Genomic DNA, 55358 nt, shown 5'->3' on the forward strand with positions numbered 1-55358 from the left:
TAGGGCCGAGCAGCAATCCAACAGGTACCGAACACCTGTTTAAGTACCTGCTAGCGCGTGTAGGCCAACTGCGCACCGATGCATCGGAACAGAAGCCGAGGAATACCGAATTCACCGGCTACCTATGCACGATCGCGCATTGTGAGGCAGTGCTCAACAATCGCGCCCCGTCGGAAGCCCGTGGACCACGTGGCTTCGAGAACCGGAGCCAGTATTTCAATGGCATATACTTGTTTCAGGAGGTCGCGCATAGCGACTGAACTGAAACACGATACTGCTACCGCCATCGACTTCCTGTGCCGCTTTCACCCCGGCAGCTACTGGGTCCTCGCTACGATCATCCCGGACGACAAGATAGAAACAGCGACATTCACGCCCGACCACTGGCAGAAGGAGGCAGAGTAGATCGAAGGGCACCAAGGAAAACTCAACCTGTACTTCCACGTAAACCCGGTCCGGTGCTCGCTGGACGTGAAGGCGAGAAGGACATCGCCTGCCGCGCTTAGCTCCACGTGGACCATCAGCCCAAGGCCCAAAGAGCCGGAGGACCAGCGCAGCGCCAAACAGTTTTAGGCTGATGAACGCGCACGCATCCATTCGCTGCCCACTACGAAACACCCGCAGACGATCCCAGAATCGTCTTTCGTCATCGACAGCGGCAGCAGCTACCAGCTCCAAGCCGGGCCGGTTGAAATGGAAGCCGCCGCCCGGATCACGATCATGACCGGTGACCTCGCGCTGGGCGCGGCCATCGCCACCGTGATCGACCGCAGCCCGAAGGATCGCCGCCCGTTCGCCGTTCAGCCCTTCGCGGATCGGATGGTAGGCGAGGTCTGGAAGCGCATAACGGCCAAGCTCGAAGGAGCCCAGCTCGCCTACAAGTCCGCCGTTGCGGCTGACCGCGAGCTTGTCCGCAACAAAACTAACTGGATCACGAACCTGTCGTTGGCGCTGTTGCGTCAGGCGATTGACTAGGCCGCGGGCAGTGAAGGCGCAAGCCATTCACCAAGAGCGCCAAGCCCAGCGGGACGCGAACCTATCCGCTATGAGACACGGGACCGTTTCGGCCCAGCTTTAAGGTCTCATCAATCACGCCGCCTATAAGTACCCGAAGGCGAAGTCGCACGGACGCTGACCGAATGAAGCCGCCACCGACGCCCCTGCGAGTGAGTGACGCAAGCCTCCTCGTGATTGGCTGAGCGGGTCTCACTGCCCACAGGCAACTACCATTCACATAAATACGCACAAAAATCGCACATAAATTTTATGCGCTTTTTTGCGCGAACACATATTGCACATCGATAATTTTGCGCGTAGGATGCAGCCAGTGATTGTTCTTGTGACCGCAAGAGGCCAAGATGAACGAGAAAATGGCAAAACCCCCGTACTGCTCTTATCGCAGCTTCGAGAACTTGGTAAAGGAGTTCAAGGAGCATGAGGTGCTTCCTGCCGTTATCGACAGGAGTCTACTGAGCAGGCGTTCCGGGTCTGAACAGTCGGCCTTGATTCTTGCATTGAAATGGCTCGGTTTCATTGACGAATCAAGCGTTCCCACCCGTCTTCTGCGTGAGTACATCGCAGCAGACGAAGACTCGGCCAAGCAACTCCTCCGGCAAAGGATTGAGAATTCCTACGCCTTTGTCTCAGACGGCACAATCGATCTCAGCAGCGCGACAGCACAGCAGATGACCGACCGCTTTCGCAAGTATGAAATTTCGGGCTCAACACTGTCTAAATCCGTCGCATTTTTTCTCTCTGCGGCAAAGGAGACAGGAATCAAGATCAGTCCGCACGTCAAGGCACCACCTAGCAGAACCAATGGAGGGGGAAAGCGGAAGCCGAAGTCATCCCCCAGTGGGACAAGCATCTCCACCGAACAGAGCGAGAAAAATCAGGAGCACCACCACCACCAGAAAGCGGGGACGATCACCATCCCAATTCCTATTTATGGAATGCGGGACGGAGCCATTCATCTTCCGGCGGACATGGACGAACGACAGTGGAACTCTGTCATCAAGATGACGGAGTTCATTTTGAAGAACTATCGAGACACCATGGCTGCCCCTGAAAACAGCACCGACGATGACGAGGAACCACTATGAGAAGAGCTGCAGCCGTCTTGCCCCAGCCTACCGAGCAGGGCGGCATCTAAAAAGGAACGCCCCGACTCAAGTAACCAACTGGCAGAAGGGCTTGAATCGGGGCGGTGGTAGGTACTGCATACGCAGGAAGGCGCTTGTAAATGTGTTCTCGACCACCTCTGGACAAGGATATAAGGCCGAAATACAGGTACTTACGCCGATCTCGCGCTACGGCAAGGTGGTCGAGGGCGTCCCTCTACCGTTTACCGATGCTTGACAGCGTTTTAAGTATAGCGCTTGGAACGGTAATTTCCTATCGCCCTCACAAACCAACTGATGAGGTGACATTATGTCCTCCATTAAGTCTGTGTTTGTGAACGCATATATTCGCTTCCGCCTTGGCCGGTTGGAATATGTGTGCGAGCACTGGCGGAGCACCCCCTCCGTCTGACACAACCAGGGAACAGCGGCTTCCGGGCCGCTGTTTCTGTCCGCATGCGTTCGGTTAAGACATACCTCCGGAACCAATTCACCCCCCATGCTTCGCAAAACGGACCTCGCTCATAATCGCCGAGCTGCAACCAGTAAGAAGCACGCCCATCCTCCTCACCGCAGTGGGCGCGCTCCCGGACCTCCGAGGGCAGGAGGATGAAGGCTGAAGACGTAGGCGTGGAGACCTTGTTCCCGATCACCCAGAAATCGCCCATGATCTTGTCCAGCTAGCTCCCGAGGGAGATCGGGTTACGCTTGCTCAAGGCCTTGATCTGCACCCCGACGATACGGGAGGCGTCCCGGCTGTAGGCGATGATGCCCCCCCGTGGGCGTCGCGCGCGGCCGACATGACGTTCCACCCGAGAAGGGAAAGCCGATAGCAGCAGTACGTTGCCGATAGGCTGTGGGTCCAGTGGCGCGGCTCCGTTATTGCTGTTGTTGGGTATGACCTCAGATCCGCTCGATGCTCGTGACCTTGACGAAGTCGCTGACCGTGTGGACGCGATGCCCAACTGTCAGCACTCCGATTCGCAGCGGAGTCGCGCGGCGATACTCCGGGGGAAGTCGCAGGTGCGCTCCCAACCCGGGGCGGGCGTGTCCCGCGGCGGGTAGTTCTTAATCTCGATCACGTCATCATCTTTGTAGTCAATGACGGAGCCGTCCTCGAAGCGAAGGTCACGCGCAACACAGTTTCCTCCCCAAGGCGAAGCTGCACCAGAAGCGAAAAAGCCACCTGATCAGTGGCCTTATGCTATCAGTCGGAGCACAGTTCCCAGCACTTCGACCGTAGTTAGGTAGTTCGTTGAGTAGGATATGAAATCCTGCCGAAACCCCACCACCTAACAGGTATATGGCGGAGGCGGTGAGATTCGAACTCACGAGGGGCGTAAACCCCTGACGGTTTTCAAGACCGTTGCATTCAACCGCTCTGCCACGCCTCCGCAAGAGGGCGCGATTATAGCACCGGGCAGACGGCACGCCGACTCAAGTCGATGAGACCATCGCGGGTGCCGGCCGATACCCTTTATGCATACCTAATTCAACCACCTCACCCCCCGCTGCTGCATCGTCGCAGCGCACCGGCAAGCGCAGCAGCCCGCGCAGTGCGGCATTGCCGTTCCACTGCGGTTCGGCATCGATCATGCGCAAACCGGGCCAGCGCCGCATCAGTGCGCGCAGCGTGATGTCGGCTTCGAGCATCGACAGGCCGGCGCCGATGCAGACGTGGGGGCCGCTGCCGAAGGCGAGATGGCTGCCTTCGCCGCGTGTGATGTCGAAGCGCTCGGGCTCGGTATAGCGAGCGGGGTCGCGGTTGGCCGAGCCGATCAGGGCGATGACCAATTCGCCGCGGCGCAGGGTGTGGCCGTGCAGTTCGATCTCGCGGCTGACGCGGCGGCCGGTGTATTGCACCGGGCTGTCGTAGCGCAGCACTTCGCGCACGGCGGCGCCGATGCCGTCCGGCTGCGCGCGCAGCGCGGCCCATTGGCCGGGGTGCGACAGCAGCGTGAACAGGCCGTTGCCGAGCAGGTTGCGAGTCGTTTCGTGGCCGGCGAAAAGCAGCATCGCGCATTGCGCGAGCAGTTCGCCGTCGGTGCGCACAAGGCCGTGTTCCTCGGCCTGCACCAGCCGGCTGAGCAGATCGGTGCCGGGCGCGCGGCGGCGCGTCTCGATCAGGGCATCGAAGTAGCGCACCAGCTGCATCAGGCTGCGCTGGGCGCGCTGCAGTTGCTCCGCCTCGGGCCGGACGGCGCCGATGAAGACGGCGAGTTCTTCCGACCAGGCGATGAATTGCGCTTCGTCGGCGCGGTCGATGCCGAGCAGCAGGCCGATGACGCGCGAAGGCAGCGGCCGGGCGACCGTTTCGATGAAGTCGAAGCCCTGCCCGCCGTCCAGCCCGTCGAGGATCTCGCCGGCCAGGCGCTCGATCTCGGGCGCGAGGGCGCGGATCGTCGCCGGATGGAAGCCGCCCAGCATCGCCCTGCGCAGCCGGGTGTGGTCGGGCGCATCGAGGAACACCATCGCCCGCGAGAACAGGCGCTGGAAGCGGTCCAGGCCACCCTGCGCGCGCGCCATCGCGTAGGCCCCGCCGTGCCCTGCGTCCAGCCCTTCCGCGCGCTTCACCCAGCCGCCGGTGCGCTGCGACGAGAAGCGCGGGTCGCGCAGCACGCGCTCGACGTCCTCGTGCCGCGTCAGCAGCCACGCGCCCTGGAAGAAATCCTCGCACCAGTGCAGCGGCCCGGCTTCGCGCAGGGCGCGGTAGGCCGGATAGGGGTCGCGCAGGAAACCGGCATCGAAGGCCGGCAGGCCGGCGCTGGCCGCCCGGGTCACTGCGCGCCGCTCCCGTCGCTGCGCGACGTAGGGCCGGCTTTGCACAGCCGGCCCGCTCCGCAGGCGCGCAGCATTGCCGCGCGAAACCCCTGCTTCGCCCTCCCCGCGGGAGGCTGAGCACCCGCTTCGGACGGCCGGGCGGAGGCGCTCATGCGGCGTCCTGTCCCTCGATGCGCATGTCGAGCCGTTCGAGCAGGCTACGATCGCGGCCGGGGCCGGGGTTGGGGGTGGTCAGCAGGTGGTCGCCATAGAAGATGGAATTGGCGCCCGCCATCAGGCACAGCGCCTGCAGGGCTTCGTCCATTTCCTGGCGCCCGGCCGACAGGCGGACGTAGCTGGTCGGCATGGTGATGCGGGCCACCGCGATGGTGCGCACGAATTCGAAGGGGTCGATCGGGTCGACGTCGGCCAGCGGCGTGCCGGGGATGGGCACGAGGTTGTTGATCGGCACCGATTCGGGCGGCGGTTCGAGGTTGGCGAGCTGGGCGATCAGGCCGGCGCGGTGGGCGCGCGTCTCGCCCATGCCGACGATGCCGCCGCTGCAGACGTTGATGCCGGCCGCGCGCACGTTGCCGAGGGTGTCGAGGCGGTCCTGGTAGGTACGGGTGCCGATGACCTTGCCGTAGTACTCCGGCGCGGTGTCGAGGTTGTGGTTGTAGTAGTCGAGGCCGGCGTCCTTCAGCGATCTGGCCTGGCCTTCGTCCAGCATGCCGAGCGTCATGCAGGTCTCCAGCCCCAGCGCCTTCACTTCGCGCACCATCGTCGTCACCCGCTCCATGTCGCGCGGCTTGGGCGAGCGCCAGGCCGCCCCCATGCAGAAGCGGCTGGCGCCCTGGGCCTTGGCGGCACGGGCGGCTTCCAGCACCTCGTCGACCGGCATCAGCTTCTCGGCTTTCAGGCCGGTGTCGAAATGGGCGGACTGCGAGCAGTAGCCGCAGTCCTCGGCGCAGCCGCCGGTCTTGATCGACAGCAGCGTCGAAAGCTGGATCTCGCTCGGATCGAAATGCTGGCGATGGACCTGCTGGGCGCGGAACACCAGTTCCATGAAAGGCAGCGCGAACAGGGCTTCGATCTCTTCGACGCGCCAGGCGCCGGTGGCCGCCGGGGCGGGCTGGGGCGCGGTACGGCGCAGGGTGTCGGGCGACACGGTGGCGACAGTGGTCATGGGGTCTCCTTTAGGATGGAATCGGAATCGAACAATCGGTGCAACGCAGGCACGTTCAGGTAGGGGGCGACGGCTTCGGGCGACGGTGCCGGCAGGCGCGGCACCAGGCCCAGGCAGGGTGCGTTGCCCAGGCCGGCGGCCAGCGCATCGAGCGTGGCGGAAGCCTGGGCCATCGCCGGGTCGATGGTGTTGGCCACCCAGCCGCACAAGCGCAGCCCGCGCGCACGGACGGCTTCGGCGGTCAGCAGCGCATGGTTGATCGCGCCCAGGCGCAGGCCGACCACCATCAGCACCGGCAGATCCAGGTCGCGCGCCAGGTCGGCGCTGTCCCAGCCTCCGGCGGCGTCGAAGGGCACGCGAAAACCGCCCACGCCTTCGACCACCACCCTGTCGCAGCGCGCCGCCGCAGCCCGGATGGACGCCAGTATACGGCCACGGTCGATGCTGCGGCCTTCGAGCGCGGCGGCGACGTGTGGTGCGCAGGCGGTCTCGAACTGGAACGGCGCGATCTCGTCGGCGCTCAGCGCCACGTTGCTCGCGGCACGCAGCGCATGGACGTCTTCGTTGATGCGTTCGCCGTCGATCACGCCGATGCCGGCGGCGACCGGCTTCAGCCCGGCGACGCGCAGCCCGGTCTTGCCCAGCAGGCCGACGATGGCGGCGGCGATGGTGGTCTTGCCGATCTCGGTGTCGGTGCCGGTGATGAAACAGGCATGGGCCATTACGGTTCCTCCGGTAATTCGGTGAAGGCGCTGCAGGCCGGACGATGGCGCCGGGCCTGGCTCATGGCCTTGTCCATCCAGCCTTTCAGCGCGCTCATCGGCTCTTGCACAGCACTGCGTAGACCACCTGATAGGTGGCCGGCAAGCCCTCGGCCGTGCGCAAGCCCTCGTAGGCGGCGGCCAGGGCACGGATGCGCGCCGGGCCGGTGAGCCCGCCCGGACGGCCGGGGTTGAGGTTGTGCGCGCCCAGCTCCTTGAGCGAACGGGTCAGCGCGCGCAGGTCGGGAAAGTGCAGCGTCCGCGCCTGGCGTTCGAGCGCCAGCACCTGCAGGCCGCTGTCCGCGCACAAGGCCTCGTAGTCGCCGAAGGCGCGGAAGCGATTGACGTGGGTGAAGCCGTCCACCGCCTGCCAGCTGTCGCGCAACTCTCCCAGGGTGCCGGCGCACAGGCTGCTGAAGGCCAGCACCCCGCCCGGCCGCAGCACCCGCTGCGCCTCGCCCAGCACGGCGGCGAAGTCGCCGCACCATTGCACCGCCAGGTTGGAATAGATCAGGTCGAGACTGCCGTCGCGCAGCGGCAGGGCTTCGGCATCGCCGGCGATGAAATGCCGCGCGCCGCCCCGGAGCCGGGCATGGCGCAGCATGCCTTCGGCCAGGTCCAGGGCCATGCCGGCACCGAAGCGCTCCGCCAGCAGCCGGGTGAAGTGCCCGGTGCCGCAGCCCAGATCGAGCCAGCGGGAGAACGCCAGGGACGGCAGGCGCGCCAGCAGCTGCGCACCGACTTCACGCTGCAGCGAAGCGACGGCGTCGTAGCTGCCTGCCGCACGGGAGAAGGAAGCGGCCACCTGGCGCTTGTCCGGCACAACGAGCAAGTATTCAGGCATTGCCGGCCTCGCCGATGAAAGCCAGCATCGCCGCCGCCACCTCGCGGGGCCGCTCCAGCGGGAAGGCGTGGCTTGCGTCCTCGATCAGCCCGACCTCGATGTCCGGCCGCAATGCCAGCAGCTCGCCGGCCACCTCGGCCGGCACCAGGGCATCGGCACCGCCAAGCAGATGCAGTTGCGGCCCGCTGAAGTCTCGCAGTGCGCTGCGCCCGTCGCCACTGCCGAGCACTTCCAGCCCGGCCAACCGCACCTGCGGCACGGTGCAAGGCAGCGCGGCCTGCAGTTGCCGCGCCAGGCCGCGGGCTTCGGCCGCACCCTGGGTGCAGAGCAGGCTGAAACGCCTGAGGGTGGCGTCAGGATCGGCGCGGCAGCCATCGACGAAGGCGTCGAAGGTCGCCTCGTCCATGCCGTGCGGCCAGTCGCCGCCCGCCACGAAGCGGGGATTGCTGGCCAGGGTCAGCAGGCCGCGGCAGCGCTCGCCGCGCAGCGCCGCCAGTTCGCTGGCGAGCAGGCCGCCGAGCGACCAGCCGCCCAGCCAAGCATGCGGCGGCAGGCGCTCGTCCAGCGCCAGCAGCCAGCCGCGCGCTTCGCCGCTGGCCAGTTCGGGCAGCGGCTCGATGTCCACCCGCAGCATCGGATCGAGCCCGCGCAGCGCTTCGGCCAGTCCTTCCAGCGGCAGGCTGCCCAGGCCCCAGCCCGGCAGCAGGATCAGATGCTCACGCATGGCGGTCCGCCTCGGGCCGGCATGCGGCCAGTGCGCCGCACAAGCGCTCGACGTCGTCCAGCGTATGTGCCGCGCTCAGCGTGATGCGCAGCCGCGCGGTATTGGCCGGCACCGTGGGCGGGCGGATGGCCGGCACCCACAGCCCTGCGGCATCGAGCGCCGAAGCCAGCGCCAACGCGGCGGCGTTGTCGCCGACGATCAGCGGCTGGATCGGCGTGACGGAATCCGCCAGTTGCCAGCCGCGGCCGGGATGGCGGGCGATCAGGGCGGACAGGCGCTCGCGCAGCGCGGCGGTCAGCGTGGCGAGCCTTTGCCGCCGCGCCACGCCCTCCTCGCCGGTGATCAGCTTCAGGCTGGCGCTCAGGGCGTGGGCCAGCGCAGGCGGCATCGCGGTAGTGTAGATGTAGCTGCGGCCGCCCTGCACCAGCGCGTCGACGACCGCCGGATGGGCGGCGACGAAAGCGCCCGCCACGCCGGCGGCCTTGCCGAGCGTGCCCATGTAGATCAGGCGCTCGCTGCGCAGGCCGAAATGCGCCAGCGCGCCCTCGCCGTTCGCACCGAGCACGCCGAAGCCGTGGGCGTCGTCGATGATCAGCCAGGCGTCGTGGCGTTCGGCCAGTGCCAGCAGTTCGGGCAGCGGCGCGACGTCGCCGTCCATGCTGAACACCGCGTCGGTGACGATCAGCCGGATCGGCTGCTCGCAGTCACGCAGCATGGCGTCGAGCAGATCGAGGCGGCCATGCGGATAACGCCGCATCCTTGCCGCCGCGAGCAGGCCGCCATCGACCAGCGATGCGTGGTTGAGCTTGTCGGCGAAGATCGCCGCCTGCTCGGCGCCGAGCGTGGTCAGCAGCGCCAGGTTGGCCATGAAGCCGCTGCAGAACAGCAGCGCCGCCGCATCCGGCACCCAGGGCGACAGCAGTTGCGCCAGTTCGCCTTCGAGCCGGGCGTGGGCCTGACTGTGGCCGGTGACCAGGTGCGAGGCGCCGCTGCCCGCCCCCCAGCGCTGCGCGCCTTCGGCCAGCGCGGCGGCGATGTCCGGATGGCTGGCGAGGCCGAGGTAGTCGTTGCTGCCGAAGTTCAGCAACCGGCGCGTGCCGCTCTCGCCACTTTCGACGGTCTGCAAGGGCGCGCAGGGCGAAGCGGCGATTCGGCGGCGGCGCAGCAGCGCCGCGGCCTCGCGCTCAAGCCGTCGCCGGGTCAGATGCGCCAGCAGCATCGCTACTCCGGGTGGAGGTGCCCTCAGCCAATACATCTGCCAGCACGCCGTCGAGCGTCGCCCGCACCCGTGCCGCCAGCCAGACAGACAGCTCGTCGTCGAGCACGTAGGGTGGCATCAGGTACACCGTGCGGCCGATCGGGCGGATCAGCAGTTCATTGCGGCGCCCGGCGAGATGGAAACGTTCGGCGAAGCGCTCGCCGGCCCATTCTTCACGCACGTCGAAAGCCCAGATCATGCCGCGCCGGCGCAGGTGCTCGATGCGCGGATCCCCGGCCAGCGGTGCCAGCGCAGCCGTCAGCGCCTCGGCACTGGCCCGGTTGCGGACCAGCACGTCTTCCTGTTCGAAGCGGTCGAGCACCGCCAGCGCCGCGCGGCAGGCGAGCGCGTTGCCGGTATAGGAATGCGAGTGCAGGAAGCCGCGCGCGACCTCGTCGTCGAGAAAGGCCGCGTAGGTCTCGTCGCGGCTCAGCACCAGCGACAGCGGCAGGTAGCCGCCGCTGATGCCTTTCGACAGGCAGATGAAATCCGGCCACAACGGCGCCTGGCCCTCGCCCGCCGCCTGCTCGAAAGCGAAGAAGCTGCCGCTGCGGCCGCAGCCGACGGCGATCTCGTCGGCGATCAGGTGGACGTCGTAGCGGTCGCACAGCGCGCGCAGGCCACGCAGGTAGGCCGGGTCGTGCATCGCCATGCCGGCGGCGCACTGCACCAGCGGCTCGACGATGAAGGCGGCGATGTGTTCGTGGCGGGCTTCGAACAAGGCGCGCACCTCTTCCAGCGCGCGCTCGGCGACGCCAGCCGCGGTCTCGCCGGGACCGGCCTGGCGGGCGTCGGGCGAGGCGACGATGTGGGCCTGCAGCAGCAGCGGTGCGTATGCGTCGCGGAACACCGTGACGTCGGTCACCGCCAGCGCGCCCAGGGTTTCGCCATGGTAGCCGTGGCGCACGCAGACGAATTCGCGCTTGCTGCCACGGCCCCGGTTGCGCCAGCAATGAAAGCTCATCTTCAGCGCGATCTCGACCGCCGAGGCGCCGTCGCTGGCGAAGAAAGCATGGCCGAGCACGCCGCCGGTCAGCGCCGACAGGCGCTCGGCTAGTTCCACCGCCGGCGCATGGGTGCAGCCGGCCAGCATCACATGCGGCAAGGTATCGAGCTGTTCGCGCAGCGCGGCGTTGATGCGCGCATCGGCGTGGCCGAAGAGGTTCACCCACCACGAGCTGTTGGCGTCGAAATAGCGCCCGCCGGCGTAGTCGTACAGCCACGGCCCCTCACCGCGCGCGATCGGCAGTGGCGGCACCGCCTGCATGCGCTGCATCTGGGTGCAGGGATGCCACACCTGGGCAATGCTGCGCCGCTGCCAAGCGGCCTGCTCGTCACGCACGGGGCCGCTACCGGCAGCGGTGCTGCCACGGGCCGGGAAATCGGGGTCGGGGGAACGGGACGCCATGCCCTCTTCGTCCATAATTATGAATCACGGCTCATGATTGTTTCAGTTGCAGGCCAAAATGAAAAGCCTTCAACCCTGTTCGAACAGCGCGATCGACTCGACATGCGAGGTCTGCGGGAACATGTTGGCGATGCCCGCTCCGCGCAGCACATAGCCCTTTTCATGCACCAGCACCGCCGCGTCGCGTGCCAGCGTCGCCGGGTTGCATGATACGTAAACGATGCGCGGCGGGCGCTGCAACGGGCTGATCGCCTTGACCACCGCGATCGCGCCCTCGCGCGGCGGGTCGATCAGCAGCTTGCCGAGCGGCCCGAGCGCAGCCAGGCTGTCCTCGGTGGCTTCGAACAGGTTGGCGGCGTGGAATTCGCAGCGTTCCGCCAGGCCGTTGGCCGCGGCATTGGCCCGGGCGCGCTCGACCAGCGCCTCGCTGCCCTCCACGCCGACCATCGCCGCGCCGCGCCGCGCGATCGGCAGGCTGAAGTTGCCCAGGCCGCAGAACAGGTCGGCGATGCGCTCGCCCGGCTGCGGATCGAGCAGTTGCATCGCACGCCGGATCAGCAGGCGGTTGATGTGGACATTGACCTGGGTGAAATCGGTGGGACGGAAGTCCATCCGCACGTCGAACTCGGGCAAGGTGTAGGCCAGACCGGGGCCGCCCTGCGGATGCAGCGGCGCGGCAGTGTCCGGGCCGCCCGGCTGCGCCCAGGCCTGGATGCCGTGGGCGTCGGCGAAAGCCGCCAGCGCACGCCGGTCGCCCTCGCTGAAGGGCAGCAGGTGGCGGAACACGAAGGCGGTCGCGGTATCGCTGACGGCGATCTCGATCTGCGGCACGCGGTCGGCGATCGACAGCCTGGCGATCAGGCGGTGCAGCTCCGGCACCAGCGCGGAAATCGCCGGCGGCAGCACCGGACAGGACTGCATGTCGGCAATGTGGCTCGAACGCTTCTGATGAAAGCCGATCAGCACGCCGCCCTTGCTCGGCACCACGCGCACGCTCAGCCGCGCACGGTAGCGGTAGCCCCAGGCCGGGCCGTGGATCGCCGGGTAGATCACCTGCGGCCCGACCTTGCCGATGTGCCACAGCGCGTCCTCAAGGATGCGCTGCTTGGCCGCGGCCTGCGCCAGCGGGTCGAGATGCTGCATCGAACAGCCACCGCAGGTGCCGAAATGCACGCAGCGCGGCGCGACCCGCTGCGCACTCGCCTTCAGCACCCGTGCCGTTTCCGCCTGGGCATAGCGCGGCCGCTCGCGCAGCACGGTGTATTCCACCCGCTCGCCCGGCAGCGCGCCTTCGATGAAGACGGCCTTGCCGTCGACATGGGCGATGCCGCGGCCTTCGTGGTCCAGCGATTCGATGACTGCTGCCGACATGGGGATTCCGCCGAGAAAAGTGGCGCGATTCTACCGCGTCCGTCCACCTGCTTCTTGCGTCTGCTTCCACCATCCGTCGCGGCCGCCCCCGCACCGGCGCCAGCGTCCGGCCCCACCCGGGCCTATAATCCGCGCCATGAATTCACCCGCTCATCTGCCCACTCGCCTGCCTTCCCTCGAAACCCTGCTCGGCGGCCTGTCGGCGCGCGCGTTCCTCGCCGAATACTGGCAAAAGAAACCCCTGCTGATCCGCCAGGCCGTGCCCGGCTTCAGCGGCGTGCTGGAGCGCGACGAACTGTTCGAGCTCGCCTGCGACGCCGACGTCGAATCGCGCTACATCCGCCTGCCCGCCGACGGCCTCGAAGGCGAATGGACGCTGGAGCACGGCCCGCAGAGCCGCGGCCGCCTGCGCGGCAGGAAGCAACCCTGGACCGTGCTGGTGCAGGGCCTGAACCTGTGGGTGCCCGAAGGCGACCGCCTGCTGCACTGCTTCGACTTCATCCCGCAGGCGCGGCTGGACGACCTGATGGTGAGCTACGCCGTCGATGGCGGCGGCGTCGGCCCGCACTTCGACAACTACGACGTGTTCCTGCTGCAGGGCACGGGCAAGCGCCGCTGGCAGATTTCCGATCAGGCCGACCGCACGCTGATCGAAGGCGCGCCGCTGCGCATCCTGAAGAATTTCCAGCCGACCGAAGACTGGGTGCTGGAGCCCGGCGACATGCTCTACCTGCCGCCGCACTGGGCGCACAACGGCATCGCCATCGGCGAATGCACCACCTACTCCATCGGTTTCCGCTCGCCCACCGCGCAGGAACTCGGCAGCGAATTCCTCGGCTGGCTGCAGGAGCGCATCCAGCTCGACGGCATCTACACCGACCCGGATCTGGAGCTGCAGCAGAACTCGGCCGAGATCGGCAGCCGCATGGTCGACCAGATCGAAGGCATGCTGTCGGGCATCCGCTGGAGCCGCGCGGACATCGAGGAGTTCGTCGGCGCCTATCTCACCGAGCCCAAGGCCCACGTCTTCTTCGAGCCGCCCGAACAGACGCTGAGCCGCAAGGCCTTCGAGCGGGCGGTGCGTGCGCGCGGCTTCGCGCTGGATGCCCGCAGCCTGCTGCTGTTCTCGGCCGCGGGCTTCCATCTGAACGGCGAGCCGCTGGAATTCGCCCCTGTCCTGCACGACGCCATGGCGAAGCTCGCCCACCAGCGCAGCTTGCCGGCCGAGGATTTGGCGGCTTGCCCGACCGAGTTGCTGGACATGCTGCATGACTGGTACGAAAGCGGTTTCGGCGCCCCGGCGGCAAGCTGAAACGGAAAAATACGCTCACATTTTGCAGCGCAGCATCCACGCCGGTTTTTCTTCGCCTGCATGCTAGACTTGCGCCGCTTCAAGCCGTGATTGCCGTACTCGTGCCACTGGTTGCCTCCAACCGGCGGCACTCAACTCGAAAAAGGAAAAAAGCAATGAAACAATCCCTTCTCGCCGCCGCCCTCGTTGCCATCGCCGTGACCGCTTGCAGCAAGCAGGAAGAAGCGCCGCCTCCGGTGTCGACGCCCGCCCCCAGCATTCAGGAACAGACTAAGGAAGCTGCCGAGCAGGCCGTGGAAGCGGCGAAGGAAAGCGCCGAGGCGGCCAAGGAAAGCGCTGCCGAGGCCCTCGAAGCGACCAAGGAAACCGCTGCGGATGCCGTCGACGCTGCCAAGGAAGGCGCGGCTGCGGCAGTCGAGGCAGCCAAGGAGCACACCGCTGCCACTGTCGAAGCAGCCAAGGAAGGCGCGGAAGCGACCAAGGAAGCCGCTGGCGAGGCTGTCGATGCCGCCAAGGCAGCCGCCGAAGCCGCTGTTGAAAAGGCCAAGGAAGCCTCCAACTGATTCTGCAGTGGCATGACGCGAAAAAGCCGGCTGATGCCGGCTTTTTTCATGTTTGGTGCGCACCATGGCAGGCTGCCGCGATGCGCACGACCGATCAACGCAGTTCGTTGTGCAGCAGGCCGAGGATGCGCCTGGCGGTGTCGGATGTGTCGGCGCCGCCCTCGCGGGTCAGCACCGTGACCTGCGAATCGCCGCCCTGCCCCTGCACGTGCAGCCGGTATTCGCTGCCGCCCTGCGCCGGCTTGTCGCTGCTGCGCCAGAAGGCCAGCCTGGACAGGAAGCCCTTGTCCTCGCTCTTGTTGTCGGCATCGGGATCGACATAGCGCACGAAGTACAGGCCCTGGGCGCGGTCGCGGTCTTCGACGGTGAAGCCGATGCGATCCAGCGCCAGGCCGACGCGGCGCCAGGCACGGTCGAAGGACTCTTCCATGATCAGGCTCGCCTGGCCGCCGCTGCCGGCGGCGATGCGTGCGCGTTCTTCGGTCGGCGCGGTGGTCAGCGCGGCTTCGGCACGCGCTTCCTCGGCGCCGAGGTGCACCATCAGGCGGCGCAGCATTTCGGCTTCCAGCTCGGGGTCGGCCGGGCGCGGCTGCCAGATCGTCGAGTCCTTGGCTTCGTTCGGGTAGATCTCCATCATGCCGCGGTGGCTGATGTAGACCTCGACCGTGCCGTTGTCCTTGCCCTGCTCCAGGCGGGTGCGGAACTTGTCGCGCTCGGGCGTGGAGAACAGGCCGTCCAGCACCTTGCCGATCGTCGAGCGCAGGAAATCCTGCGGGATCTTGGCGCGGTCCTCGGCCCAGTCGGTTTCCATGACACCGATGTCCGGGCTGTCGATGTTCAGGATGAAGCCGAGTTCGAGCCAGAAATCCTTGATCTGCGGCCACAGTTCGTCAGGCGTGCCGGCAACGACCAGCCAGCGCTGGCTGCCGGCGCGCTCGATGCGCATCGTTTCCGGCGCGGCGAGCACTTCCGGGCCGGTGGATGCAGCCGGTTGGTCGGCACGGTCCGCGCTGTAGGCGGAATAGGTCGCCACGCCGCGCGGCGTGACGTCGGGTACGGCGAAGCGGTCGTCGCGGGTGGGCGCGGTGAGATCCGGCGGGATCTCGAGCGGGCGCTCCATTCGCTTCGCACCCTTGTAGTCGATGCGTTTGGATTCGAGCAGGGAAGTCGAGCAACCGGCGAGCGCCACGGACAGCGCGATCAGGGAAACGGGGGTGCGCATGGAGCGATTCATGGAGTTCCTGCGGAAGAGAAATTCGGATCAGACCTGGATGCCGGCCTTGCGCATCGCCTTCAGCACGCGCTCGTGGCAGGGCTCGGTCAGCTGCGTCAGCGGCAGGCGGATGCCGTCGCCGATCAGCCCCATGCGGGCAACCGCCCACTTGACCGGAATCGGATTGGCTTCGCAGAACAGGTCGCGGTGCAGACCCGTCAGCGCGGCATTGGTTTCGCGCAGCTTGCGCATGTCGCCCGCGGCAGCGGCGGCGCACAGTTCATGCATCGCGCGCGGCGCGACGTTGGCCGTCACCGAAATGACGCCATGGCCGCCGAGCATCAGGAAGGCGGCCGAGGACATGTCGTCGCCGCTGTACAGGGCGAAGCCCTCGGGGGCGCGCTCGGCCAGGTCGCAGGCGCGGTCCAGGCTGCCGGTCGCATCCTTGATGCCGACGATGTTCGGCACTTCGGCCAGGCGCAGCGTGGTGTCGTTGGCGAGATCGGCGACGGTGCGGCCCGGCACGTTGTAGAGGATCAGCGGCAGATCGACCGATTCCGCGATGGTGCGGAAATGGCGGTAGAGGCCTTCCTGGGTCGGGCGGTTGTAGTACGGCACGACCGACAGATGGGCCGCTGCCCCCGCCTGCTTGGCGAACTGCGCCAGTTCGACCGCTTCGACGGTGGAGTTGGCGCCGGTGCCGGCAACGACGGGGATGCGGCCGTCGGCATGCTCGACCGTGACGCGAATGAGTTCGCAGTGTTCCTCGACGTCGACGGTGGGCGACTCGCCGGTAGTGCCGACGATGACGATGCCGTCGGTGCCCTCGTTGATGTGCCAGTCGATGAGGTTGCGCAGACGGGGATAATCGAGGCTCCCGTCGTCGAGCATGGGCGTGACGATTGCGACAAGCGATCCGGTAATCATGGCGTTGGCCAGAGCGTTAAAAAGCCGATTCTAACCGATCGCCGCGCCACGGCCAGCGCGGCACGCATTTTTGCGTGCACGCGCCGGGGACGGGAATGTCTGCGGATATTACCGGCTCACAGATCGGCCAGCGCCTTGACGTGCGCCACCACCGAACGTGCCAGCGAGGACAGCGAATAGCCGCCTTCGAGCAGGGACACGATGCGGGTGTGGCCGCAGGCCCTGGCGACGTCCTTGATCTGCTCGGTGGCCCAGATGTAATCCGCTTCGAGCAGCCCCATCGAGCCCATGTCGTCCTCGTAGTGGGCGTCGAAACCGGCGGAGATGAAGATCATCTGCGGGTCGTGGGCGCGCAGCGCGGGCAGCACCCGCTCGCCGAAAGCCTCGCGGAAGGCATCGCCGCGGGTGCCGGCCGGCAGCGGCACATTGCACATGTGGGCGGGCGGGTTGTCGGCACCCGAGTAGGGATAGAACGGATGCTGGAAGATGCCGCCCATCATCACGCGCGGATCGTCGCGGAAAATGTCCTCCGTGCCGTTGCCGTGGTGCACGTCGAAGTCCACGATGGCGACCCGCTCCAGGCCGTGCGCCTCGAGCGCATGGCGGGCGGCGATGGCGACGTTGTTCATGAAGCAGAAGCCCATCGCCTTGGCACGTTCGGCGTGGTGGCCGGGCGGGCGCACGGCACAGAAGGCGTTTTCGATCTCGCCCGCGATCACCATGTCGGTCGCCATCACCCCGGCGCCAGCCGAGCGCAGCGCAGCCTTCATGGTGCCGGGGCTCATCGCGGTGTCGGGGTCGAGGTGGCGGATGCCGTGCTCGGGAACGCTGCCGAGCAGTTCGTCCAGGTAGCTCCCGGGATGGACCCGGATGATCTGCTCACGCGTGGCGACGGGCGCATCGTAGAAGGAGACGTACATGTCCAGCCCCGACGCGATCAGGCGATCGTTGATCGCACCGAGTCGATCAGGGCATTCGGGGTGCATCGTCCCCATGTCGTGCAGCCAGCAGTCGCGATGCGTGATGAACGCCGTTGTCGTCATACTCTCCCCTTCTCCAGCATTGAACGTCGTGTCCGCCACTCGGTCGGAGGCGGCTCTGCTTGTCACCCGTTTTTTTCCGCTCGGCCCGACTCGGCGTGAACCGTGAAATGGCTCCGCCGGCCGATGTGCTTTTGTCACCTATTATCACCGCTTCGCAGCCAATTTCACAGTGCCTCCGAGATGCCCAATTTCCATGTCGAACGCTTGCTGGAAGCCGCCAGCCAGATCATTCTCGGCAAGGGGCACGAGCTTCGCCTCGCCTTTGCCTGCCTGATCGCACGCGGCCACCTGCTGATCGAGGACGTTCCCGGCGTGGGCAAGACCACGCTGGCCCACACCCTCGCCCAACTGACGGGCCTGCAGCTCCAGCGCGTCCAGTTCACCAGCGACCTGCTGCCGGCCGACATCCTCGGCGCCTCGATCTTCGACCGCGACACCAATGCTTTCCGCTTCCACCCCGGCCCCGTGTTCGCACAGGTGGTGCTGGCCGACGAGATCAACCGCGCCACGCCGAAGACCCAGAGCGCCCTGCTCGAAGCGATGGAAGAACGCCAGATCACCGCGGACGGCCACAGCTTCGAGCTGCCGGAGCCCTTCTTCGTCATCGCCACGCAGAACCCGGCGCACCAGATCGGCACCTTTCCACTGCCCGAAAGCCAGCTCGACCGCTTCCTGCTTCGCATCCGGCTCGGCTATCCCGACCCGATGGCCGAACGCGCCCTGCTGATGGGAGAGGACCGGCGCAGCGTGCTCGAACGGCGCACGCCGGTGATCGGGCCGGCGGAGCTGATGGGGCTGCAGCGCGCCGCCCAGGCCCTGCACGTCGCCGATCGCCTGATCGACTACGTGCAGGCACTGCTCAGCGCCACCCGGCACGATGCGGAGCTGGCCACCGGGCTCAGCCCGCGCGCCGGACTCGGCCTGCTGTCGGCAGCCCGCGCCTGGGCCTTGATCGACGGCCGCGACCATGTGCTGCCGGAAGACGTGCAGACACTGTTCCCGCATGTCGCCGCCCACCGTCTGCACCTGGCCGGCGATGCCCGCCCCGTTCCCGCCACCACGCTCGCGCGCCTGATCCAGTCGGTGGCGCTGCCCTGAGCGACATGCCCGCAGCCGGTACGCCCTCTCCACCCGCCCTGTTCCGCCGCTGGCTGCTGCGCCGGCCGGGCAGGCCCGAAACGGCGCCGATCGAACTTCGCAGCCGCCGCATCTACGTGCTGCCGACCGCCAGCGGCCTGAGCTTTGCCGTTGCCATGCTGGCGATGCTGGTGGCGTCGATCAACTACGGCCTGAGCCTCGGCTATGGCCTGGTCTTCGCGCTGGCCGGCGCGGGGCTGGCCAGCATCGTGCACGCTTGGCGCAACCTCGCCGGACTGCGCATCCGGCCCGGACGCAGCGAAGCGGTGTTCGCCGGCGAAACGGCCACGCTCCATTTCATCATCGACAACCCGCGCAAAGCCCGCCGTCCTGCCCTGCGGCTGAAACTGCGCGGCGCGGAAACCACCTTCGAGCTCGGCCCGCTGCAGACGCTCGCGATCGGAGTCGCCTGCGCCGCCGAACATCGCGGCCGGCTGCAGGCCGGGCGCACGGTCATCGAAACCCGCTGGCCGCTGGGGCTGATCCGGGCCTGGAGCGTGTTCGTGGCCGACGTCGGCTGCGTCGTCCATCCGGCGCCGGAGAAGAACGCGCCTCCCCCGCCCGAAAACCCGGCGGAACAGGGCGACAGCACGCCTTCGCCACAGGCCGGCGACGACGATTTCGCCGGCCTGCGCCCGCACCAGCGCGCCGACTCTCCACGCCACATCGCCTGGAAAGTGCTCGCGCGCGGCGGCCCGCTGATGACCAAGCAGTTCGCCGGGCAGCAGGGGCAGGAACTGTCGCTGGCCTGGACCGACCTGCCGCCCGGGCTCGACGCCGAGCGGCGCCTGTCGCGCCTGAGCGCCTGGCTGCTGGAAGCCGAACGCAGCGGCCGCCCCTGGTCGCTGGCACTGCCCGGCACGAGCGTGCCGCGCGGCAGCGGCCGCAGCCACCTGCTCCGCTGCCTGGACGAGCTGGCGTATCACGAGGAGCCCGGCAGGGCGGACGGCACATGATCGGCGGCTGGCTGAAGCAGCGCGCAGCGAGACGCCGACCGGCAAGCGCCGGCAGCGCGCTCGACCGCCGCCAGGGCGCCTGGCTGCTCGGCGCCGCAGCGCTGACCATGGCACCCCACGCGAGCTGGCTGCCGCCCTGGATCAGCGGACTGTGCGCCGCACTGCTGGCCTGGCGGGGCCTGTTGCTGTGGCATGGGCGCCAGGCGCCGTCGCCGTGGCTGCTGCTGGCGCTGACCGCGGCCGCAGCAGCCGGCGTGCGCGCCGAGTTCGGCCACTTCTTCGGCAAGGACCCCGGCGTGGCGCTGCTGGCCCTGCTGCTCGGCCTCAAGCTGCTCGAAATCCGCGCCGCCCGCGACGCCCGGGCAGCGGTGATGCTGTGCTTCTTCCTGCAACTGGCGATCTTCTTCGAAGACCAGAGCTTTCCGGTCGCCGCGCTCGCACTGAGCGCCAGCCTGCTCGGCCTCGCGGCGCTGGTCGCCCAGGCCGACCCGAACGGCCGCAGCGGCGAGCACCTGCGCGTGGCCGGCACCCTGATGGCGCAGGGCCTGCCGTTCATGCTGATCCTGTTCGTTCTGTTCCCGCGTATCGACGGCCCCTTGTGGGGCTTGCCGGCCGATGCCTTCAGCGCCCGTACCGGCTTGTCGGAGTCGATGAGCCCCGGTTCGATCAGCGCGCTGAGCCAGTCGGGCGAAATCGCCTTCAGGGCCAGTTTCGCCGGCGAAGTCCCCGCCCGCCGGCAGCGCTACTGGCGCGGCCCGGTGCTGACCCGTTTCGATGGCCGCACCTGGCAGGCCGAGCATGCACAGGAAGCAGCGGCGCCCTTCCATGCAGCCGACGGCAAGCGCATCGACTACACGCTGACCCTGGAAGCCCATGGCAAGCGCTGGCTGCTGGCACTCGACTTTCCCGGTGCCACCGGCGCAGCGCTGCGGCACACGAGCGATTTCCAGTTGCTCGCGCCCCGGCCGGTCCGGTCGCGGGTGCAGCACGAACTGAGCGCCCATCCGGCAGCCGTCGCCGGGCTGGCGGAGACGGCGGCGACGCTGGCTGCGGCGCGCCGGCTCCCGCCCGGCTTCAATCCGCGCACGCAGGCGCTGGCGGCACGGCTCGCCGCCGATGCGGAGTCGCACGAGCAGATCCTGCAAAGAGCCGTTTCGCATCTCCGGGATGCCGGGCTGCTCTACACGCTGCGGCCGCCGCTGCTCGGCCGCGACAGCGTCGACGAATTCCTCTTTGGCAGCCGGCGCGGCTTCTGCGAGCACTTCGCCTCCGCCTTCACCGTGCTGATGCGGGCCGCAGGCGTGCCGGCGCGCGTCGTCACCGGCTACCAGGGCGGCGAGATCAATCCGGTGGATGGCAACCTCGTCGTCCGCCAGCTCGACGCCCATGCCTGGAGCGAGGTCTGGCTCGCCGGCCGCGGCTGGGTACGCGTCGATCCGACCTATCTCGCCGCGCCCCGCCGCATCGACGACGGCCTCGCTGCCGCCCTGCCCGCCGGCGAAGCCCTGCCTTTCACCCTGCGCGCCCAGCACGACTGGCTGCGAAACATGCGCTTGCGCTGGGAAGCGCTGTCGAACGCGTGGAACCAGCGCGTTCTTGGCTACAATCCGGAACGCCAGCGCGCACTGCTGTCCCGCCTGGGCTTGGCCCCCGGCGATGCGTGGCGCCTCGCCGGCATGCTGGCCGCCGCCATCGGCGTGCCGTTCCTGTGCCTGCTCCTGTGGGCCGGCCGCAGGCGGCGCAGCACCGATCCGCTCGACCGGGCCTGGCAGGCGCTGAGCACGAAGCTGGCTGCCCGCGGGCTGGCGCGCCAGCCCTGGGAAGGGCCGCATGACTACACGCAGCGGGTTGCGTCGGCCATTCCCGAACTCGCAGCCGCAGTGCGGGCGATAGGCGTGGATTACGCCAGCCTGCGCTACGGCCCCCATTCCGACGGCGCGCGCCTTGCCGCGCTCAGAAAGAAGATCGACGCTCTCCGATTGCCATGAAACTGCCCCGATTCCGCCTGCCGCCGTCCATCCGCCGCAAACCCGCCGCCGACAAGACGAGGCACAGGATCCTGCCCGCCCTGGTCGGCGCCGGCCTGTCGCTGCTGGCGGCGCTGCCGGCCACCCCGGCACTGGCTTCCTATGCCGAGCGCGACGACGTCCGCGCCTTCGCCGACGAGCTTGCGGCACGCCACGGCTTCGACCGGGACACCGTGACGGCGACGCTGGCGCTGGCCCGGCACGAAGCCGGCGTGATCCGCTTGATCACGCCACCGGCACGCAAGGGCACGCGCTCGTGGCAGAACTACCGTGCCCGCTTCCTGGACCGCAGCCGCATCGAGGGCGGTGTCGCGTTCTGGAAGGAACATGAAATCGACCTCGAACGCGCCTCGAAGCAATTCGGCGTGCCGCCGGAGATCATCGTCGCGATCATCGGCGTCGAGACCCTGTACGGGCGCCATACCGGCAATTTCGAAACCCTGTCCGCGCTCACCACGCTCGCCTTCGACTACCCGCCGCGCGCGGACCTGTTCCGCCGCGAACTCGAAGCCCTGTTCCTGCTCGCCCGCGAACAAGGCCGCATACCGACGGATTACTACGGCTCCTTCGCCGGCGCCATCGGCTATCCCCAGTTCCTGCCCAGCAGCGTGCGCGCCTATGCGGTCGACTTCGACGGCAATGGCCGGATCGACTTCGATTCCGACCCGGTCGATGCGATCGGCAGCGTCGCCAACTACCTGCACATGCACGGCTGGCAGCCTGGTGCCCCGATCGCCGAACCCGCGCTGCTGGCCGCCGGCACCGACGCCGCGGCGCTGGTCGCGGCAGGCATCGAGCCGGCGCTGGAACCCGAGGCCCTGACCCAGGCCGGCGTGAAGCCGCTGCATGGCGATGCCGCCGCCGGCCCCGCCACCCTGGTCGACCTCGAAACCCCCGGCGCGGCGACGGAATACTGGCTCGGCTACCGCAACTTCTACGTGATCACGCGCTACAACCGCAGCAGCTTCTATGCGATGTCGGTGTTCGAGCTGGCCGAGGCGCTGAGCCAGCGCCGCCTCGTCGAGCGCATCAGGGCCGAAAACCGAAACTGATCCAGATCAAGGCATGACAAGGCGATTCCCCGTGAACTAGGCGGCCCACAGCATCCCGCCCGCAGACACGTGACCTCGACGCCACTGAAACCCGCCGCAGTCCGCCTTTCCGACATCTCCGCGGCAATGTCCACCGGCTGGCGGCAATTCTGCGCCATGCCCGCCCTCAGCTCCGGCTATGCGGCGGTCTTCGTCGTCCTCGGCGCAATCCTGTTCTGGGCGCTGGAATCGATGTCGATCGCGCCGATCAGCCTGTCCTTCGCCGGCGGCTTCATGCTGATCGGCCCGGCGCTGCTGGCGGGCTTCTTCGCGCTGTCCGACAGCCTGCGCGCCGGCCGGCGGCCCGTCGCCGCCGACATCGGCCGGGGATTCGCCCGCATGCCGCGCGGCGGCTGGGTCGTCTCCTTCGTCTGCGCACTGCTGTTCCTGATCTGGATCACCGACGCCGGCACGCTCTACGGCTTCATGGTCGGCCGCGAACCCGCCCAGCTGGCCCACCTGCTGCAGGGCGACGCGGCCATCCACCGTTTCGTGTTCTTCAGCTCGATCATGGGCGCGGTGCTGGCCTTCATCCTGTTCACAGTCTCGGCCTTCTCGATCCCGCTGATCTACGATCACCGCGCCAACCTCGTCTCCGGCGTCGTCGCCAGCGTCAGGGCGGTGTTCGGGCGCTTCGGCGTCGTCATGGCCTGGGCCTGCCTGCTGGCCGCGGTGATCATCGTCAGCGCCGTGCTGCTGCCGCTGCTGCTGGTCACGCTGCCGGTGATGGCCTACGCCAGCCGCGAACTGTATTTCAGGGTCTATCCGGTGGACGGCGCGCCGGACTGATCACCGCTGCAGCAGCCTGGCCGGCGCCCGCGCTCACAGCAGCGCATCGCGCGAAATACCGTAGCGCTTGAGGATGCGGCGCAGCTGGCTGAGCGCTTCGAGCTGGATCTGGCGCACGCGCTCGCGGGTCAGGTCCAGGCGCAGCGCCAGTTCTTCCAGCGTCAGCAGTTCGCATTCGTCGATGCCGTAGCGGTGGCGGATGACGAGCCGCTGCTTGTCCGACAGCATCTTGATCCATTCGCGCACCAGACGCTCGAGCTCGGCGAAATGGATCTGCAGGTCCGGCGCCAGCACCTGCTCGTCGGCCAGCGACTCGCCGATCGACAGGTTCGGATCGATGTCGAGCGGCGCATCCAGCGAAGCCGTGTGCTCGCTGAGCTGCAGGATTTCCCGCACCTCGTCGACGGTCTTGCCGAGCCTGCGCGCGACCGACTCCAGCGAAGGCTCGCCGAGAGTGCCGTCGTTGCAGCGCTGGGCGCGCAGCACCTGGTTCAGCTCCTTCACCACATGCACCGGCAGACGGATCGTGCGCGACTGGTTCATGATCGCGCGTTCGATGTTCTGGCGTATCCACCAGGTCGCATAGGTGGAAAAACGGAAACCGCGTTCGGGGTCGAACTTCTCGAGCGCATGCATCAGCCCGAGATTCCCCTCCTCGACCAGATCGAGCAGGGGAATGCCACGGTTGAGATAGTGCTTGGCGATATTGACGACGAGCCTGAGATTGCGCTCGATCATCGTCTGCCGGGCGTCGAAGTCGCCCGTGCGCACCAGGCGTGCCAGCCTGAGCTCTTCTTCGGCGGTCAGCAGCGGGTTGGCGCCGATCTCGTTGAGATAAAGCTGGGTGACGTCGCTGAAGAAGTCGCTTTCCTTCGTCTGCGCGACCGCAGTGGCGAAGACCTCGACCTCGGGGGGAAGATCCGGTTCCTGGCTTTCGAGATCATCGAGGCTTACCGCTTCTTCCATGTCTCCCCCTGTCGTCAGCGTGCGGGCAGGTACTTCGTCGGGTCGATTGCCTTGCCCTGCTTGCGGATCTCGAAATGCAGCTTGGGGCGATCGGTTTCGGAACTGCCCAGTTCGGCGATCTTCTGCCCGCGGGCGACCTGGTCGTCTTCCTTCACGAGCAGCTTGTCATTGTGCGCATAGACCGAGTTGTACTCCTGGTTATGCTTGATGACAACAAGCTTGCCGTAGCCGCGCAGCCCGCTCCCGGCATAGACGACCTTGCCCGCCGCAGCCGCATAGACCGGGTCGCCGACGTTGCCACCGATGTCGACCCCCTTGTTCGACGCCTCGTTGTAAGCCGCGATCACCCTCCCGGCAGCGGGCCACTGCCAGTCGCCGGCCACGGCCGCTCCCGGCGTCTCCGGCGCAGGCGCCGGCTGCTCGGGCGCGGGCACCGCCGGCGGCGTCGCAGCGCCCGCTCCGTGATCCTGGGAATACGGTACCGGTCCGCCCAGCGGCCCCTGCTTCAGCGGCGGCGCAGCGGGCCCGGTGCCACCGGGCATCGGCACCGGCATCGCCACCGCGCCGTCGCCGATCGGAATGGCGGTGGCGCCGCCGTCCTGCGCCATGTCGGGCGACCCGACGCGCAGGGTCTGGCCGACCTGGATCTGGTTGGGATCGGTCAGACCGTTCCAGCGCACGAGATCCGGCAGCGTCACGCCGTACTGGCGCGCGATGCCGAGCAGGGTTTCCCCCTGCCTGACCACATGCGTGCCTGCCGGCACTGCCGGAACAGAACCAGTGACAGGCGGCGCACCGTTGCCGTCGCGCACCGGCGCCTCACCCGACGAGGCGCACCCAGCCAGTACCACGCTTACCAGCAAAGCCGGCATCAAACCAAAACGAGTCTGCATGTGAATAGCGAATTTCATTCCGTACCTGCGAGCAGCGGTACGAAGCGTACGGCCTCATACCAGCTTTCCCGGAAAACATTACCTTGCCGCTCGACCAGCAGCAATCGCTGGTCGGCCCCTCCCACCGGCACGATCAGGCGCCCGCCAGGGGCGAGCTGTGCCTTGAGCGCCGGCGGTACACCGATGGCCGCGGCCGCAACGATGATGCTGTCGAACGGAGCCGCCTCGGGAAGACCCAAACTACCGTCAGCAAGTTTCAATCTGACATTGGGCAGACGAAGCGGACGCAGGTTCGCCCGCGCCCGATCGAGCAGCGGACGGATGCGCTCGACCGCATAGACCTCGGTCGCCAGCTGGCTCAGCACCGCAGCCTGATAGCCACAGCCCGCTCCGACCTCGAGCGTCCGCCCCAGCTCGCGGCCGGCACGCAGCAACTCGATCATGCGCGCGACGACGAAGGGCTGCGAGATCGTCTGCTGGAAGCCGATCGGCAGCGGCGTGTCGTCGTAGGCACTGTAGCCCAGCCCTTCCTCGACGAACATGTGCCGCGGCACGCTCTGCATTGCCGCCAGCACCCGCTCGTCGCGAATGCCCTGGGTACGAAGGCGCTCGACCATGCGCACGCGTGCGCGCATCGCCTGCCCGGCATCGGCGCTGCGCACGCTCACCGCTTCAGCCAGTCGAAGACCGGCGCGATCTGGCCGGTGTGGGTGAGATCGATCTGCAGCGGCGTGACCGACACGTAGCCGTTGGCCACGGCATGGAAATCCGTGCCTTCGCCCGCATCGGCCGCCCCGCCCGCGGCACCGACCCAATACACGGTCTCGTTGCGCGGCGTCACGCTGCGCACCACCGGCTCGGCCTTGTGGCGCCGGCCCAGGCGCGTCACCTTGACGCCCTGCAGGCGCTCGTAGGCGACGTCCGGCACGTTGACGTTGAGCAGCACCGGCTGCGGGAAAGGGTCGCGCATGAAGCGCTCGGCGAGGTCGCGGGCGACGCGCGCGGCGGCGCTGAAATCGGCCGCCGACTTGCTGACCAGCGACACCGCGATCGACGGCACGCCGAGCAGGAAGCCTTCGGTCGCGGCCGCGACGGTACCGGAATACACCGTGTCGTCGCCCATGTTGGCGCCGTGGTTGACGCCGGACACCACCATGTCGGGCAGATGGTCGAGCATGCCGGTCACCGCGAGGTGCACGCAGTCGGTCGGTGTGCCATTGACATGATAGAAGCCGTTCGCGGTGCGGCGCAGCGACAGCGGGCGATCCAGCGTCAGCGAGTTGCTGGCGCCGCTGCGGTCGCGCTCGGGCGCGACCACCGTGACTTCGCCGATGGTGCCGAGCGCCTCGGCGAGCGCCGCGATTCCGGGAGCGAAGTAGCCGTCGTCGTTACTGACCAGAATGCGCATCTGAAACCCATGGAAAGCGCCGCGGGCGCGGCCTGAAGACGCGGAATTCTAGCACAGCGCCAAGTCACGGGCGGCCCGCCCGCCACCTGCGCCGGACGGCGAAAGGCCGTGCGCGGCGGAGGAGCGCCACGCACGGCCTTTCGCTGCAGCCGGAAGCTGCGCCCCCTTTTACTTCAGGGTCCTGGGCGTGTCGCTGCCCAGCTTGTAAGCCTGTTGCGAGGGCACGAAGACGCCCTTGTTGTCGTCACGCCCCTGCAGCAGGTAGCGCGCATCCGGCTTGCCGTAGCTTTCGGCCGCGAGCCTGGACATCTTGCCGATGTCGTTGCCGCGCAGGCGGTTGATGATGAGGCCGACCTTCATGTCGTCGAAGTCCTGCATCATGTTCTGGTCGCCTTCGCTGTCGCCGGCGACGAACACCGGGCCGTAGCCGTACTTGGGCACCAGGAACTGCTTGATCGTCTCGGTCTTGCCCGGCCCCTGCGTTTGCGCGTAGCCCTGGCGGAACTGCGTCCGGATCACGCCATTGGCATCGCGATCGAGCTCCATCGCGTAGACGTTGTCCACCGCGTTGGCGTAGCCGAACTCGGGGTTCGACGACACTTCGCGGATCACGTCGCGGAACGAGGCCGAGCACACATACACGTCGAAGCCGTTGGCGCGCAGCTTCTTGTACAGATCCTGCATTTCCGGCACCGGGCGCAGGCCGTTCTTCCAGGTGATGCTGACCACCCCGGCCTTGCCCGGCAGCGCGGCCGGACTGGTCCACTTGACCGCCTCGACCGGCTGGGTCTGCTGCCAGCGGAAGGTTTCGGCAGCCAGCGCGCGCACGTCCTTCTCGGTCATGCCGGTGAAGTGGTAGGTGACCCACGGATAGGACACGGAATGGTCGAAGGTGTTGCCGATGGCCTCGTACAGGAAGCGCATCTTGACGATGAAGTCCTGGTACTGCGGCGCCTGCTTGACCTGGGCCAGCGTCTGCTTGCCCCTGAGGCCCTGGTAGTTGTTGTACAGCCAGGCATAGCTGGAGACGATGTCCTGCGCGATCTTGTCGATGTTGATCGCCTGGCCGGCTTCGTTGCGGCTGTCGTCGTCGAAATCCGTGGTCGGGATGTCCTTGCGGATCGCATTGTCGAGCTGCGCCGGCGTCATCGCGAAGCGCAGGTTCTCCAGCTGGTAGACCAGCAGCGCTTCCTGGATGTCGAGGAAGATCGAGGTGTTGTCCCAGTCGAACACCACGTAGGGCGGCCTGGCCGGATCATAGTTCGGGCTGGCCTTGCCGTAGGTGGCGAGCATCTTGTCGATCTGCGCGCGGTTGAAGTCGTCCCAGTTGCCCTTCTCCAGCTTCTGCACCTGCAGGGCCTGCGATACCTGCGAGGTCGCCTGCGACACCACCTCGGACGAGGTCTGGCACGCCGTCAGCACCACCGCCGACAGCAGCGCCGCGGCAACAGCAGTCATCCTGAACTTCATCTTCATGACCTTCCTCCCTTCAATGTGAACACAAAATTGCCCTGCTGCCGCTGCCGCCCTACAGCAAGGCATCGACCAGTTGCGGATGCGGCCGCGGCAGGATGGCGTATTGCACCAGCAGCCCTTTCGCGCCCGCCAGGTCGGCACCGGTCCTGACGGCTGCGGTGACATCGGCGACATCGCCGTTCAGCACGTAGTAGCACTTGCCGCCGATGCCGAAGGCCAGGTGGGTGCGGATCGGCACCACGCTGGCGGCCTTGACCGCGGCGTCGGCCGATTCGATGCAGGCGCCCACGCTGTAGGTCTCGACCACGCCGATCGCCTGCACCTGGTCGATCGGCGTCACGCCGCTGATCGACGGCAGGATGGAGGCGTGGATGTTGGGGATGGTGAATTGGTCCACCAGCGTGTGCGCGGCGACCTCGGTGCCGGCATCCACCGCCCGCGCCGTCGCCGCGACGTCGCCGCCGACCATGACGATGTACTTGCCTGGACAGATGGTCTTGGCCACCAGCAGCGACACTTCCGCGGCCTTCAGCATCGCATCGCCGGCTTCGATGCCCTTGGCGATGCTGTTCAATTCGATCAAACCGATGGCGTGCAGCACCTTACGCCCTCCTGATGACAATGGCGTCGCCGCCGATCGCTTCCACCACACCGTCGATGCTGGCGTGGATCGGTACGCCCATCGCCTTGGCCGGAATGTCGGCGATACGCTGCCCGCAGCGGACGGCATCGCCGACGCGGATACAGGGTTCCGCGGCGACGCCGATGTGCTGGCGCAGGCGAATCCACACCCGCTCCGGCGCATGCACGGCGTCCGACCACGGCGCCTTGCGGTTGTAGCGCGTCAGGCCGATGCGGGCCACCAGCCGGCTCGTCGGCAGCAGGCGCCCTTCGATCATCGGATCGGCCTTGCGCAGCTCGCCTTCGTAGCGCGCGCCTTCCTGGCGGAACTTCGCCTTCAGCGCCTGGTTCAGGCGCATCGGCGAGATCTCCACCGGACAGGCGTAGGCTTCGCAGATCGCGCATTCCGAACAGGTCAACGCCGACAGCAGCACCGAGGGTTCGGCGACGTGGTTGTAGTTCACCGAACGCACGATCAGGTGCGGCGGCAGTTCGTGGCCGATCAGATGGCGCGGGCACAGTTCGGTGCACAGCAGGCACTGTTCGCATACCGTGCGCGCCATGCTGATGACGCTGCGCATGTCGGCGCGCCGGCGCTGGATCAGCAGATGGTCGGCAGGCAGCGCGATCAGGCCGCCGGTGGTCCGGGTGACCGGGACGTCGAGCGATTCGAGCAGGCCGCCCATCATCGGCCCGCCGTCGATGAAGGCCGCGCCGGCAGCGGGAATGCTGAGTCCGCCGGCCAGCGCCAGCGTCTCGCGCAGCGGCGTGCCGATCGGCACCGTCACGGTGACCGGTTCATTGACCGCGCCGGTCACCGTCAGGCAGCGGTGGGTCACGGGCAGTCCTTCGTCCACCGCGCGGGCGACGTTGATCAGCGTGTTCACATTGTTGACCACCACGCCGATGCTCAGCGGAATGTCGCCCGGCGGCACGCGCCGGCCGGTCGCCATCCAGATCGTGATCACCTCGTCGCCGGCCGGATACACGTCCTGCAGGATGTGGATGCGCATGTTCTCATGCAGCAGCGGCGTGATCGCGTCGATCGCCTCGGCGTACTTGGCCTTCAGCGCGACGATGCCTTCGCGTGCGCCCACCGCCTGCATCGCCAGCGCCAGGCCGCGCACCATTTCCTTCGCATGGCGCGCCGCCAGTTGCTGGTCGACCTTCAGCAGGGGCTCGCATTCGGCGCCATTGACCAGCACGATCTCGGCCTTCGCGCCCAGCTTGACGTGGGTCGGAAAGCCCGCGCCACCGGCGCCGACGACGCCGGCCTCGTACACCTTGCGGACGATGTCCTGGGTTTCCATGTGCCTCTATCTCCCGCTCGCAATCCACGCCGCCATGGCGCCCTCACTGCACCACTACCCGGTAGCGGGCCCCGGCTTTGCGCAGCCGGCCCGCGGCCACCAGCGCATCCAGCCGCACACGGTCCACCGCCGGGCCGAAGTGCGCCGCCAGCTCGGCCAGCGAGCGGCCGCGCGCAGAGGCGGCAATGAAGGCCAGCAACGCCACCTCGTCCGGCACAGCGGCGGCCGGCGTATCGACGCCCGGCGTATCGACGCCCGATGCGGCGGTGCCCGGGGTATCGACGCCCTCATCTGCTGCCGGCGCCACAGGCGCTGGCGTCGCGGGCGTTGGAGCACCGCCAGCCTTGCCGGCCCCGGCGGCGGCCGGCAAGGCCGCAGCAGTTTCTCCCGCAGCCGGCCTGGCTTTCGGCGCTTCGCCCTTCGAGCGATCCACCAGATCCAGCACCATGGCTTCGGTATCGCCGTCGGGCCGGCCGATCTCCAGCCGGCTGACGACTTCGCCCAGCCGCGACGCTGCGGCCTTGCCGGCATCGACGGCGGCGCGGCAGGCGGCCAGGTCGCCCTCGACCACCAGCGTGAAGAAGCGCGGATCGACCTGGTGCGAGCGGATCAGCTTGACGTCCGCCGCCTTCAGCATGGCGTCGGCCGCCTCGATCGCCGCGACCAGGCCGCGGACTTCCAGAAAACCCAGCGCGTCGATCTTCATGCCGAAACCTCTATGGAAAGAGCCTGAGCGCTCATCTGCCGGTCACCCGCTCAGAAGCGGATGTTGTCGCGCCCGACTTCGAGCACCGCTTCGGTGAAGGCGCCGCAGGCCGCCTTGCACGCCGCCTGGCTGCCGGTCAGGAAGGCGCCGCCGTAGTTGGTCTCGGACGGCGGCCCGATGTAGGTCGCCAGCCTGACGTCGGCGGCCTTGATCGCGGCATCGATGCCGTACATCGCCTCCAGCGGCGGCGCGATCAGGTAGGCCATCGCATCGCCGAGCGGAATCTTCGCCAGCCCCGACAGATAGCTGCCGGTGCGCGACACCAGGTGGGCGAGGAAGGCGGCGGTATGCGCATCGTCGGCCCACTGGAAGGCCGGTCCGCTCTCGATCGTCGCCACCATCGCATCCAGCCCGGCCTTGACTTCGGCCGGCGTCGGACCGCCGAGCATGATGATCACTTCGCCCGCGGTGGGCGAGGAACTGTGTGCCGCGCCGGCATACAGCGAGCGGCCATAGACGACCTCGACCTGCGCCTGCTTCGTCGCCTCGTCGGCGGCGATGTAGGTGACGTCGTCCGAATCCGCCGTCAGCAGGCCGATGCTGTTCATGTGCGCCGGCAGGCCGAGTTCTTCCTTGTAGTCCTTCGCCACCGAGGCGATCAGGCGGACGGCCTTGACGCTGGGCTTGATGGGTTCGAGTGCGGACATGACTTATCTCTCCACGGAATCCGGATGGCTCACTTGTTCAGCGCGATGCCCGAAGCCTTCTGCTCCAGCATCCGCTTGGCCAGATCGACGATGACGGCCGCTGCCTCGACCGGCGGCGTGCCGGCGCGGTGGATGTTGGAAATGCAGGTGCGGTCGGCTTCCACCGTCTGCGAAGTGGGGCTGTAGACCATGTAGCAGGACAGGCTTTCGGACTGCCCCAGGCCGGGCCGCTCGCCGATCAGCAGGATCACGACCTTGGCGCCGAGCAGTTCGCCGATCTGGTCCTCGACCTTGACGCGGCCATAACGCACGAAGAACGGCGTGCCGACGTCCAGCCCGGCGCTCTCCAGCCCCTTGAGCAGCGGCGGCAGGATCTCGTCGTAGTTGGACGTGATCGCATCGGTCGACAGGCCGTCGGACACCACCACCTGCACCTGCGGCGACTGCTTGCATTCCGATTTCAGAATCTGCACCGCTTCGGCCGACAGCCGCCGGCCGAGGTCCGGCCGGGTCAGGTACTGGTCCTTGTCCTTGATCTCGCTGTGCACTTCGATGAGGCCGGTCTTCTCCAGCCAGGCGGCGGGCACGTCCTGCAGCACCGTGTCCTTGGAGCGCGAATGGTCGGCGAGGAAGCGCAGCAGCGAGGTGGTGCGCGGGCGGGTGCCGACGCGGCCCGAGCACACCCGCGAGCCGCTGTTGCGCTTGAGTTCCTGCAGCACTTCGAGGCTCTTCGGATTGCGCACGCCGATCCAGTTCTTGACGCTGGCGTCGCCGAGGTCCGGCAGGCAGCCGCCATCGGCCGCCGCCACTGCAGCCGGCGCCGTGCCCGCAGACGCGGGTGCCGCCGTGCCGCCGATCTGCCCCAGCACCGCGCGGACGATGCTCTCGATCTCTTTCTGGTCCATGATCAACACGCCCCCAAAGTCAGAAGAACCACGACGCGTCGCCCGCGTTGCGGGTCAGGCGGCCGTTTTCCATCAGCCCCATCTTTTCCAGCCACTGCTCGAACTCGGGCGCCGGCCTGCGGTTCAGCACCTTGCGCAGCGTGGCGGTGTCGTGGAAGGCACTGGTCTGGTAATTGAGCATGATGTCGTCACCCAGCGGCATGCCCATGATGAAGTTCACCCCGGCCGAGCCCAGCAGCACCATCAGGTTCTCGTTGGAGTTCTGGTCCGCTTCGGCGTGGTTGGTGTAGCAGGTGTCGCAGCCCATCGACACGCCGGACAGTTTGCCCATGAAGTGGTCCTCGAGGCCGGCGCGGATGATCTGGCGGTCGTTGTAGAGGTATTCCGGGCCGATGAAGCCGACCACGGTATTGACCAGCATCGGGTCGTAGTGGCGCGCCAGGCCGTAGTTGCGCGCCTCCATCGTCACCTGGTCGGCGCCGTAGTGCGCGCCGGCAGACAGCGCCGAGCCCTGGCCGGTTTCGAAATACAGGCAGTTCGGCCCGGCCAGGCGGTTGTGGGTGCGGCCGACCTCGGCCGCCTCGTCGAGCATCGCGATCTCGACGCCGAACTCCTTCAGCCCCTTCTCGCTGCCGCAGATGCTCTGGAAGATCAGGCCGCCCGGCGCGCCGCGGCGGATCGCCGCGATCTGGGTGGTGATGTGCGCCAGCACGCAGCCCTGGGTGGGAATCTGGTACTTGTCGACGATCTCGTAGATGGTGTCGAGGATGCGGTGGATGTTCTCGACGTTGTCGGTCACCGGATTGACCCCGATCACCGCGTCGCCCGCGCCGTAGGACAGGCCTTCGAAGATCTGCGCGCGGATGCTTTCCAGGTTGTCGCGCGTGTCGTTGGGCTGCAGCCGCGCCGAGATCCGCCCCGGCAGGCCGATGGTGGTATTGGCCTTCTTCACCACCGGCATCTTCGATGCGCCGTAGATCAGGTCCGAGTTGGAACAGATCTTCGCCACGCCGGCGATCATCTCGGACGTCAGCCCCTTGCGGATGAAGGCGATGTCGTCGATGCCGGTGTCGTCGTCGAGGATCCATTCGCGCAGTTCGCCGACCGTCCAGTTCTTGAGCTTCTCGTAGGCCGCGGAATTGATGTCGTCCTGGATGATGCGGGTGACGCAGTCCTCTTCGTAGGGCACCACCGGGTTGTTGCGCAGGTCCGCCAGCGTCAGCTCGGACAGCACGTATTTCGCCGCCACCCGCTCGCGTGTGCTCTGCGCCGCCACGCCCGCCAGAACGTCGCCCGAGCGGAGATCGTTCGCCTTGGCCAGCACGTCCTTGACGTCCTTGAACTGGTAGGTCTGGCCGAACAACTGAGCCTTGAGTTTCATGTGCGCTCCATCCACAAAGCCAAAGAGGAAACGATCCGCCACGCTCCACGCACCAGCCGCTGGCGGCACCTGCATCCCGAACGGCCGAAGCCGATGGCCGGCGGCCGAAGATCGGGCCGCGTCATTCCACGCAGCGATGCTACGCCCGGCGTTTTTTGGGCCGCTAACAAAAATCGGCAAGTTTCGCGCGGCGCAATTGACGCCCTGAACCGGCACGGGCTAAGGTCCGCCCATCCCCTTCCGCTGTGTGGTCATTCGGCGGCAGGCGGTGCGGGATCGAACCGGAGCGCCGGGCCCCTCCCCCCCGGAATTCAGTTTTTCCATGCAGCGGAGAGCCATGAAAGCCGAGACCATGACGACCACGGAGCAGGGAATCATCCTGCCCCTGGGCGACACCAAGGGGTGCATCCGGGTATCGGACGTGCACGATGCCGACGACCAGGCGACCAACATCACCGCCTGGTATCAGGAATACGATCAGCTCGGCGCCGGTCGATTCTTCGGCTCGATCACCGAGGTCTGGCTCGGGCAGATGCAGTTCTTCCTCGAGACCACCAGCCACGCGCTGCGCCAGACCTGCATCGTCTGGCCCGGCGCCTTCTGGTTCGGCCTGCCGCGCTGCGACAGCGCCGACGGCCTGATCAACGCTTCGCCGCTCGGCCGCAACACCATCGCCGTGCGCCCCGGCGGCAAGGATTTCGAACTGCTCACGCCGGATGCCTACCAGATCCTCGGCATCGTCATCGACGAAGCGCTGCTCGAACGCCACGCCCGTGCCGCCGAGCGCCCCCAGCTGGTCGAACTGCTGCGCAGGGGCGAATCGTTTCCGCTGCCGGCGCGGCAGAAGGCGATCTTCTGGGAGCGCGTGTCGCGCACGCTGCTGCAGGCCGCCGGCCTGGGCCTGAAGCGCCTGCCCCGCACGGTGTGCGACACCCTGACCGAGGAACTGATGACCGGCCTGTTCGAGCTGTTCGGCGAACACATCGCGCCGGTCAGGCTGCGCCACAGCAATCTCAGCTACCGCCGGCTGGTCTCCGGCGCGCGCGAATACGTGCTGTCCCAGCCCGACCGCGTCATCTCGGTGACCGATCTGTGCGAAGCGCTCCACGTCAGCCGCCGCACGCTGCAGAACGCTTTCCGCGCGGTACTCGGCATCTGCCCGGTGAACTACCTCAAGGCCCTGCGCCTGAACGCGGTGCGCCGCACGCTGCGCGACCACGACTCCGGCTTCAGGACGGTGCAGGACGTCGCCGCCCGCTGGGGCTTCTGGCACATGAGCCAGTTCGCCGCCGACTATTTCGCGATGTTCGCCGAACACCCGTCCGACACCCTGAAGGCCGGCGGCGGCGAGCACGTCTGCTTCCGCTACCCTTCCAGCATCCGCTCCAGAGCGGAAAGAGTCCCGCTCGTCATGCTTGCCTGAAGCCCGGCACGCTCGCCTCGGGCAGCTTCCGCGCCATGCCCCTGCCCTCCCGTCTTGCGGCAACTGCCTGAGCGCGCACAGCCGTGTCCCGCACACGGGCGCCCCACCGTCAAACTTGCCGATTTTTGTTAGCGGCCCCAAAAACGCCGGGGCTACCATCAGACCGAACTCCTCGCCATCACGGCAGCGGCCGGCAGGACCGGACCGCGCCAGCCGTGCAGCGCAAGGTGTTCAGCCGACGTTCCTGGAGCGGCTCCCTTCACCGGGGCGCCACCCGCTGCGATAACGGAGCAGGCCGACGGAAGCCATGAAATTCGACGACAAAGAACGCATCATCCAGGAGTTCGTGCCCGGCAAGCAGGTCACGCTGGCACACCTGATCGCGCATCCCACCGAAGAACTGGCGCACAAGGTCGGCGTCTCCGGCGCCGAGGCGATCGGCATCCTGACCCTGACTCCGGGCGAGACCGCGATCATCGCCGGCGACATCGCCACCAAGGCGGCAGCGGTCCATATCGGCTTTCTCGACCGCTTCAGCGGTGCGCTGGTGATCTGCGGCTCGGTCGGCGCCGTCGGCGAGGCGCTGCAGGAAACCCTCGGCGTGCTGCAGCGCGTGCTCGACTACGCCGTCTGCAGCATCACCCGGACCTGAGAGGCGCACCATGGCTCAGCCGGTCCCCTCCCCCTACGATCCCAGCCGCTTCGTGCTGGTCGGCCCGGTCGCGGCGGGCAAGACCACGCTGTTCAATGCACTGATCGGCCGCGAAGCCGCGGCGATGAAGACACAGGCACTCGACTACGAGAACGGCATCGTCGACACGCCGGGCGAGTTCTTCAGCCACCCGCGCCTGCACCACGCGCTGATCAACACCGTCGCCGACGCGCGCAGCGTCGTCTATGTGCATGGCGCAACCGACTTCGACTACCGGCTGCCGCCCGGCTTGCTCGAAGTCAATGCCGACAAGCGCCTGATGGCGGCGATCACCAAGATCGACCTGCCCGATGCCGATCCGCAGCGCGTCGAGGCCCTGCTGCGCGCCGGCGGCTTCAGCGCGCCGATCTTCCGGGTCTCGGTGTTCAGGCCCGAAACCCTCGTGCCCTTCAAACGCCATCTGTTCGAACAGGAAAGGCAGGATGATCATGAAGCAACTCATTAGTGCCGAAGTGGTGCGCAGTGAGCACGCCGCCGGAAAGCGCGAGATCGCCGTGACGCGCAAGGGACATATCGTCACGCCCGAAGCACGGACCGTGGCGGAGGCGCTGGGCGTGCTGATCCGCGAGGGCGAAGCGAAAGCCGACGCCGCGCCGCACTGCGGCGCCCCACCGACGCCGGCCATGCCTGCACCAGCCGCAGCCAAGCCGGCCGCAGCCGCCGCCTTGCCGGCGGAAGCGCTCGCCGAGATCCGCAAGGCGGTGCAGGCCCGCCTGCCGGCAGGCCTGGTGCCCGACGGCGTGGTCGACCAGCTGGTCAGCAAGGTCGCGCAGGAGCAGCAGGCGCGCCAGGCCGCCACGCTCGCGGTCAATGCGCCGCCCAAGCCCGCCCCTGCCTCCTCCGTGCAGGACGCAGCGCTGCCCTACGAGTCCCGCACCATTGCCGGCGGCATCAAGGCGGTGAAGGGCGATTCGGTGCGCATGGGCCTGTTCGACGGCGCCGGCGAGGACAGCCACGTCGGCATCGCCGACGTCGTCACCAGCGCCGACGGCAGCTCGATGGCCGCCGGCTTCATGAGCTGGAACCGCTGCTTCTTCCCATGGACGCTGAACTACGACGAAGTCGACCTGGTGCTCGAAGGCGAACTGCACATCCGCTGCAACGGCCAGACCGTGGTCGGCAAGCCCGGCGACGTGATCTTCATTCCCAAGGGCTCGGCGATCGAGTTCGGCACGCCCACCGAGGTGCGCTTCCTGTACGTCGCCCATCCGGCCAACTGGGCCGACTGCTGAAGCGGAGCACGACGGGTAGTCATCATGGCAACCTACATCACCGAAACCTGGCTGCGCGAGCGCAACACCCTGGCCGACGGCACCGAGCTGCATCTGCCGGCCGGCGCCTGCCTGACGCCGGCGGCGCAATCGCTCGTCAGCGAGCGCCATCTGCGGGTGAAGTACGTCGATGCTTCCGGCCAGGTCTTCGTCAATGATCCCGCGGCGGCCCGCGGCAAAGGCAGCACCGACGAGCGCAGGCGGGTGCATCCGCTGACCGGCAGCGACCATGCCCACGCCATGCACTGCGTGCTGTGCCGGCAGGCAGTCGACAAGAAGCCCGATACGCTGACCCACCTGAACGCCGACACCCTGGTGTCGAAGAACGACCCGCGCATCCACCTGCGCGGCCAGATCGACGATGCGATCGCCTGCGCGGTCTGGATCCAGGCCGAGCTGGCCGACAGCGACAAGCCCTCGCGCCGCATCGCGCCCTGGCTGGCCGACGTCCGCTCCGGCCTCGGCAACGTGCTGCGCGCCGAAGCCACCGGCGATGCCCTGCACCCGGTGCACATGGGCGACTTCGACGCCGAAGCCATCCACCGCATGTCGCACGCGCCGCTCAAGCACCTCGGCTACGACCACATCGTGCCCGACGCCGAGCACGGCCTCACCGCCGCGCGCCTGAACATGCTGCGCACCGCGATCCGCAAGGTCGAACTGGTCGCCGCGCGCCTGTACATCGGCGGCGACTTCAGCATCGCCCGCCCGGACATCCTCGAAGGGCTGAACCGCCTCAGCAGCGCGGTGTACGTGCTGATGATCGTCGCCCTGATGCTCGATCGCGGCCTCGCGGTGAAGGAGGCGGCATGGAGCTGATGCGCCGCTGCGCGGAAACCGCCCGGCAACGGCCGCCGCGCGTCGTCTTCCCGGATGCGCTCGATGCACGTGCCATCGAAGCAGCCCGCCACCTGCAGGCGCGCGGCTGGGCCAGGCCGACGCTGCTCGCCAACCCCTTCGAGCTGCGCGCGCTGTGCCTGGAAAAAGGCCTCGGCCAGGGTTCGCTGGCGCTGCTCGATCCGGCGCGCGCCGGCATGCGCCACGCCTATGCCGAACTGCTGCAGGCGCGCATGCCCAAGGCCTCGCAGGAAGAAGTCGCCGCGCGCCTGTCGGAGCCGCTGTGGTTCGCCGCCGCGATGCTGGCGAGCGGCGATGCCGATCTGTGCATCGGCGGCAACCTGTCCTCCACCGCCAGCGTGCTGCGCGCCGCGATCCGCGTGCTCGGCCTGGCGCCGGGCAACGCCACGGTGTCGTCGATCTTCTTCATGATCCCGCCGGCCGAGGCCTGCGGCAGCGACAGCCGCATCCTCGGCTTTGCCGACTGCGGCGTGGTGCCGCAACCCGACCCCACACAACTGGCCGACATCGCCATCGCCTCGGCGGCGAGCTACGAGAACGTCACCGGCGAACGCGCCGCGGTCGCGATGCTGTCCTTCTCCAGCCACGGCAGCGCCCGCCATCCGGCGGTCGACGCGGTGCGCGAAGCCACCGCGCTGGTGCGCCGGCGCCAGCCCGGCCTGCTGATCGACGGCGACCTGCAGTTCGACGCCGCGATCGTGCCCGCGGTCGCGGCGCTGAAAGTGCCGGACAGCCCGCTGCGGGGCCGCGCCAACGTGCTGGTGTTCCCGTCGCTGGAGGCCGGCAACATCGGCTACAAGATCGCCCAGCGCCTGGGCGGCTACAGCGCGCTCGGGCCGATGCTGCAGGGCCTCGCCTGCCCCATGCACGACCTCTCGCGCGGCTGCAGCAGCGAGGACATCGTCGAAACCTGCCTGCTGGCCGCGATGATGGCCGGCGGCAATGCCGTACCGGCCGCGGCGCCATCGGCGCCGCGCGCCGTCACCGTCTCACCATGATTCCCCAGGAGGGGACTTTTTAAGGAGTAGTCAAAATGGAAGCCCTGGGACTGATCGAAACGAAAGGCCTGGTTGCCCTGATCGAAGCCTCCGACGCGATGGTCAAGGCCGCGCGCGTCAAGCTGGTCGGCGTCAAGCAGATCGGCGGCGGTTTCGTCACCGCGATGGTGCGCGGCGACGTCGCCGCCTGCAAGGCGGCGACCGATGCCGGCGCGGCCGCTGCGCAGCGCATCGGCGAGCTCGTCTCGGTGCACGTCATTCCGCGCCCGCACGGCGATCTGGAAGAAGTCTTCCCGATCAAGATGGAAAGCGGACTCGACTGAACGGCCGGACGGTTCGGCTCGACTCGACCGGACGGCCCGGCCGCTCCGCCCCACGGGGCTGGCGGCCGGCAGCCGATCCATTGCGGTACATGCGACGGCTGCGGCGCCACGGCACCCGCACGCCCGCGCAATGACGAAAACGGCCCCACGGGCCGGCGACGCTGAACAGACACGGCGGTGAACACATGGAACTGGCAATCGTACTCGGACAAGTGGTTTCGACGGTGAAGCACGCCGGCTTCGAACAGCAGCGCCTGCTGCTGGTGGACTTCATCGACCCCGAAGGCCAGCGCAAGGGCAGCCCCTGCGTCGCCACCGACAGCATCGGCGCCGGCGATGGCGAATGGGTGCTGGTGGTCCAGGGCAGTTCGGCGCGCAAGACGATTTCCAACGACGCGCCGACCGACCTGAGCGTGGTCGGCATCGTCGACGAAGTGGTGCTGGGCGGCAAGCTCACCTTCCACAAATAGGCAGGCCGGAACACGAACGAAGCCGCGCCGCCGGCATGGCGGCGCGGCATGGATGAAAACGGGAGCGCACGGTGGATATCAACCTGAAAGACGTGGAACAGATCGTTCGCACGGTACTGGCATCCATGCAGACACAGACCCAGGCGGCGCCGGCCGCCGCGCGCCGCGCCGCGCCGGGCGTGTTCGCCGAACTGGACGACGCGGTGGCCGAAGCCAGCCTGGCGCAGAAAGGCATCCGCACGCTGGCGGTGCGCACCCGGGTCATCGAGGCGATCCGCAAGGTCTGCGAGGAGCATGCGCGCGAGCTGGCCGAACTGGCGGTGGCCGAGACCGGCATGGGCCGGGTCGAGGACAAGACCGCCAAGAACATCTCCCAGGCGCGCCACACGCCGGGCGTCGAATGCCTGTCGCCGATGGTGCTGACCGGCGACCGCGGCCTGACCCTGATCGAGAATGCCGCCTGGGGCGTGATCGCCTCGGTGACGCCTTCGACCAACCCCGCGGCGACCGTCATCAACAACGCCATCAGCATGATCGCCGCCGGCAACGCGGTGGTGTTCGCCCCCCACCCGGCGGCGAAGAAAGTCTCGCAGCGCGCGGTGTCGCTGATCAACGAAGCCTCGGTCGCCGCCGGCGGCCCGGACAACATCGTCACCACCGTGCTCGAGCCCGACATCGCCACCGCGCAGCGGCTGTTCAGCTACCCCGGCATCAACCTGCTGACCGTGACCGGCGGCGAGGCGGTGGTCGAGGCCGCACGCAAGCACACCGACAAGCGCCTGATCGCCGCCGGCGCCGGCAACCCGCCGGTGGTGGTGGACGAAACCGCCGACATCGCCCGCGCCGCGCGCGACATCGTCTGGGGAGCGTCCTTCGACAACAACATCATCTGCGCCGACGAGAAGGAAATCATCGTCGTCGACCGCGTCTGCGACGCGCTGAAGACCGAGATGGCGCGCCACAAGGCGGTGGAGCTGACGCCCGACCAGGCCAGGCGCCTGGTGGACATCCTGCTCACCCAGGTCGGCGCGGACGGACGCGGCAGCGTCAGCCGCGACTGGGTGGGCCGCGACGCGGCGAAGATCGCCGCCGCCATCGGCCTGGAGGTGCCGGCCGACACCCGCCTGCTGTTCGTCGAGACCGAGGCCGACCACCCCTTCGCCGTCACCGAGCTGATGATGCCGGTGATTCCGGTCATCCGCGCGCCGGACGTGGATGCCGCGATCGAGCTCGCGGTGAAGCTCGAAGGCAACTGCCGCCACACCGCGGCGATGCACTCGCGCAACATCGACGCGCTCGACCACATGGCCAACGCCATCAACACCAGCATCTTCGTCAAGAACGGCCCCTGCCTGGCCGGCCTCGGCTTCGGCGGCGAAGGCTGGACGACGATGACGATCTCCACCCCGACCGGCGAAGGCGTGACCAGCGCCCGCACCTTCGTGCGCCTGCGCCGCTGCGTGATGGTGGACCACTTCCGCATCATCTGAGGCCCGCCATGCGCAGCATCGCCGACTGGCTCGAACCCCGCCTCGCCCGCGCCGCCGCACTGGCGGCCAGCGGCGCCGCGGCCGACGGCCTGGCGCCGGATGCGCCGCTGCAGCTCGGCATCGACCTCGGCACCAGTTGCGTGGTGACGATGGTGCTCGACGGCGAGGGCCGGCCCGTGGCCGTGCGGCTGGACTGGGCCGACGTGGTGCGCGACGGCGTGGTGTGGGACTTCTTCGGCGCGGTGCAGATCGTGCGCCGGCAGCTCGAATCGCTCGCCGCGCTGTTCGGCGACCGGCTGCCGAAGCAGGCCACCACCTCCTACCCCCCCGGCACCGACCCGCGGATTTCGGTCAACGTCATCGAAGCCGCCGGACTGGAAGTCTCGGGCGTCATCGACGAACCTTCTGCGGTCGCCGCGCTGCTGCGGCTCGACAAGGCCGCGGTGGTCGACATCGGCGGCGGCACCACCGGCGTCGCGGTGGTGCGGGACGGCCGCATCGTCAATTCCGGCGATGAGCCCACTGGCGGCCATCACGTCAGCCTGGCCCTGGCCGGCGCGCGTGGCCTGCCGCTGGCCGAGGCCGAAATGCTCAAGCGCGGCAAGGACAACGCCGCGCTGTGGCCCATCGTGCGCCCGGTGTTCGACAAGATGGCCCACATCGTCGAAAACCATCTGCGCAAATGGCAGGTGGATACTCAGTTGACCACACTCTACCTGTCGGGCGGCTCGTGCAGCATGCCCGGCGTGCGCGAGCTGTTCGCCCAGCGCTTCCCGCAGCTGGAGGTGATCCTGCCGCAGCCGCCGCTGTTTCTCACTCCGCTCGCCATCGCCGCCCACGGCCTGGCCGGCGCATGCGCCGAGGTCCAGGCATGAACCACGAAGACGTCAGCACCGTCGTCTACCAGGCCATCGACCTGATCAACGCCCGTTCGGTACGCGAATTCTCGGTGCCGCCGAGCACCTTCATCGGCCCCGGCAGCATCGCCCGCATCGGCCAGGCGATTGCCGCGCGCGGCATGGGCCGGGTCTTCATCGCCATCGACGAGAGCCTGGAAAGGCTCGGCCTCGCCGACGGCATGTACCGCTCGCTGCAGTCCTGCGGACTGGAACACATCGTCTATCGTCAGGCACCGCGCGAGCCGGACACCGCGCTGGTCGAGGCCATGGCCGCGGCGATGCGCGAGGCCCGCTTCGACGGCGTCATCGCCTTCGGCGGCGGCTCCATCCTCGACGCCGCCAAGGCCGCGGTGGTGCTGGCCGCCAACCCCGGCCTCAGCGTGCGCGCGATGGCCGACGAGCCGGCACGCATCGCCGTCCGCCGCGCGCCGCTGATCGCGGTGCCGACCACCGCCGGCACCGGCTCCGAGGCCACCAATGCCACCGTCGTCACCGATACGGACGGCGGCGAACACGTCAAGCACCTCATCATCCACCCGGACATGATTCCGGACCTGGCGGTGATCGACGCCTGCCTGACGCTGGGCACGCCGCCGCACTTCACCGCCGCCGTCGGCGTCGACGCCCTCACCCACGCCATCGAGGCCTATGTCGCCATCCACGCCACGCCGCTGACCAAGGCGCTCGCCTACCGCGCGATGACGCTGATCGGCGAGGCGCTGCCGATCGCCGTCGGCCAGGGCCGGAACGTCGAGGCACGCGAATCGATGATGCTGGCGTCCTACATGGCCGGCGTTTCCTTCTCCAATGCAGGCCTGGGGCTGTGCCATGCGATGGCGCACCAGATCGGCCCCGCCTACGGCATCCCGCACGGCATCGCCAACGCCATCCTGCTGCCGTCGGTGATGGGCTTCAACCAGTTGGTGTGCAAGCGCGACCTCGCCGAGATCGGCCACGCCCTGAGCGGCCGCCTGCTGGATGCGGCGCAGACCATCGAGCACGTGCAGCAACTGATCGTGGAGCTGGGGCTGCCGCTCAACCTGCACGAGGCCGGCGGCCGGGACGGGGACTACGAGCGTTTCGCCGACGCCGCGCTGCTCGACCCCAGCCTGGTCACCAATCCGCGCAGCGTGTCGCGCGCGCAGGTGGTGGAGGTCTATCGCCACGCCCACGGCCGCCAGTGCGCCACCGACTGGCGCACGAGCCAGCCGGCCGGCTGACGGAAAACGACAAACAGCGGAGCACCGGGCACGCGCTGGCGCGGTGGTTCGACGAGCATCTGGCGCAAGAGGAAACGAGCATCATGGACAAGATCAACGTCATCATCATGTGGATCATGATGAGCTTCATGGCGATCGCGGCACTGGACCGGATGATGGACCAGTTCGACGGCGCCGAGAAAGTGCTGGGCAAGATCGGCCTCGGCGGCCTGGGCCGTTCCATCAGCGGGTCGGGCAAGCAGTTCGAGGAAGGCTTCATGGCGATGGGCGCGCTCGGCCTGGCGATGGTCGGGGTGATGGCGCTGGCGCCGGTGCTGGCGCGCCTGCTCGGCCCGATCGTGATCCCGCTGTACGAGGCGCTCGGCGCCAATCCGGCGATGTTCGCCACCACGCTGCTGGCGCTGGACATGGGCGGCTTTCCGCTGGCGCGCGAACTGTCGGGCGGCGACACCGCGGCGTGGATGTATGCCGGCGTGATTCTCGGCTCGATGATGGGGCCGACCATCGTGTTCTCGATCCCGGTCGGGCTGGGGATCATCGACAAGGAGGACCGCCGCTTCCTCGCCATGGGCGTGCTCGCCGGCATGGTCGCCATTCCGGTCGGCTGCATCGCCGGCGGCCTGGTGGCGATGGCATCCAACGTGGTCATCGACGGCCAGCCGGTGGTCTTCACCTTCGGCACGATCCTGTCCAACCTGACGCCGGTGATCCTGTTCGCGGTGGCGGTGGCGCTGGGCCTGAAGTTCATCCCCGAGAAGATGATCGCCGGCTTCCAGGTCTTCGCCAAGATCCTGGTCGCGGTGATCACGCTGGGGCTGGCCGCCGCGGTGCTGCAGGACCAGATCGGCCTGCGCCTGATTCCGGGCATGGACCCGATCTTCATGGTGCCGGGCGACGTGCCGGGCGAGGAACTGCGCGGCATCGAGACCATCGGCAAGATCGCCGCGGTGCTGCTCGGCGCCTACCCGATGGTGTTCCTGCTGACGCGCTGGTTCGGCAGCTCGCTGGCCAAGGTGGGCGGCCTGCTGAAGATGAACGACACCGCCGCCGCCGGCATGGTCGCCACGCTGGCCAACAACATCCCGATGTTCGTGATGCTCAACAAGATGGACGACCGCGGCAAGGTGCTGAACATCGCCTTCGCGGTGTCGGCGGCCTTCGCCCTCGGCGACCACCTCGGCTTCGTCGCCGCCGTGGCCTCGCCGATGATCTTCCCGATGATCGTCGGCAAGCTGGTCGGCGGCGTCGCCGCGGTGTTCGTGGCGATGATGATCGCGCCCAAGCCGAGCGTCGCACCCGCCACCGCCGCCAAGGCGACTGCATGAAGCTTCCGTCTGCTTCTGTGCCCGCGACGCGCCCCCGCTCCCCAGCCCCCGGCCGGCCCTCCCTCCCGGGGAGCGGGGGCGCAAGCACAGGAGATCCGCGTCATGGCTGAATCCTGGCAGATCCACAGCGTCGGCATCGACATCGGCACGACCACGTCGCAGGTGATCTTCTCGCGCCTCGAAGTGGTCAACCGCGCCGCCGCCTCGCAGGTGCCGAACTACGAGTTCTCGCGCCGCGACATCCTCTACGTCAGCCCGGCGATCCCGACGCCGATCGACTTCGAAGGCCACGTGCATGAGGACGCGCTGCGCCGCTTCATCATGTCGCAGTACGCCGCCGCCGGGCTGGACACCGAGCTGGTCAAGTCCGGCGCCATCATCATCACCGGCGAAACCTCCAAGGCGCGCAACGCCCGCCAGGCGGTGATGGGACTGGCCGAACAGCTCGGCGACTTCATCGTCGCCACCGCCGGCCCGCACCTGGAATCGGTGATCGCCGGCCAGGGCTCGGGCGCGGCCGAACATTCGCGCACCAACACCTGCCGCGTGCTCAACATCGACATCGGCGGCGGCACCTCCAACTACGCGGTGTTCGAGGCCGGCCGCGTCGTCGACACCGCCTGCCTCAACGTCGGCGGCCACCTGCTCGAACTCGAAAGCGACGGCCGCCTGCGCCACCTGCACGCACCGGCCCGGCCGATCTGCACGGAACTGGGACTGTCGCCGCTTCCGGAACCCGGCCAACCGGTTGGCGACGGCACCGTCGCCCGCATCGCCGGCCGCATGGCCGGCCTGATCCATGAAATCTGCGTCGGCCAGCCCTCGCCGCTGGCGCAGCAACTGCTGATGACCGACTGCCTGCGCCCCGGCCATCGCTACGATGCGGTATACCTGTCCGGCGGCGTCGGCGCCTGCTACTACGACCCGCAGGGCATCGCTTCCGCCCGCGCCTTCGGCGACATCGGCCCAGCCCTCGCCGAGGCGCTGCACCGCCATGCCGGCATGCAGGCGCTGCCGCTGCGCGAACCGCGCCACACCCTGCGCGCCACCGTGATCGGCGCCGGCGCCTACAGCCTGTCGCTGTCGGGCAGCACCATCTGGGTGGACGAACAGCACCTGCCGGTGCGCAACCTGCCGGTGGTCCATGCCGCCCGCCCCTGGCCTGGCTGCACCGCGGTGCAACTGGCCGAGGACTGGGATACCGCGATGAAGCGCATGGACATCGACCCCGCCAAGGACGGCTATGCGCTGGGCCTGCCCGACGACCTGCCGGTGGCCTACGCCGACGTCGAGCGCGTCGTCGACGCCCTGGCACACTTCGCCGACGCCCATCCCGACCCCGCACGGGCGCTGTTCGTCGTCGCCCGCCAGGATCTCGGCAAGGTGCTCGGCATGCTGCTGCAACCCCGCCTGCACGGCCGCAAGCTCGCCGTCATCGACGAGATCCAGACCCGCCCCGGCGACTACATCGACGTCGGCAAGCCCTTCATGGGCGGCGACATCGTGCCGATCACGGTGAAATCGCTGGCGTTCCCGGGCTGAATCAGGAGGCAATTCGAGGCGCCCCGCCAACTTCCCCCTCAGCGGCAGCTCAAGGGCAGGAAATCGAGCCTGCAGTTCGCGCCGACATCGAGTCGTGGTCGAACGGACAAGGAGCCGCTCTTCCCCCCATTGCCCGCCTTGGTCCAATGCAGCGTCACCAGCTCCGGGGCCTGCGCGGGCCGCGTGGCGTGCGTTCGAAGACCGAGCGGGGTGCGATACAGGTATTGCAGCGAAGCACTGCTGAGATCCTGCAAAAGGACAAGCCGTGGTGGATTCGGCATCGAGCTGGTGGGCCCCTGACCCCGCTGCTCGAATGCCACCACGAACCCGCCTGCACTTGCCGGCTCGATCAGAACGCTTGCTCTCACCGTCCCCGCGTGGACCTGGCTGTCGGCCGGAATCGCGGCAAACTCGAAGGCCGACCCGGTGGCGACGATCCGATGTCGCTCATCGGTGTCGGAGGCAGGCGGAACGAGGTTCGATATTGCCGCTTTCACCACCGCAATCGCGCGCTGCTCCGCCATCATCTGCCCCGCCAGCTCCCTGGATTGCTCCACACCGCGCTGGACCAGCGACAACACTTCGGTGCTCATGTAGACAAGCACGCTGCCGATGAGCATGGCGATGAGCAGCTCCAGCAGCGTGAAGCCTCCAGCTGCGCCGCGCGTGCGCCGCGCGCTCAACGAATCACTCCGACACGGTAAGTTTCAAGCGATACCAAGGGCACATGCCCTTGAGCGAAGACGTCGACCTGCACCCGACGAAGCGCATGGGGCTTCACGGTATCGCCCGCACGGGCTGCCGTTCCAGCCTGTTCGACCGTCGCCCTCCATGACAGGGCGCCTTCACTGCCCTCGAAGCGTCCCTCCGTATCGGCGGCGATGACGACATGGGCCTCGATCTGATTGGCCGCGACCAGCAAGGCCTCAACCCTCAGGGCATCCGCTTCGATGCGTTCCAGGTTCGTCACGATCGGCGGCAGCAGCACGCCGAAGAAGAGCGCCACCACGGCAAGGGCGATCAGGGTTTCGAGCAGGCTGAATCCGTCTTGTTGCTGCACGGTGTCACTCGAAGGTCAAAGTGCCTGTCAGCGCATCGACACGGATCCGGGCACGCGACTTTCCGGTCATGAATCCGATCGTCTCCCCGCTGGAAGACCCATCGGGAAAGAAGGTGATGCCCCGCTCCCGTCCCGCCGCGCTCGTGCAGGACACCGTGAAGCCGGTATCACGGTCAGCCTTGGCGGCCTCCCCTCGCCTCGAACTTGCCATGGATTCGCATGGAACGAACACGGCGGCGCCGCTTCTCATCGCGCTCAACCTGGCCTTCCTGAGACGGTGCTCGACCCGTTCCGAGGCACTTTGCAGGCGCCGCTCATCGCCCGGGATGACCTGGGCGCCGATGGCGGACAGCAAGCCGAGCAGCACGATCACCACCAGCAGCTCGAGCAGCGTCACACCACGCTCATTGCCTGTCCCAATTGCCGATGTCGGTGTCTTCGCCACTGCCGCCTTCCTTGTCGTCCGCACCCAGCGAGAACACATCCACCGCTCCATGCTTGCCCGGCATCCGGTAGCGGTACGGGCGCCCCCACGGATCGGTCAGGTGCTGCTGCTTGCGCACATAGGGCCCACGCCACTTGGCCGCGCCCGGCGGGGCTTCCCACAGGGCGCGCAGCCCATGTTCCATCTCCGGATAAGTCCCCATGTCGACCCGGTAGTAGTTGAGTGCGGTGGTCAGCGTCTCCACCTGGAGCGCCGCCGTATCCGACTTTGCGCCGGAGAACATGTTCATCACCTGCGGCGTGACCACGGCGGTCAGCAAACCCATGATGACGAGCACGACCAGAAGTTCGAGCAGCGTGAAGCCCCTGCTTGTCCCGGTGTGCCGGCGTGCCGATCGACGAAAGTGTCCGGTCATGATCTCAATGCAAGTTGGTTGATGCTGAGTATTCCCAGCATGACGCCGCCGACCACGAGGCCGACGACGATACCCAGGAACGCGATCGCGAGCGGATTGACCAGCGCGAGCGTCCGCTCGAGTTGCTCGGACGCATCTCGCTCCAGCAACTGGGCGGCGCGCAGCGTTGCAGCACCGAGTGCGCCGGTATGTTCGCCCACTTCGATCAATGCGCAGGTCTCGTCGGGAATCGCGCCGATGGATTCGAGTGCCTCACCGATCGTGCTGCCCTCGCGAAGCTGTCGCGACGCACCTTCCAGCGCGATACGAAGACGCCGCGAGCCGGCAGCCTGTGCAGTCAGCAGCACGGCCTCCGAAGCTTCCACGCCACTCTGAAAGAGCATCCCGAGCACGCCGAGCATGCGCGAAACATTCAGTCTTTCCATGAGACGAACAGGCGGAAGCCGTCGTGCCGCTGCGCCGAACCAAGTGTCGAACCATGGAGAACGGCGATACAGCACGAACCCTGCCGCGACGAGCCCGAGGCTCCACAGCAGCGCTGCCAGTGCATGGTTCAGTACCACGTCCGACAGCCACAGCACGAAACGCGTCATGCCCGGCAAGCGATGCTCTTCGCCGGCGAAGATCGGTTCGAATCCCGGGATCACCACGGTCAGCACCACCACCAGCGCAAGCAGCACGGTCGCGAGCACGATGGCAGGATAGGTGAGCGCATTGCCGATCTCCGCCCGCGTGCCGGCCTGGCGCTGCAGGTGGCGTCCTGCAGCCTCCAGCCCGTCGGCCAGGTCCCCGCCGCTCTCCGCCGCCCGGATCATCGGCGGCAGATACTGCGGCATGCCGGGTTCGGCGCCCAAGGCGTCCGACAGGGGTGCCCCGGCCTGGATGCGAGGCAGCAGGCTGCGCGCAAAGCGCGCCGACGGACGCTTGCCCGCCTGGCGCGAGACCACGCGCAGCGCCTGTTCGACGGTCAGCCCGGAGGCGAGCATCGCACCGATCTGTTCGCAAAATAGCGCAACGTCGCGAAGCGGCATGCGCCGGTTCAGCGTCACCGGTCGGCTGAGCAGATCGCCAAGGCTGCCGTCCTGCTCCGTGATCCGGAGCGGCGTCAGGTTTTCGCCGATCAGCACAAGGGCAAGGCCCTCCGCATCCTTCGCCTCACGTATCAGGATGCGGGTTTCGCCATCGGCAGTCAGCGCACGCACGGTGAACCGCCTCACAGCCGCCCGTCCTCGATGACGCCCAGCACTTCGTCGAGCGTCGTCTCTCCCGCCAGCACCCTGCGCAATCCGATGGTCAGCAAGCTCGGGATGAGCTTTTCCCGGGCCAATCGCTGCAGCGCCTCTTCCGCATGCGCCTGCCGGATCGCCCCTCGCTCTTCCGTTCCGATGGCCAGCGCCTCGAAGAGCGGAATCCGCCCGCTGTAGCCGCGCCCCCGGCAGGCCGGGCAACCTGTTGCCATGGGCAGCCGGTAGGCGCCGGCATCGTCTCCCGCAACCACGGCCATCGCCGCGTGCTCCTCCGGCGTCGGTGAACGCGTCGTGACGCACGCCGGGCACAGTCGGCGAACCAGGCGCTGTGCGCCGGCAAACACCAGCGTCGATGCCAGCAGATAGTCCGCCACCCCCAGATCCAGCAGGCGCGTCACGGCACCTGCGGCGGTATTGGTGTGCAGCGTCGCAAGCACCAGGTGTCCGGTAAGTGCCGAGCGAATGGCGATATCGGCAGTCTCGCCGTCCCGGATCTCGCCAATCATGATCACGTCCGGATCGTTGCGGAGCACCGAGCGCAGCGCTGCGCCGTAAGTCAGGCCGATCTCGGGTTTCACCTGCAGCTGCGCCACGCCGGGCAAGGTGTACTCGATGGGATCCTCCACCGTGACGATCTTGAGTTCGGGGCTGCGGATCGCATTCAGCGCGGCGTAGAGGGTCGTCGTCTTGCCGCTGCCGGTCGGGCCGGTGATCAGCACGATGCCATGGGGCCGCCCGAGCGCTGTCCGAATTTCGCTCAGGCTGAAGGGGTCGAGCTCGAGCCGCTCCAGTTCAGGCGAAACCGAGTGCTGCCCGAGCAGACGCAGCAGCATCGACTCGCCATGCAACGTGGGAAAGGTCGCGACGCGCAGATCGAGGCTCACACCCCGCGTCGTGAAGCGGATGCGCCCATCCTGCGGCAGGCGTTTTTCGGCAATGTCGAGCCGCGCCATCAGCTTGAGCCGCGAAATCAGGGCTTGCGACCAGCGGCCGGACAATGTTTCGGCCTCCTGCAGGATCCCATCGATCCGGTAGCGCACCACCAACGCATCGGTCGAGGGTTCGAGATGGATGTCCGACGCATGCATGTCCATCGCCTGCGTCAGCAGACGGTGCGCCAGTCGTATGGCAGGCGCATCCGAATCATGGTCGGACAGCCGGTCGATATCGTCCCCGCTGCCCGCTGCTTCGCCCTGCCCCGCATGAGCATCCGAATGCGGACTGTCCTCGCGGGCGTTGGCCTGCAACTGTTCCTCGATGTCCGACTCCAGCGCCGCCAGCCGCTCCACCGGCTTGCCCAGCGCAAAACGCACGCCCTCGACCGCCACCTCGTCCAGCGGATTGGCCATCGCCAGCCGCAGTCCCGCCTTGGACTCGCCGATCGGGCACACACCGTGCCGACGGAGGAAGACGGGATTCAGTCCGGCCGGAATCGCCAGCGGACGCGGATAGTCGGATCGAGCAAGGACATCGATGCCGAGGAGTTCGCCGAACAGCCCCGCCATGTCCCGCTCGGACACGACCCCCAGACGCGTGGCCGCCCGGGAGAACGCCAGGCCGCGAGCGAGCGCCGCCGCACGCACCCGCTCGACACCCTCGACCGTAATGAGCTGATGATGCTGAAGCGCCTCAACGAGTCGGGCCTCGTCCGACATGCCCTCGGATTGGCTGGACAAACCCAGGATGGATGGCCTGCTCATCTTGGTCCACATCGCTCTGCCTGCATCTGAAACGCGTATTGCCATGTCGTTGCTCGAACCGTGAGCATAGCCGTTTACGGCTCGGCATGCATGCCATTCGTCTATGACGAGAAAAACCGCAGAACTTCAAATCCAATTGCACACCCAAGGTATCATGCGCACACTATGCGCACTGGAGGTAGCCATGAAACCCACAGGAGCCGCTGCACAGGCGACGAAACGCCCGGTCAACTTGACCTTGAGCGAAAGCACCGTCGAGCAAGCCCGCCGCTACACGAACAACCTGTCGGCCACGGTCGATGGCTTGCTGGCTGAATTTATTGCCAGGGAAGCTCAGGCTCGCGAAGAAAAGCGCCAACTCTACGCAAAAGTCTCTGAAGCCTGGAACCGGTTCGATGACCGCTATGGCACGTTCGGTTCGGAGCACTCCCCTTTATGAGCCAGTTCGACGTTCATCGGAACCCCGGCAAGAATGCCGCTGCAACCCCGTTCGTCGTCGTGGTACAGTCCGCGGCATTCGATGAGCGGAAAAACCGAATCGTCATTCCCCTGGCCAGAACCGAGAAAGCCTCTGCCAACGTGGGCATGGTGGCATCGCGAGTAAACCCGGTTTTCGAAATCGATGACGTCCAGGTGACATTACATACACTGCAAGTGGTGTCGGTACCAATCGATTCGCTGGATAAGAAGGTGGGGTCGTTGGCACACCAAGCAGACGCCATCATCGATGCCATGGACGAAGTTTTCTCCAAGGCCTATGGCTGACGCCTACTTTTTATACCCCGGCGAGTAGAACCGCGCCTCGTTCTTGCGCGAGGCCGCCACACCGATGAACACTGAGACGCTCTCGCCGCCGCAATGGAGCGGATTGTGGATCGTGCCCGGTACTACGAGAGCAGGTCGAGCGCGCCACAGTTCGATATCAAGCACTCGTGAGGCCGGCCGCAGTCCCAAACAGCAACGCCCCGCGAGGGGCGTTTTCAGGTGCGCCCAGCATGGGCGCCCTCCTGCGGGTGCAAGTCCCGCCGTAATTTGATCACAGCGAACTGGTCATCCTGCCAGCGCCCGCAGCACGTGTTCAGGATCGTTGTGGATAGCGCGCAGCAACGCCTTGGCCGGGCCGGTGGGTTCGCGGCGCCCCTGCTCCCAGTTGCGCAGGGTGCCTACCTGCACATCGATCACCTTGGCAAACCGAGCCTGCGAAAGCCCGGTTGCCATGCGGATTTCCTTGACCTGCAGTGCGTCGACCGCGAACTCACGGGACGGCTGACGCTCGCCGCGGCGGATTTCGTCCATCTGCTGCACGCTCTCCATCAGGTCATCGAAAAAGTTGCCCATGATGCTCACCCCCACGTTTCAATGATGCGCCGCAGCGCCTTGCGTTCATCGCTGGTCAGGTCGTCCTTTTCGTTCTTGGGGTAGATCAGCAGAAGCGCGATCTGCGCCGCCGAAACGAAATGGTAGTAGATGACCCGAGAGCCGCCACGCTTGCCGCGTCCGCTGCTGGCGACCCGTACTTTGCGGATTCCGCCCGTTCCTTCGATCACATCCCCGATATCCGGCCGTTCGGCCAGCAGGCGCTGAAAATCTGCGTAGCTGTCATCATCCAGCAGTTCGCACAGACGCCTCGTGAAGACCGGGGTTTCGATAAAGATCATGTTGGGCAATGTACGCCATTGGCGCATATCCTGCAACCGCTCTTGTTGGCCGCGTTGTAGGCAGTCGTCGTCACCACCGTGGCGCTGGCGTTGATCTTGCTGGTCTGCGAGGTCTGCAGGTAGAAGCTCGGGTAGCCGCTGGCCGTGTAGGCGGTGTAGCCGTAGGTGGTCTGCGGCTGCACGCCGGCCGCGTCGGCCGGGGCCGTGACCGTCAGCGGGTTGCCCTGCGCGGTGTAGGTGTAGGTGGTGACCTTGCCCAGCGCGTCGGTGGCGCTGGCCACCTTGTTGAAGGCACTCTCGTAGGTGAAGCTGCTGGTCAGCGTCGGCAGCCCTGTGCTCGGCACAGCGACCTGCTTGGCCTGTTTGACGTTGTGCGTGCAGCTATTGCTGGGCGCTGCGCATGGTGCATCGTCATAGACATACTCGAGCGCGTTGCCGCGGGGGAACTCCTTGCGCGTCAGCCGGCCCTGGCCGTCGTAGGTGTTGGTGGTGACGCGGCCGAGCGGATCGACCGACTTCAGCACCCGGCCGAAGGCATCCACATAGGACACCTTGCTGACCGCGCCCGGCCCGGCTTCTTCCGAGCGCGAACCGGCGAAGTGGTAGGTGTAGAGCTTGCCGGCGGCATTGGTCTGGGTCTGCACACGGCCCAGGCTGTCATAGACGTTGGTGGCAAAGGCGACCGACGGGTTGCTCGGGTAGAAGAACTTGGTCATCCGCCCCGGCTGGTCGTACTGGAAGGTGGTGGCCTTGGCGGTGGCGTCGGTGGAGCTGACGAGGTTGCCGCTGCTGTCATAGGCGTAGCCGATGCTGCGCGTGCCGTCGCTGACCCCGCTGATGCGCCCACCGGTGTAGCTGAAGTTGAGCACCCGGCCCAGGCTGTTGGCGACCTGGGTGAGATTGGCACCGCTATAGGTGAACTTGGCCTCCACGCCGCTCGGGTGCGTGTAGGTCGCCAGCTTGCCCGCGCTGTTGAAGACAAGCTTGGCGCGGTTGAGCGTTTCGTACTGGTAGGTACCGTCGCCCTGCTTCGTCAGCCGCGCCGCGTTGCCCGGCGGCGGGTTGTAGCCGCCGTCGGGCAGCTTGACGAACACTTCGCTGTTCAGACCCTGGGCCACGACCACGGTGTTGTCGATCAACTGGTCGGCGAACCAGCGCTGGCCCACCGTGGCGACGACCATCTTGTCCAGCGGCTTGGCCGCGTCGCTGAGCAGGTCGAGCGACACCAGCTTCTCGACCAGCGTCGGCACCGCGTCCAGCGCGGAGTCCTCGCCCATGCTCTGGAAGCCGTCCGAACCCATGCGGACGGTCGCCGCCAGACTGTGCGTCCAGCCCTTGCCCAGCGGGCCGTCCTGCGTGCGTGCGCCCGAGCTGTAGAGCTTCTGGACACCCAGGCTCAGCGGGAATTCGCCCACGCCGGTCTGGATGTCCTGGTGAGCATAGACGAAGTGGCCCTTCGTCATGTCGATGGGGTCGCCGAAGTAGGAGCCCGTCGTCTGGGTCGCAAGATTCTGCGACAGCGACAGCGACAGCGACAGCGTGTTGCTGACGAACTGGTTCTGCGCCTGCAGATTCGTCGAGAAGCCGCCTGCGAGCCCGCCGCCGATGATGGCGCCGATGCTCGTGCCGGTGCTGTTGATGGTGAAGTAGCCGGTCCCCGTCCAGCTACCCTCGGTCAGGTTGCAGCTGTCGGGCAGGATCAGCCGGTTGCCGGCCGTGATCTGGCCCTGGAAGGTCGTCAGCCACGATGCGCATCCCACCAGGTTCGGCTGCACCGCCGAGGCGTAGTTCGCCGAGGTGGCGTTGTAGATCTTCTTGTTGCCGGCCACGGCCATGTCGATCAGCTTGACCGTCGATACCGCGCTGACGTCTGCACAAAAATGAAACCAGCTCGGGACCAGTATCATGAAGGCATCGACACCATCGATGTAGCCGAGATGATCAGGCGCACTGCGGCCGCCGCATAGAACAACGCCCGTCCAAGGGGCGGGCGTTCTCGGGTTCGCGCACGGCTACTCGCGTGGCGAGTCCATCTTGTCAAGAAGCGCCCCCACCTCTTTCAGTAGAGCAGTTGCGCGCTCACGATTCGCACCGATCCGAGTCTCGAACTCGAACACCGCAATTCCATTGCAGACCTCGTTAAGCGCAGCGTTCACGATCAAAAGCTCATCCCGGCCAATTTCGACCTGGGCACGCTCTGCAGCTGTGTTGATGATTTCCATATCTCTACCTCAACCCCTCAAAGTATGCGCGGCCATTCGTGGGTTGGAACGCGGTGCCCCCATCAGCTGCGCGCGGGTTGCCGCCCTCGCCCGCCGGCAGGTTCTCGGTGACGCGGATCAGCCGGTCGAGGTCGTCGTAGGCGTAGTCGGTGACCGCCACCGGTGCAGCCGCCGTCGGGCACGTGGTGGCCGCGGTGGTGAGCGCCGGGCCCCAGGC

The 55358-nt window shown here is 67.4% G+C and carries 58 protein-coding genes and 1 tRNA gene (1 of these 59 running past the window's edge); 25 read left to right on the plus strand and 34 right to left on the minus strand.

From position 1 onward, the window contains the following. The 3 genes from TBU01S_RS24570 to TBU01S_RS16685 all read left to right on the plus strand — a co-directional run. Window positions 1–260, plus strand: a 260-nt coding sequence (locus TBU01S_RS24570) for a hypothetical protein (RefSeq protein ID WP_217999651.1), incomplete at its 5' end; no start/stop codon positions are given. 433 nt (window positions 261–693) lie between these two features. Further along, window positions 694–975, plus strand: coding sequence for a hypothetical protein (locus tag TBU01S_RS16680; RefSeq protein WP_068638189.1), 282 nt, complete (start codon window positions 694–696; stop codon window positions 973–975). Window positions 976–1358: 383 nt separating this feature from the next. Further along, window positions 1359–2102: a DUF5343 domain-containing protein gene (locus tag TBU01S_RS16685; protein WP_157659183.1), complete on the plus strand. Its 744-nt coding sequence runs from the start codon at window positions 1359–1361 to the stop codon at window positions 2100–2102. Between the two features lie 1322 nt (window positions 2103–3424). On the opposite strand, the gene TBU01S_RS16690 is transcribed toward TBU01S_RS16685, so the two are convergent. The 9 genes from TBU01S_RS16690 to rlmD all read right to left on the minus strand — a co-directional run bounded on the left by TBU01S_RS16690 (window position 3425) and on the right by rlmD (window position 12432). Continuing rightward, a tRNA-Ser gene (locus tag TBU01S_RS16690) sits at window positions 3425–3514 on the minus strand. A gap of 43 nt (window positions 3515–3557) precedes the next feature. Beyond that, a complete protein-coding gene (locus TBU01S_RS16695) occupies window positions 3558–4901 on the minus strand; it encodes a cytochrome P450 (RefSeq protein ID WP_083953679.1) in 1344 nt (447 codons plus the stop codon). A gap of 148 nt (window positions 4902–5049) precedes the next feature. Further along, a complete protein-coding gene (bioB, locus tag TBU01S_RS16700) occupies window positions 5050–6066 on the minus strand; it encodes a biotin synthase BioB (RefSeq protein WP_068638194.1) in 1017 nt (338 codons plus the stop codon). Beyond that, window positions 6063–6788, minus strand: a complete 726-nt coding sequence (gene bioD, locus TBU01S_RS16705) for a dethiobiotin synthase (RefSeq protein WP_068638196.1) — start codon at window positions 6786–6788, stop codon at window positions 6063–6065. The genes bioB and bioD overlap by 4 nt, the downstream gene beginning before the upstream one ends. Before the next feature lie 94 nt (window positions 6789–6882). Next, on the minus strand, window positions 6883–7671 hold the full coding sequence (gene bioC / locus TBU01S_RS16710) for a malonyl-ACP O-methyltransferase BioC (RefSeq protein WP_068638198.1): 789 nt from the start codon (window positions 7669–7671) through the stop codon (window positions 6883–6885). Next, window positions 7664–8395, minus strand: a complete 732-nt coding sequence (locus TBU01S_RS16715) for an alpha/beta fold hydrolase (protein ID WP_068638200.1) — start codon at window positions 8393–8395, stop codon at window positions 7664–7666. The genes bioC and TBU01S_RS16715 overlap by 8 nt, the downstream gene beginning before the upstream one ends. After that, window positions 8388–9614, minus strand: coding sequence for an 8-amino-7-oxononanoate synthase (gene bioF / locus TBU01S_RS16720; protein WP_068638206.1), 1227 nt, complete (start codon window positions 9612–9614; stop codon window positions 8388–8390). The genes TBU01S_RS16715 and bioF overlap by 8 nt, the downstream gene beginning before the upstream one ends. Further along, window positions 9580–11061 carry an adenosylmethionine--8-amino-7-oxononanoate transaminase gene (bioA, locus tag TBU01S_RS16725; protein WP_068638292.1) on the minus strand — a complete coding sequence of 494 codons (1482 nt, stop codon included), beginning with the start codon at window positions 11059–11061 and terminating at the stop codon, window positions 9580–9582. The genes bioF and bioA overlap by 35 nt, the downstream gene beginning before the upstream one ends. 69 nt (window positions 11062–11130) lie before the next feature. Further along, on the minus strand, window positions 11131–12432 hold the full coding sequence (gene rlmD / locus TBU01S_RS16730) for a 23S rRNA (uracil(1939)-C(5))-methyltransferase RlmD (protein WP_068638208.1): 1302 nt from the start codon (window positions 12430–12432) through the stop codon (window positions 11131–11133). Between the two features lie 136 nt (window positions 12433–12568). Between rlmD and TBU01S_RS16735 the strand changes: the two genes are divergently transcribed. Together TBU01S_RS16735 and TBU01S_RS16740 are read left to right on the plus strand one after the other, a co-directional pair. Continuing rightward, the gene (locus tag TBU01S_RS16735) at window positions 12569–13744 is read left to right on the plus strand and encodes a cupin domain-containing protein (RefSeq protein ID WP_068638210.1); all 1176 of its coding nucleotides are present in this window, start codon (window positions 12569–12571) and stop codon (window positions 13742–13744) included. An 86-nt stretch (window positions 13745–13830) separates the two neighbouring features. After that, window positions 13831–14307: a hypothetical protein gene (locus tag TBU01S_RS16740; protein WP_245650954.1), complete on the plus strand. Its 477-nt coding sequence runs from the start codon at window positions 13831–13833 to the stop codon at window positions 14305–14307. Between the two features lie 94 nt (window positions 14308–14401). Here the strand turns inward: TBU01S_RS16740 and bamC are convergent, their stop codons facing one another. From bamC to TBU01S_RS16755, 3 genes are all read right to left on the minus strand, one after another. Continuing rightward, window positions 14402–15541, minus strand: coding sequence for an NlpB/DapX family lipoprotein (gene bamC, locus TBU01S_RS16745; RefSeq protein ID WP_068638214.1), 1140 nt, complete (start codon window positions 15539–15541; stop codon window positions 14402–14404). Window positions 15542–15568: 27 nt separating this feature from the next. Beyond that, entirely contained in the window at window positions 15569–16447 is an 879-nt protein-coding gene (gene dapA / locus TBU01S_RS16750) for a 4-hydroxy-tetrahydrodipicolinate synthase (protein WP_068638215.1), read from the minus strand. Between the two features lie 116 nt (window positions 16448–16563). Beyond that, window positions 16564–17490, minus strand: coding sequence for a histone deacetylase family protein (locus TBU01S_RS16755; RefSeq protein ID WP_068638218.1), 927 nt, complete (start codon window positions 17488–17490; stop codon window positions 16564–16566). 180 nt (window positions 17491–17670) lie between these two features. On the opposite strand from TBU01S_RS16755, the gene TBU01S_RS16760 reads away from it, so the two are divergent. The 5 genes from TBU01S_RS16760 (at window position 17671) to TBU01S_RS16780 (ending at window position 23490) form a co-directional block, all read left to right on the plus strand. After that, window positions 17671–18588 carry an AAA family ATPase gene (locus TBU01S_RS16760; protein ID WP_068638222.1) on the plus strand — a complete coding sequence of 306 codons (918 nt, stop codon included), beginning with the start codon at window positions 17671–17673 and terminating at the stop codon, window positions 18586–18588. A 5-nt stretch (window positions 18589–18593) separates the two neighbouring features. Further along, a complete protein-coding gene (locus TBU01S_RS16765) occupies window positions 18594–19583 on the plus strand; it encodes a DUF58 domain-containing protein (protein ID WP_068638224.1) in 990 nt (329 codons plus the stop codon). Further along, entirely contained in the window at window positions 19580–21571 is a 1992-nt protein-coding gene (locus TBU01S_RS16770; RefSeq protein WP_068638226.1) for a transglutaminase TgpA family protein, read from the plus strand. Before TBU01S_RS16765 ends, TBU01S_RS16770 begins: the two co-directional genes overlap by 4 nt. Beyond that, window positions 21568–22662, plus strand: coding sequence for a lytic murein transglycosylase B (mltB, locus tag TBU01S_RS16775; RefSeq protein WP_083953680.1), 1095 nt, complete (start codon window positions 21568–21570; stop codon window positions 22660–22662). The genes TBU01S_RS16770 and mltB overlap by 4 nt, the downstream gene beginning before the upstream one ends. A gap of 156 nt (window positions 22663–22818) precedes the next feature. Continuing rightward, a complete protein-coding gene (locus TBU01S_RS16780; RefSeq protein WP_245650955.1) occupies window positions 22819–23490 on the plus strand; it encodes a DUF2189 domain-containing protein in 672 nt (223 codons plus the stop codon). A 33-nt stretch (window positions 23491–23523) separates the two neighbouring features. On the opposite strand, the gene rpoS is transcribed toward TBU01S_RS16780, so the two are convergent. The 11 genes from rpoS to TBU01S_RS16835 all read right to left on the minus strand — a co-directional run bounded on the left by rpoS (window position 23524) and on the right by TBU01S_RS16835 (window position 33863). Next, entirely contained in the window at window positions 23524–24456 is a 933-nt protein-coding gene (rpoS, locus tag TBU01S_RS16785) for an RNA polymerase sigma factor RpoS (protein ID WP_068638230.1), read from the minus strand. 14 nt (window positions 24457–24470) lie between these two features. Continuing rightward, window positions 24471–25349, minus strand: coding sequence for a peptidoglycan DD-metalloendopeptidase family protein (locus tag TBU01S_RS16790; RefSeq protein ID WP_245650956.1), 879 nt, complete (start codon window positions 25347–25349; stop codon window positions 24471–24473). Window positions 25350–25363: 14 nt separating this feature from the next. Then, window positions 25364–26017 (minus strand): protein-L-isoaspartate(D-aspartate) O-methyltransferase, encoded by a 654-nt coding sequence (locus TBU01S_RS16795; protein ID WP_245650957.1) that lies wholly within the window; start codon window positions 26015–26017, stop codon window positions 25364–25366. Further along, window positions 26014–26757 carry a 5'/3'-nucleotidase SurE gene (gene surE / locus TBU01S_RS16800; RefSeq protein WP_068638232.1) on the minus strand — a complete coding sequence of 248 codons (744 nt, stop codon included), beginning with the start codon at window positions 26755–26757 and terminating at the stop codon, window positions 26014–26016. The genes TBU01S_RS16795 and surE overlap by 4 nt, the downstream gene beginning before the upstream one ends. Before the next feature lie 168 nt (window positions 26758–26925). Continuing rightward, window positions 26926–28233, minus strand: a complete 1308-nt coding sequence (locus tag TBU01S_RS16805) for a haloacid dehalogenase-like hydrolase (RefSeq protein WP_068638234.1) — start codon at window positions 28231–28233, stop codon at window positions 26926–26928. 52 nt (window positions 28234–28285) lie between these two features. Continuing rightward, window positions 28286–28834, minus strand: coding sequence for a BMC domain-containing protein (locus TBU01S_RS16810; protein WP_068638236.1), 549 nt, complete (start codon window positions 28832–28834; stop codon window positions 28286–28288). A gap of 1 nt (window position 28835) precedes the next feature. Beyond that, on the minus strand, window positions 28836–30164 hold the full coding sequence (locus TBU01S_RS16815; protein ID WP_068638239.1) for a 4Fe-4S dicluster domain-containing protein: 1329 nt from the start codon (window positions 30162–30164) through the stop codon (window positions 28836–28838). Between the two features lie 43 nt (window positions 30165–30207). Next, on the minus strand, window positions 30208–30870 hold the full coding sequence (locus tag TBU01S_RS25245) for a BMC domain-containing protein (RefSeq protein WP_068638242.1): 663 nt from the start codon (window positions 30868–30870) through the stop codon (window positions 30208–30210). A gap of 50 nt (window positions 30871–30920) precedes the next feature. After that, a complete protein-coding gene (eutL, locus tag TBU01S_RS16825; protein WP_068638244.1) occupies window positions 30921–31577 on the minus strand; it encodes an ethanolamine utilization microcompartment protein EutL in 657 nt (218 codons plus the stop codon). 29 nt (window positions 31578–31606) lie between these two features. Further along, window positions 31607–32482 carry an ethanolamine ammonia-lyase subunit EutC gene (eutC, locus tag TBU01S_RS16830; protein WP_068638246.1) on the minus strand — a complete coding sequence of 292 codons (876 nt, stop codon included), beginning with the start codon at window positions 32480–32482 and terminating at the stop codon, window positions 31607–31609. Window positions 32483–32501: 19 nt separating this feature from the next. Then, window positions 32502–33863, minus strand: a complete 1362-nt coding sequence (locus TBU01S_RS16835; RefSeq protein WP_068638248.1) for an ethanolamine ammonia-lyase subunit EutB — start codon at window positions 33861–33863, stop codon at window positions 32502–32504. A 337-nt stretch (window positions 33864–34200) separates the two neighbouring features. Between TBU01S_RS16835 and TBU01S_RS16840 the strand changes: the two genes are divergently transcribed. The 13 genes from TBU01S_RS16840 (at window position 34201) to TBU01S_RS16900 (ending at window position 46394) form a co-directional block, all read left to right on the plus strand. Continuing rightward, window positions 34201–35286, plus strand: a complete 1086-nt coding sequence (locus TBU01S_RS16840; RefSeq protein WP_068638249.1) for a helix-turn-helix domain-containing protein — start codon at window positions 34201–34203, stop codon at window positions 35284–35286. Between the two features lie 307 nt (window positions 35287–35593). Further along, window positions 35594–35938: an ethanolamine utilization microcompartment protein EutS gene (eutS, locus tag TBU01S_RS16845; protein ID WP_068638251.1), complete on the plus strand. Its 345-nt coding sequence runs from the start codon at window positions 35594–35596 to the stop codon at window positions 35936–35938. Window positions 35939–35948: 10 nt separating this feature from the next. Then, window positions 35949–36443, plus strand: a complete 495-nt coding sequence (locus tag TBU01S_RS16850) for a EutP/PduV family microcompartment system protein (RefSeq protein WP_068638252.1) — start codon at window positions 35949–35951, stop codon at window positions 36441–36443. Further along, entirely contained in the window at window positions 36427–37230 is an 804-nt protein-coding gene (gene eutQ / locus TBU01S_RS16855; RefSeq protein ID WP_068638298.1) for an ethanolamine utilization acetate kinase EutQ, read from the plus strand. Before TBU01S_RS16850 ends, eutQ begins: the two co-directional genes overlap by 17 nt. Before the next feature lie 24 nt (window positions 37231–37254). Beyond that, complete coding sequence (eutT, locus tag TBU01S_RS16860) at window positions 37255–38088, plus strand: ethanolamine utilization cob(I)yrinic acid a,c-diamide adenosyltransferase EutT (RefSeq protein WP_068638255.1); 834 nt, start codon at window positions 37255–37257, stop codon at window positions 38086–38088. Next, a complete protein-coding gene (locus tag TBU01S_RS16865) occupies window positions 38079–39125 on the plus strand; it encodes a phosphotransacetylase (RefSeq protein WP_068638257.1) in 1047 nt (348 codons plus the stop codon). Before eutT ends, TBU01S_RS16865 begins: the two co-directional genes overlap by 10 nt. A 35-nt stretch (window positions 39126–39160) precedes the next feature. Further along, entirely contained in the window at window positions 39161–39448 is a 288-nt protein-coding gene (gene eutM / locus TBU01S_RS16870; protein ID WP_004333389.1) for an ethanolamine utilization microcompartment protein EutM, read from the plus strand. Between the two features lie 185 nt (window positions 39449–39633). Next, window positions 39634–39918 (plus strand): EutN/CcmL family microcompartment protein, encoded by a 285-nt coding sequence (locus TBU01S_RS16875; protein WP_068638259.1) that lies wholly within the window; start codon window positions 39634–39636, stop codon window positions 39916–39918. Window positions 39919–40010: 92 nt separating this feature from the next. Further along, on the plus strand, window positions 40011–41408 hold the full coding sequence (locus TBU01S_RS16880) for an aldehyde dehydrogenase family protein (protein WP_245650958.1): 1398 nt from the start codon (window positions 40011–40013) through the stop codon (window positions 41406–41408). 8 nt (window positions 41409–41416) lie between these two features. After that, window positions 41417–42283, plus strand: a complete 867-nt coding sequence (eutJ, locus tag TBU01S_RS16885) for an ethanolamine utilization protein EutJ (RefSeq protein WP_068638261.1) — start codon at window positions 41417–41419, stop codon at window positions 42281–42283. Continuing rightward, on the plus strand, window positions 42280–43527 hold the full coding sequence (locus TBU01S_RS16890) for an iron-containing alcohol dehydrogenase family protein (RefSeq protein WP_068638263.1): 1248 nt from the start codon (window positions 42280–42282) through the stop codon (window positions 43525–43527). Before eutJ ends, TBU01S_RS16890 begins: the two co-directional genes overlap by 4 nt. An 83-nt stretch (window positions 43528–43610) precedes the next feature. Beyond that, window positions 43611–44852, plus strand: coding sequence for an ethanolamine utilization protein EutH (eutH, locus tag TBU01S_RS16895; RefSeq protein ID WP_068638302.1), 1242 nt, complete (start codon window positions 43611–43613; stop codon window positions 44850–44852). A 102-nt stretch (window positions 44853–44954) separates the two neighbouring features. Beyond that, a complete protein-coding gene (locus tag TBU01S_RS16900; RefSeq protein ID WP_068638265.1) occupies window positions 44955–46394 on the plus strand; it encodes an ethanolamine ammonia-lyase reactivating factor EutA in 1440 nt (479 codons plus the stop codon). A 38-nt stretch (window positions 46395–46432) separates the two neighbouring features. Here the strand turns inward: TBU01S_RS16900 and TBU01S_RS16905 are convergent, their stop codons facing one another. Genes TBU01S_RS16905 through TBU01S_RS16930 form a run of 6 tightly spaced genes read right to left on the minus strand, consistent with a single transcriptional unit; the run spans window position 46433 to window position 51273 of the window. After that, window positions 46433–47077, minus strand: coding sequence for a PulJ/GspJ family protein (locus tag TBU01S_RS16905; RefSeq protein ID WP_068638268.1), 645 nt, complete (start codon window positions 47075–47077; stop codon window positions 46433–46435). Continuing rightward, window positions 47074–47454, minus strand: a complete 381-nt coding sequence (locus TBU01S_RS16910) for a type II secretion system protein (protein WP_068638270.1) — start codon at window positions 47452–47454, stop codon at window positions 47074–47076. Before TBU01S_RS16910 ends, TBU01S_RS16905 begins: the two co-directional genes overlap by 4 nt. A gap of 4 nt (window positions 47455–47458) precedes the next feature. Then, window positions 47459–47851, minus strand: a complete 393-nt coding sequence (locus TBU01S_RS16915; protein WP_068638272.1) for a prepilin-type N-terminal cleavage/methylation domain-containing protein — start codon at window positions 47849–47851, stop codon at window positions 47459–47461. 7 nt (window positions 47852–47858) lie between these two features. Continuing rightward, window positions 47859–48314, minus strand: a complete 456-nt coding sequence (gspG, locus tag TBU01S_RS16920) for a type II secretion system major pseudopilin GspG (RefSeq protein ID WP_068638273.1) — start codon at window positions 48312–48314, stop codon at window positions 47859–47861. Further along, window positions 48311–49516, minus strand: a complete 1206-nt coding sequence (locus TBU01S_RS16925; RefSeq protein WP_157659184.1) for a type II secretion system F family protein — start codon at window positions 49514–49516, stop codon at window positions 48311–48313. The genes gspG and TBU01S_RS16925 overlap by 4 nt, the downstream gene beginning before the upstream one ends. A gap of 11 nt (window positions 49517–49527) precedes the next feature. After that, a complete protein-coding gene (locus tag TBU01S_RS16930) occupies window positions 49528–51273 on the minus strand; it encodes a GspE/PulE family protein (protein WP_068638278.1) in 1746 nt (581 codons plus the stop codon). 172 nt (window positions 51274–51445) lie between these two features. Between TBU01S_RS16930 and TBU01S_RS16935 the strand changes: the two genes are divergently transcribed. After that, on the plus strand, window positions 51446–51700 hold the full coding sequence (locus tag TBU01S_RS16935) for a type II toxin-antitoxin system CcdA family antitoxin (protein WP_068638280.1): 255 nt from the start codon (window positions 51446–51448) through the stop codon (window positions 51698–51700). Continuing rightward, on the plus strand, window positions 51697–52026 hold the full coding sequence (locus tag TBU01S_RS16940; RefSeq protein WP_068638283.1) for a CcdB family protein: 330 nt from the start codon (window positions 51697–51699) through the stop codon (window positions 52024–52026). Before TBU01S_RS16935 ends, TBU01S_RS16940 begins: the two co-directional genes overlap by 4 nt. Window positions 52027–52311: 285 nt before the next feature. Here the strand turns inward: TBU01S_RS16940 and nadS are convergent, their stop codons facing one another. From nadS to TBU01S_RS16965, 5 genes are all read right to left on the minus strand, one after another. Then, complete coding sequence (nadS, locus tag TBU01S_RS16945; RefSeq protein ID WP_068638304.1) at window positions 52312–52599, minus strand: NadS family protein; 288 nt, start codon at window positions 52597–52599, stop codon at window positions 52312–52314. Between the two features lie 5 nt (window positions 52600–52604). Next, window positions 52605–52919, minus strand: coding sequence for a type II toxin-antitoxin system RelE/ParE family toxin (locus tag TBU01S_RS16950; RefSeq protein ID WP_068638285.1), 315 nt, complete (start codon window positions 52917–52919; stop codon window positions 52605–52607). Next, window positions 52916–54826, minus strand: a complete 1911-nt coding sequence (locus tag TBU01S_RS16955) for a DUF6531 domain-containing protein (protein WP_068638287.1) — start codon at window positions 54824–54826, stop codon at window positions 52916–52918. Before TBU01S_RS16955 ends, TBU01S_RS16950 begins: the two co-directional genes overlap by 4 nt. A 105-nt stretch (window positions 54827–54931) precedes the next feature. Continuing rightward, window positions 54932–55141: a hypothetical protein gene (locus TBU01S_RS16960; protein ID WP_068638288.1), complete on the minus strand. Its 210-nt coding sequence runs from the start codon at window positions 55139–55141 to the stop codon at window positions 54932–54934. A 4-nt stretch (window positions 55142–55145) separates the two neighbouring features. Beyond that, window positions 55146–55358, minus strand: the 3' portion of a protein-coding gene (locus TBU01S_RS16965) for an RHS repeat domain-containing protein (RefSeq protein ID WP_068638290.1). 258 nt of this gene lie beyond the right edge of the window; only the last 213 of its 471 coding nucleotides appear in the window; the start codon falls outside the window, past its right edge — the gene reads right to left on this strand; the stop codon is at window positions 55146–55148.

Origin of the sequence: Thauera butanivorans NBRC 103042 (genome assembly GCF_001591165.1) — a bacterium.
Classification (GTDB): Bacteria; Pseudomonadota; Gammaproteobacteria; order Burkholderiales; family Rhodocyclaceae; genus Thauera; species Thauera butanivorans.

What these genes read in the sequence shown, in the direction of transcription:
- TBU01S_RS16680 (WP_068638189.1), top strand. Translation starts at nt 694, where the DNA reads ATGGAAGCCGCCGCCCGGATCACGATCATGACCGGTGACCTCGCGCTG.
- TBU01S_RS16685 (WP_157659183.1), top strand. Translation starts at nt 1,359, where the DNA reads ATGAACGAGAAAATGGCAAAACCCCCGTACTGCTCTTATCGCAGCTTC.
- bioB (WP_068638194.1), bottom strand. Translation starts at nt 6,066, where the DNA reads ATGACCACTGTCGCCACCGTGTCGCCCGACACCCTGCGCCGTACCGCG.
- bioD (WP_068638196.1), bottom strand. Translation starts at nt 6,788, where the DNA reads ATGGCCCATGCCTGTTTCATCACCGGCACCGACACCGAGATCGGCAAG.
- bioC (WP_068638198.1), bottom strand. Translation starts at nt 7,671, where the DNA reads ATGCCTGAATACTTGCTCGTTGTGCCGGACAAGCGCCAGGTGGCCGCT.
- TBU01S_RS16715 (WP_068638200.1), bottom strand. Translation starts at nt 8,395, where the DNA reads ATGCGTGAGCATCTGATCCTGCTGCCGGGCTGGGGCCTGGGCAGCCTG.
- bioF (WP_068638206.1), bottom strand. Translation starts at nt 9,614, where the DNA reads ATGCTGCTGGCGCATCTGACCCGGCGACGGCTTGAGCGCGAGGCCGCG.
- bioA (WP_068638292.1), bottom strand. Translation starts at nt 11,061, where the DNA reads ATGGCGTCCCGTTCCCCCGACCCCGATTTCCCGGCCCGTGGCAGCACC.
- rlmD (WP_068638208.1), bottom strand. Translation starts at nt 12,432, where the DNA reads ATGTCGGCAGCAGTCATCGAATCGCTGGACCACGAAGGCCGCGGCATC.
- TBU01S_RS16735 (WP_068638210.1), top strand. Translation starts at nt 12,569, where the DNA reads ATGAATTCACCCGCTCATCTGCCCACTCGCCTGCCTTCCCTCGAAACC.
- bamC (WP_068638214.1), bottom strand. Translation starts at nt 15,541, where the DNA reads ATGAATCGCTCCATGCGCACCCCCGTTTCCCTGATCGCGCTGTCCGTG.
- dapA (WP_068638215.1), bottom strand. Translation starts at nt 16,447, where the DNA reads ATGATTACCGGATCGCTTGTCGCAATCGTCACGCCCATGCTCGACGAC.
- TBU01S_RS16755 (WP_068638218.1), bottom strand. Translation starts at nt 17,490, where the DNA reads ATGACGACAACGGCGTTCATCACGCATCGCGACTGCTGGCTGCACGAC.
- TBU01S_RS16760 (WP_068638222.1), top strand. Translation starts at nt 17,671, where the DNA reads ATGCCCAATTTCCATGTCGAACGCTTGCTGGAAGCCGCCAGCCAGATC.
- TBU01S_RS16765 (WP_068638224.1), top strand. Translation starts at nt 18,594, where the DNA reads ATGCCCGCAGCCGGTACGCCCTCTCCACCCGCCCTGTTCCGCCGCTGG.
- TBU01S_RS16770 (WP_068638226.1), top strand. Translation starts at nt 19,580, where the DNA reads ATGATCGGCGGCTGGCTGAAGCAGCGCGCAGCGAGACGCCGACCGGCA.
- mltB (WP_083953680.1), top strand. Translation starts at nt 21,568, where the DNA reads ATGAAACTGCCCCGATTCCGCCTGCCGCCGTCCATCCGCCGCAAACCC.
- TBU01S_RS16780 (WP_245650955.1), top strand. Translation starts at nt 22,819, where the DNA reads ATGCCCGCCCTCAGCTCCGGCTATGCGGCGGTCTTCGTCGTCCTCGGC.
- rpoS (WP_068638230.1), bottom strand. Translation starts at nt 24,456, where the DNA reads ATGGAAGAAGCGGTAAGCCTCGATGATCTCGAAAGCCAGGAACCGGAT.
- TBU01S_RS16790 (WP_245650956.1), bottom strand. Translation starts at nt 25,349, where the DNA reads ATGCAGACTCGTTTTGGTTTGATGCCGGCTTTGCTGGTAAGCGTGGTA.
- surE (WP_068638232.1), bottom strand. Translation starts at nt 26,757, where the DNA reads ATGCGCATTCTGGTCAGTAACGACGACGGCTACTTCGCTCCCGGAATC.
- TBU01S_RS16805 (WP_068638234.1), bottom strand. Translation starts at nt 28,233, where the DNA reads ATGAAGATGAAGTTCAGGATGACTGCTGTTGCCGCGGCGCTGCTGTCG.
- TBU01S_RS16815 (WP_068638239.1), bottom strand. Translation starts at nt 30,164, where the DNA reads ATGGAAACCCAGGACATCGTCCGCAAGGTGTACGAGGCCGGCGTCGTC.
- TBU01S_RS25245 (WP_068638242.1), bottom strand. Translation starts at nt 30,870, where the DNA reads ATGAAGATCGACGCGCTGGGTTTTCTGGAAGTCCGCGGCCTGGTCGCG.
- eutL (WP_068638244.1), bottom strand. Translation starts at nt 31,577, where the DNA reads ATGTCCGCACTCGAACCCATCAAGCCCAGCGTCAAGGCCGTCCGCCTG.
- eutC (WP_068638246.1), bottom strand. Translation starts at nt 32,482, where the DNA reads ATGGACCAGAAAGAGATCGAGAGCATCGTCCGCGCGGTGCTGGGGCAG.
- TBU01S_RS16835 (WP_068638248.1), bottom strand. Translation starts at nt 33,863, where the DNA reads ATGAAACTCAAGGCTCAGTTGTTCGGCCAGACCTACCAGTTCAAGGAC.
- TBU01S_RS16840 (WP_068638249.1), top strand. Translation starts at nt 34,201, where the DNA reads ATGAAAGCCGAGACCATGACGACCACGGAGCAGGGAATCATCCTGCCC.
- eutS (WP_068638251.1), top strand. Translation starts at nt 35,594, where the DNA reads ATGAAATTCGACGACAAAGAACGCATCATCCAGGAGTTCGTGCCCGGC.
- TBU01S_RS16850 (WP_068638252.1), top strand. Translation starts at nt 35,949, where the DNA reads ATGGCTCAGCCGGTCCCCTCCCCCTACGATCCCAGCCGCTTCGTGCTG.
- eutQ (WP_068638298.1), top strand. Translation starts at nt 36,427, where the DNA reads ATGAAGCAACTCATTAGTGCCGAAGTGGTGCGCAGTGAGCACGCCGCC.
- eutT (WP_068638255.1), top strand. Translation starts at nt 37,255, where the DNA reads ATGGCAACCTACATCACCGAAACCTGGCTGCGCGAGCGCAACACCCTG.
- TBU01S_RS16865 (WP_068638257.1), top strand. Translation starts at nt 38,079, where the DNA reads ATGGAGCTGATGCGCCGCTGCGCGGAAACCGCCCGGCAACGGCCGCCG.
- eutM (WP_004333389.1), top strand. Translation starts at nt 39,161, where the DNA reads ATGGAAGCCCTGGGACTGATCGAAACGAAAGGCCTGGTTGCCCTGATC.
- TBU01S_RS16875 (WP_068638259.1), top strand. Translation starts at nt 39,634, where the DNA reads ATGGAACTGGCAATCGTACTCGGACAAGTGGTTTCGACGGTGAAGCAC.
- eutJ (WP_068638261.1), top strand. Translation starts at nt 41,417, where the DNA reads ATGCGCAGCATCGCCGACTGGCTCGAACCCCGCCTCGCCCGCGCCGCC.
- TBU01S_RS16890 (WP_068638263.1), top strand. Translation starts at nt 42,280, where the DNA reads ATGAACCACGAAGACGTCAGCACCGTCGTCTACCAGGCCATCGACCTG.
- eutH (WP_068638302.1), top strand. Translation starts at nt 43,611, where the DNA reads ATGGACAAGATCAACGTCATCATCATGTGGATCATGATGAGCTTCATG.
- TBU01S_RS16900 (WP_068638265.1), top strand. Translation starts at nt 44,955, where the DNA reads ATGGCTGAATCCTGGCAGATCCACAGCGTCGGCATCGACATCGGCACG.
- gspG (WP_068638273.1), bottom strand. Translation starts at nt 48,314, where the DNA reads ATGACCGGACACTTTCGTCGATCGGCACGCCGGCACACCGGGACAAGC.
- TBU01S_RS16930 (WP_068638278.1), bottom strand. Translation starts at nt 51,273, where the DNA reads ATGTGGACCAAGATGAGCAGGCCATCCATCCTGGGTTTGTCCAGCCAA.
- TBU01S_RS16935 (WP_068638280.1), top strand. Translation starts at nt 51,446, where the DNA reads ATGAAACCCACAGGAGCCGCTGCACAGGCGACGAAACGCCCGGTCAAC.
- TBU01S_RS16940 (WP_068638283.1), top strand. Translation starts at nt 51,697, where the DNA reads ATGAGCCAGTTCGACGTTCATCGGAACCCCGGCAAGAATGCCGCTGCA.
- nadS (WP_068638304.1), bottom strand. Translation starts at nt 52,599, where the DNA reads ATGGGCAACTTTTTCGATGACCTGATGGAGAGCGTGCAGCAGATGGAC.
- TBU01S_RS16950 (WP_068638285.1), bottom strand. Translation starts at nt 52,919, where the DNA reads ATGATCTTTATCGAAACCCCGGTCTTCACGAGGCGTCTGTGCGAACTG.
- TBU01S_RS16955 (WP_068638287.1), bottom strand. Translation starts at nt 54,826, where the DNA reads ATGATACTGGTCCCGAGCTGGTTTCATTTTTGTGCAGACGTCAGCGCG.
- TBU01S_RS16960 (WP_068638288.1), bottom strand. Translation starts at nt 55,141, where the DNA reads ATGGAAATCATCAACACAGCTGCAGAGCGTGCCCAGGTCGAAATTGGC.